Annotated in this window: 45 protein-coding genes and 1 tRNA gene (2 of these 46 cut by a window edge); 23 read left to right on the top strand and 23 right to left on the bottom strand. The window is 58.6% G+C overall.

Annotated elements, in window-relative coordinates; genetic code table 11:
• Positions 1-69 carry the start of an argininosuccinate lyase gene (argH, locus tag B2828_RS02635; protein ID WP_479632129.1) on the bottom strand. It extends 1296 nt beyond the left edge of the window, so 69 of the gene's 1365 nt are visible here — the first part of the coding sequence; its start codon is at positions 67-69; its stop codon lies off the left edge, out of view.
• A 133-nt stretch (positions 70-202) separates the two neighbouring features.
• Between argH and B2828_RS02630 the strand changes: the two genes are divergently transcribed.
• Positions 203-1474, top strand: coding sequence for a tagaturonate epimerase family protein (locus B2828_RS02630; protein WP_479632128.1), 1272 nt, complete (start codon positions 203-205; stop codon positions 1472-1474).
• Positions 1475-1530: 56 nt separating this feature from the next.
• Here B2828_RS02630 and queG read toward each other — a convergent pair whose 3' ends face one another.
• The 5 genes from queG to carA form a co-directional block, all read right to left on the bottom strand.
• Positions 1531-2535: a tRNA epoxyqueuosine(34) reductase QueG gene (gene queG, locus B2828_RS02625; RefSeq protein WP_479632127.1), complete on the bottom strand. Its 1005-nt coding sequence runs from the start codon at positions 2533-2535 to the stop codon at positions 1531-1533.
• A 31-nt stretch (positions 2536-2566) separates the two neighbouring features.
• A complete protein-coding gene (gene rho, locus B2828_RS02620) occupies positions 2567-4609 on the bottom strand; it encodes a transcription termination factor Rho (RefSeq protein WP_479632126.1) in 2043 nt (680 codons plus the stop codon).
• Positions 4610-4685: 76 nt separating this feature from the next.
• The gene (locus B2828_RS02615; protein WP_479632125.1) at positions 4686-5450 is read right to left on the bottom strand and encodes a YebC/PmpR family DNA-binding transcriptional regulator; all 765 of its coding nucleotides are present in this window, start codon (positions 5448-5450) and stop codon (positions 4686-4688) included.
• Between the two features lie 276 nt (positions 5451-5726).
• Entirely contained in the window at positions 5727-6224 is a 498-nt protein-coding gene (locus tag B2828_RS02610; RefSeq protein ID WP_479632124.1) for an FHA domain-containing protein, read from the bottom strand.
• 30 nt (positions 6225-6254) lie between these two features.
• Positions 6255-7427, bottom strand: a complete 1173-nt coding sequence (gene carA, locus B2828_RS02605) for a glutamine-hydrolyzing carbamoyl-phosphate synthase small subunit (protein WP_479632123.1) — start codon at positions 7425-7427, stop codon at positions 6255-6257.
• 107 nt (positions 7428-7534) lie between these two features.
• Between carA and B2828_RS02600 the strand changes: the two genes are divergently transcribed.
• A complete protein-coding gene (locus B2828_RS02600; RefSeq protein ID WP_479632122.1) occupies positions 7535-8167 on the top strand; it encodes a radical SAM protein in 633 nt (210 codons plus the stop codon).
• Between the two features lie 13 nt (positions 8168-8180).
• On the opposite strand, the gene B2828_RS02595 is transcribed toward B2828_RS02600, so the two are convergent.
• Positions 8181-9173: a polyprenyl synthetase family protein gene (locus B2828_RS02595; RefSeq protein ID WP_479632121.1), complete on the bottom strand. Its 993-nt coding sequence runs from the start codon at positions 9171-9173 to the stop codon at positions 8181-8183.
• 161 nt (positions 9174-9334) lie between these two features.
• Here B2828_RS02595 and B2828_RS02590 point away from each other — a divergent pair, with 161 nt between their 5' ends.
• Positions 9335-10639, top strand: a complete 1305-nt coding sequence (locus tag B2828_RS02590; protein ID WP_479632120.1) for a DUF4159 domain-containing protein — start codon at positions 9335-9337, stop codon at positions 10637-10639.
• Between the two features lie 21 nt (positions 10640-10660).
• Here the strand turns inward: B2828_RS02590 and gluQRS are convergent, their stop codons facing one another.
• Positions 10661-11503, bottom strand: a complete 843-nt coding sequence (gene gluQRS, locus B2828_RS02585) for a tRNA glutamyl-Q(34) synthetase GluQRS (protein WP_479632119.1) — start codon at positions 11501-11503, stop codon at positions 10661-10663.
• 55 nt (positions 11504-11558) lie between these two features.
• Here gluQRS and recO point away from each other — a divergent pair, with 55 nt between their 5' ends.
• Positions 11559-12086: a DNA repair protein RecO gene (gene recO / locus B2828_RS02580; RefSeq protein WP_479632118.1), complete on the top strand. Its 528-nt coding sequence runs from the start codon at positions 11559-11561 to the stop codon at positions 12084-12086.
• A gap of 4 nt (positions 12087-12090) precedes the next feature.
• Here recO and B2828_RS02575 read toward each other — a convergent pair whose 3' ends face one another.
• The 6 genes from B2828_RS02575 to B2828_RS02550 form a co-directional block, all read right to left on the bottom strand.
• A complete protein-coding gene (locus B2828_RS02575) occupies positions 12091-13023 on the bottom strand; it encodes a DUF3137 domain-containing protein (RefSeq protein ID WP_479632117.1) in 933 nt (310 codons plus the stop codon).
• The gene (locus B2828_RS02570) at positions 13014-13559 is read right to left on the bottom strand and encodes a LemA family protein (RefSeq protein WP_479632116.1); all 546 of its coding nucleotides are present in this window, start codon (positions 13557-13559) and stop codon (positions 13014-13016) included. Before B2828_RS02570 ends, B2828_RS02575 begins: the two co-directional genes overlap by 10 nt.
• 335 nt (positions 13560-13894) lie before the next feature.
• The gene (tpiA, locus tag B2828_RS02565) at positions 13895-14662 is read right to left on the bottom strand and encodes a triose-phosphate isomerase (RefSeq protein ID WP_479632115.1); all 768 of its coding nucleotides are present in this window, start codon (positions 14660-14662) and stop codon (positions 13895-13897) included.
• Between the two features lie 12 nt (positions 14663-14674).
• Positions 14675-15871 (bottom strand): phosphoglycerate kinase, encoded by a 1197-nt coding sequence (locus B2828_RS02560; protein ID WP_479632114.1) that lies wholly within the window; start codon positions 15869-15871, stop codon positions 14675-14677.
• Between the two features lie 216 nt (positions 15872-16087).
• A complete protein-coding gene (gene gap, locus B2828_RS02555; protein ID WP_479632113.1) occupies positions 16088-17083 on the bottom strand; it encodes a type I glyceraldehyde-3-phosphate dehydrogenase in 996 nt (331 codons plus the stop codon).
• Positions 17084-17310: 227 nt separating this feature from the next.
• On the bottom strand, positions 17311-18522 hold the full coding sequence (locus B2828_RS02550; RefSeq protein ID WP_479632112.1) for a peptidoglycan recognition protein family protein: 1212 nt from the start codon (positions 18520-18522) through the stop codon (positions 17311-17313).
• 139 nt (positions 18523-18661) lie between these two features.
• Here B2828_RS02550 and B2828_RS02545 point away from each other — a divergent pair, with 139 nt between their 5' ends.
• From B2828_RS02545 to B2828_RS02530, 4 genes are all read left to right on the top strand, one after another.
• Positions 18662-19276 (top strand): HAD family hydrolase, encoded by a 615-nt coding sequence (locus B2828_RS02545; RefSeq protein ID WP_479632111.1) that lies wholly within the window; start codon positions 18662-18664, stop codon positions 19274-19276.
• Positions 19277-19363: 87 nt separating this feature from the next.
• A complete protein-coding gene (gene rfbB / locus B2828_RS02540) occupies positions 19364-20356 on the top strand; it encodes a dTDP-glucose 4,6-dehydratase (RefSeq protein ID WP_479632288.1) in 993 nt (330 codons plus the stop codon).
• Positions 20353-21228 carry a dTDP-4-dehydrorhamnose reductase gene (rfbD, locus tag B2828_RS02535; RefSeq protein ID WP_479632110.1) on the top strand — a complete coding sequence of 292 codons (876 nt, stop codon included), beginning with the start codon at positions 20353-20355 and terminating at the stop codon, positions 21226-21228. The genes rfbB and rfbD overlap by 4 nt, the downstream gene beginning before the upstream one ends.
• A 341-nt stretch (positions 21229-21569) precedes the next feature.
• Positions 21570-23963, top strand: coding sequence for a beta strand repeat-containing protein (locus B2828_RS02530; protein WP_479632109.1), 2394 nt, complete (start codon positions 21570-21572; stop codon positions 23961-23963).
• Here the strand turns inward: B2828_RS02530 and B2828_RS02525 are convergent.
• Positions 23893-25500 (bottom strand): B12-binding domain-containing radical SAM protein, encoded by a 1608-nt coding sequence (locus tag B2828_RS02525; RefSeq protein WP_479632108.1) that lies wholly within the window; start codon positions 25498-25500, stop codon positions 23893-23895. The genes B2828_RS02530 and B2828_RS02525 overlap by 71 nt on opposite strands.
• Before the next feature lie 43 nt (positions 25501-25543).
• Here B2828_RS02525 and B2828_RS02520 point away from each other — a divergent pair, with 43 nt between their 5' ends.
• Positions 25544-26182 carry a hypothetical protein gene (locus B2828_RS02520; protein WP_479632107.1) on the top strand — a complete coding sequence of 213 codons (639 nt, stop codon included), beginning with the start codon at positions 25544-25546 and terminating at the stop codon, positions 26180-26182.
• A 16-nt stretch (positions 26183-26198) separates the two neighbouring features.
• On the opposite strand, the gene B2828_RS02515 is transcribed toward B2828_RS02520, so the two are convergent.
• Complete coding sequence (locus B2828_RS02515) at positions 26199-27989, bottom strand: ABC transporter ATP-binding protein (protein ID WP_479632106.1); 1791 nt, start codon at positions 27987-27989, stop codon at positions 26199-26201.
• Between the two features lie 143 nt (positions 27990-28132).
• On the opposite strand from B2828_RS02515, the gene floA reads away from it, so the two are divergent.
• The 3 genes from floA to B2828_RS02500 all read left to right on the top strand — a co-directional run bounded on the left by floA (position 28133) and on the right by B2828_RS02500 (position 30093).
• Positions 28133-29176 (top strand): flotillin-like protein FloA, encoded by a 1044-nt coding sequence (floA, locus tag B2828_RS02510; RefSeq protein ID WP_479632105.1) that lies wholly within the window; start codon positions 28133-28135, stop codon positions 29174-29176.
• A 58-nt stretch (positions 29177-29234) separates the two neighbouring features.
• Positions 29235-29999, top strand: coding sequence for a hypothetical protein (locus tag B2828_RS02505; RefSeq protein WP_479632104.1), 765 nt, complete (start codon positions 29235-29237; stop codon positions 29997-29999).
• Between the two features lie 9 nt (positions 30000-30008).
• Positions 30009-30093 (top strand) — tRNA-Leu (locus tag B2828_RS02500).
• Positions 30094-30314: 221 nt separating this feature from the next.
• Here B2828_RS02500 and B2828_RS02495 read toward each other — a convergent pair.
• Complete coding sequence (locus B2828_RS02495; RefSeq protein WP_479632103.1) at positions 30315-30950, bottom strand: hypothetical protein; 636 nt, start codon at positions 30948-30950, stop codon at positions 30315-30317.
• Between the two features lie 309 nt (positions 30951-31259).
• Positions 31260-32279, bottom strand: a complete 1020-nt coding sequence (locus tag B2828_RS02490; protein WP_479632102.1) for a LacI family DNA-binding transcriptional regulator — start codon at positions 32277-32279, stop codon at positions 31260-31262.
• A gap of 130 nt (positions 32280-32409) precedes the next feature.
• Here B2828_RS02490 and B2828_RS02485 point away from each other — a divergent pair, with 130 nt between their 5' ends.
• The 9 genes from B2828_RS02485 to B2828_RS02445 all read left to right on the top strand — a co-directional run bounded on the left by B2828_RS02485 (position 32410) and on the right by B2828_RS02445 (position 47867).
• Entirely contained in the window at positions 32410-36513 is a 4104-nt protein-coding gene (locus B2828_RS02485) for a beta galactosidase jelly roll domain-containing protein (protein WP_479632101.1), read from the top strand.
• Between the two features lie 40 nt (positions 36514-36553).
• Entirely contained in the window at positions 36554-38014 is a 1461-nt protein-coding gene (locus tag B2828_RS02480) for a hypothetical protein (protein WP_479632100.1), read from the top strand.
• A gap of 749 nt (positions 38015-38763) precedes the next feature.
• A complete protein-coding gene (gene ald, locus B2828_RS02475; RefSeq protein WP_479632099.1) occupies positions 38764-39888 on the top strand; it encodes an alanine dehydrogenase in 1125 nt (374 codons plus the stop codon).
• 75 nt (positions 39889-39963) lie between these two features.
• Positions 39964-41343, top strand: coding sequence for an aspartate aminotransferase family protein (locus tag B2828_RS02470; RefSeq protein ID WP_479632287.1), 1380 nt, complete (start codon positions 39964-39966; stop codon positions 41341-41343).
• A 17-nt stretch (positions 41344-41360) separates the two neighbouring features.
• Positions 41361-42527 (top strand): iron-containing alcohol dehydrogenase, encoded by a 1167-nt coding sequence (locus B2828_RS02465; protein ID WP_479632098.1) that lies wholly within the window; start codon positions 41361-41363, stop codon positions 42525-42527.
• 38 nt (positions 42528-42565) lie between these two features.
• Positions 42566-44029 carry an APC family permease gene (locus tag B2828_RS02460; protein ID WP_479632097.1) on the top strand — a complete coding sequence of 488 codons (1464 nt, stop codon included), beginning with the start codon at positions 42566-42568 and terminating at the stop codon, positions 44027-44029.
• Between the two features lie 106 nt (positions 44030-44135).
• A complete protein-coding gene (locus tag B2828_RS02455) occupies positions 44136-45344 on the top strand; it encodes an outer membrane beta-barrel protein (RefSeq protein WP_479632096.1) in 1209 nt (402 codons plus the stop codon).
• A gap of 599 nt (positions 45345-45943) precedes the next feature.
• Positions 45944-46885, top strand: a complete 942-nt coding sequence (locus B2828_RS02450) for an NADP-dependent oxidoreductase (protein WP_479632095.1) — start codon at positions 45944-45946, stop codon at positions 46883-46885.
• 46 nt (positions 46886-46931) lie between these two features.
• A complete protein-coding gene (locus B2828_RS02445; protein ID WP_479632094.1) occupies positions 46932-47867 on the top strand; it encodes a glutathione S-transferase family protein in 936 nt (311 codons plus the stop codon).
• A 418-nt stretch (positions 47868-48285) separates the two neighbouring features.
• Here B2828_RS02445 and B2828_RS02440 read toward each other — a convergent pair whose 3' ends face one another.
• The 5 genes from B2828_RS02440 to B2828_RS02420 all read right to left on the bottom strand — a co-directional run bounded on the left by B2828_RS02440 (position 48286) and on the right by B2828_RS02420 (position 54953).
• Positions 48286-49251 carry a rhamnogalacturonan lyase family protein gene (locus tag B2828_RS02440; RefSeq protein ID WP_479632286.1) on the bottom strand — a complete coding sequence of 322 codons (966 nt, stop codon included), beginning with the start codon at positions 49249-49251 and terminating at the stop codon, positions 48286-48288.
• Between the two features lie 30 nt (positions 49252-49281).
• Complete coding sequence (locus tag B2828_RS02435; RefSeq protein ID WP_479632093.1) at positions 49282-49713, bottom strand: rhamnogalacturonan lyase family protein; 432 nt, start codon at positions 49711-49713, stop codon at positions 49282-49284.
• A 9-nt stretch (positions 49714-49722) separates the two neighbouring features.
• Positions 49723-51081, bottom strand: a complete 1359-nt coding sequence (locus tag B2828_RS02430) for an SGNH/GDSL hydrolase family protein (protein ID WP_479632092.1) — start codon at positions 51079-51081, stop codon at positions 49723-49725.
• Positions 51082-51199: 118 nt separating this feature from the next.
• Positions 51200-53362: a glycosyl hydrolase family 28-related protein gene (locus B2828_RS02425; protein ID WP_479632091.1), complete on the bottom strand. Its 2163-nt coding sequence runs from the start codon at positions 53360-53362 to the stop codon at positions 51200-51202.
• Positions 53363-53537: 175 nt separating this feature from the next.
• Positions 53538-54953 carry a family 4 glycosyl hydrolase gene (locus tag B2828_RS02420; protein ID WP_479632090.1) on the bottom strand — a complete coding sequence of 472 codons (1416 nt, stop codon included), beginning with the start codon at positions 54951-54953 and terminating at the stop codon, positions 53538-53540.
• Positions 54954-55078: 125 nt separating this feature from the next.
• Between B2828_RS02420 and B2828_RS02415 the strand changes: the two genes are divergently transcribed.
• Together B2828_RS02415 and B2828_RS02410 are read left to right on the top strand one after the other, a co-directional pair.
• Complete coding sequence (locus B2828_RS02415; RefSeq protein WP_479632089.1) at positions 55079-56158, top strand: LacI family DNA-binding transcriptional regulator; 1080 nt, start codon at positions 55079-55081, stop codon at positions 56156-56158.
• A 350-nt stretch (positions 56159-56508) separates the two neighbouring features.
• Positions 56509-57671, top strand: partial view of an MFS transporter gene (locus B2828_RS02410; protein WP_479632088.1) — the 5' portion only. Its footprint extends 262 nt past the window's final position; 1163 of the gene's 1425 nt are visible here — the first part of the coding sequence; its start codon is at positions 56509-56511; the stop codon falls past the right edge of the window.

Below are 57671 nucleotides of genomic sequence, written 5' to 3'. Positions count from 1 at the left end.
GAAGGAGATTGACTCGGAGAAATCTTTAAGTAGTTGCGCGGTATCGGTTTTAAAACGTCCTTTCCACATGGGGGCCGATGATGACAGACCGCGCGGGAGTTTCAATAGCGGAGAGAATTTCCCGTGAAGGTCAATAAAACCCCCAACACGTGTAGGTTTTCTCTTGTCGAAGGGCCGGTCCCTCGGGAATAATCCCGCTCCCATGAGCACACCCACCCCACTTGGACTGAAACCTTCTTTCGGATTTGGCGACCGCATCGGCCTGGCCACCGCCGGGCACGTCGCCGCGCTCCAGCGCTGGGGCGCGGGCATCGAGCCGATCTTTGCCCAGCAATCCATCCGCGAAATGACCCGCACGGGCCGTTCGGCGGAATGCGTCATGGCCGACGCCCTTGACGCCGCGGCCGCCGCTGGTTACACCGGGCCGCAGGGTGCCGACGCCGACCACCTCAAAACGCGCGAGGACGTCGACCGCACCTCCGCCGCCGGGTTCTGCTTTTTCACGATCGACCCCTCCGCCTACGTCGATGCCCAGGCCGACAACTACGACCTCGCCACGCTGCGCGCGAAATTCGCCGCCGTCCGCGAGAAGATCACCTGGTTTGACCTCTACAACGGCAAGTCCATCTCCCTTTCCACCGGCTCCGTGATCGAAATCACCGAAGAAGCCGCCCTGCGCGCCGCCGTCAAGTACGGCATTGCCATCAACGAAGCCGTCGACCTCGCCCACTACATTGCCGAAGTGAGCGCCAAGGCGGGCCGCGATTACGAGATCGAGCTGAGCGTGGACGAAACCGAGCAGCCGACGACCCTCGCCGAGCACTACATCATTGCCGATCAGGTCATCGCCCGGGGCATGAAGCTCGTCTCGCTCGCCCCGCGTTTCATCGGCAGCCTGGAGAAAGGCGTCGACTACATCGGCGACCTCGCCGCGCTCGACAAGACCCTCGATGACCATGCCGCCATCGCCAAGCTCCTCGGGCCCTACAAATTGAGCCTTCACTCCGGGTCCGACAAAATCTCGATGTACACCGCGCTGGCCCGCGCCACCGGCGGCCTCTTCCACGTCAAAACGGCGGGCACCTCCTACCTTGAAGCGCTGCGGGTCGTCGCTCTGCACGACGCGCCCCTTTTCCGCCGCATCGTTGCCTTTGCCCGCGACCATTACGACACGGACAAAGCCACCTACCATGTCCACGCCACCCTGGCCGATGCCCTCGCGCCGGAAGCCGTGTCGAGCGACAAGGAGCTGGAAAAGATTTACCTCGAATGCTGGGAAGACGTCCCGGCGGGCAAGGGGTTCACGGCTCCCGGCCGCCAGATCCTGCACTGCACCTTCGGCAGTGTGCTGACGCACCCGGAATTCGGCCCCGCCGTGCGCGCCACGCTCCAGGCCCATCCGCAGACCTATATCGACGTGCTCACCGTCCACTTCGGCAAGCACCTCGAAGCCCTCAAGGCAGGGTTGAAGTAAGCGCTCTTTCCAAACAATGCCAAACCAAAGCCCGGCGTGAACGCGTCGGGCTTTTTTTATGCCCTGTGGCGGATTTGCTGGAGAGCCCAGCAGGCGTGTTCGGCAATGAGCGGCTCGGGATCGTTCGCCGCTATTTCCAGCGCCGGGAGATCTGCCGCCGTGCCGGTATTACCTAATGCCACGCAGACATTGCGCAAAAAACCGCGCCGCTTGATTCGCTTGATCGGCGAGCCGCGAAAGAGCGTCCTGAATTGCTCCTCGTCCAGCGCCAGCCATTCGCGGAGACTCATCTTCACCGCGTCGCGCGCCATGAATGCCGCCTCGTGCGAGACCTGCGCGAACCGGTTCCACGGACACGCCGCCGCGCATTCGTCGCAGCCGTAAACGCGCCCGCCCAACAGCGGCCTCAGCTCCTCCGGGATCGGCCCCTTGTTCTCGATGGTCTGGTAGGCCAGGCAGAGCCGGGCGTCCAGCCGGTGAGGGGCAGTGATTGCGTGCGTGGGGCAGGCTGCGATGCAGCGAGTGCAGGTTCCGCAACGGTCTGGTAGCGGTTCGTCAGGTTCGAGTTCCAGCGTCGTGAGCACCTCGGCGAGGAAAAACCATTTCCCGAGCTTCGGGCTCACCAGTAGCGTGCTTTTTCCCTGCCAGCCGATGCCCGCCAGCGCGGCGAAATCCCGTTCCAGCACTGGTCCGGTATCGGCATAGCCGCGCTGCGTGCCGCCGTGCGCTTCCAGGAACGCCTCGATCTGCTGCAGCTTGGGTACGATAAAATCGTGGTAATCCAAGTTCCATGCATACCGGGCCACGCGGCCCTGGGCTGGGTTTGGTTCCGCGCCCTGCCAGTAATTGAGCGCCAGCACGACGATACTCTTTACTCCGGGGAGCACCGCGTCCGGGTCTGTGCGGCGATCCGCGTTGCGCGCCATCCACTCCATCTCCCCGGCGCAGCCCTCATCGAGCCAGCGCCGGAACTCGGCGGCGTGTGGCGGCCTACCCGCCGGAGCGATCCGGCAAAGGGCGAACCCCAGCGAATCGGCCAGTTGCATCAGCGCCGCCTTCATATTTGCGCTTTTTGCGCCTTTTTGCGGCTAATTACCCCGGGATCTCGCGCAGCATTTGCGCGTTGGTCGGGAATTTGTTCAGGAAGAAGAGCAGCCGTTCGATCGCTTCCGCCGGTTTGTGCCCCGAGAGGCCGCGCCGAATGGTGTTGATCTTCTGCAAATCGGCTTCCGGAAGCAGCAATTCCTCGCGCCGCGTGCCGGACATGAAGATGTCCACCGCCGGGTAGATCCGTAAATCCGAGATCTTCCGGTCGAGCACCAGCTCCATGTTGCCCGTGCCCTTGAACTCCTGGAAAATCAGGTCGTCCATGCGGCTGCCGGTTTCGACGAGCGCGGTTGCCACGATGGTCAGTGAGCCTGCTTCTTCAGTATTACGCGCCGCGGCGAAGAGTTTGCGCGGGATCTCCAGCGCGCGGGCGTCAACGCCGCCGGACATTGTGCGTCCGCCGCCGCCCATCGCGTTGTTGAAGGCGCGGCCGACGCGCGTGATCGAGTCGAGCAACACAAAGACGTGCTTGCCCATCTCCACCAGCCGCCGGGCCCGCTCGATGGCGAGCTGCGCGATGCGCGTGTGGCTCTTAATCTCCTGGTCGTTCGAGCTGGCCATGATCTCGGCCTGCGGGAATGAGCGCTTGATGTCGGTCACTTCTTCCGGCCGTTCGTCAACGAGCAGGATGATGAGCTTCATTTCCGGGTGGTTCTTTACCACGGCCTCGGCGATGTGCTGCAAATAGGTCGTCTTGCCCGTGCGCGGCGGGGCCACGATGAGCCCGCGCTGGCCGCGACCGATCGGCGCCATAAGGTCGATGACGCGGGTCGTGTTCCGTTCGGGTGTTGTTTCGAGCTTGATGAAGTGGTTCGGGTTGACGGTCGTCAACTCGTCGAACATCGGCACGTTGTGGATGGTCTCGGGATCTTCTCCCTCGATCTCGGTCAGGCGGAAGAGCTGCGGGCCACGGTTGCCGCGGCGGATTTCGCCCTTGATCCACGTTCCGTCGCGCAGGGCGTAACGGCGGCAGACCTCGGGGGTTACGAAAACGTCGCTCGGATGTTGCGAATAGCCGCGCTTAGGGTCGCGCAGGAAGCCAAACCCCTTGCCGGAGACCTCGACGAGGCCCTCGGCGTAGACCGGCTCGGGTCTGGGAATTTCGATCGCCGGTTCGCGCGGAGGGATCTCCACGACTTGCGGCTGCTGGATCGGCTGTTCGGATGCCAAAAACTGCTGGCGCGCGGCGGCGATGCGCTCTTCGCGGCTCAGGCCCTGCGATTCGGTTTGCACCGGTTGCGCGGGCGGCGTGGGCTGTAAGGGCTGCCTGCGGCGAGGGATGATGAGCTCTTCGGGCTGCTGGCGGGCGGCGGGTTGCGCGGGCGCTCCCTGCTGGGCCGTGCGGGGCGACCACTCTTCGACGGGCGCTCCGGCGTAAACCGGGGCCTGCGGGTAAGCGGGTTGCGAGGGCTCGCGGTCCCTGTCCCGATCCCGGTCGCGGCCGCGATTATGACGGCCACGGCGGTTGCCGCGATCACGGTCGCGGTCGTTGCGGCGGCCTCTGCGGGCCCCGGAGTCGGAGCGCTCTTCTTGGGAGCGGGGCGCGGGGGCTGCCTCGGCGGCGGCGGGAAGGGGAGTGGGCACCGGCGCGGGGGCTACCGGGGCAACTGGGGCTACGGGAGCAGCAGGAGCGACAGGAGCAGCGGTAACCACAGGGGCAACCGGGGCTATGGGTGCCACCGGTGGTTCGGGAGCCACAACGGGCTTGGCCTTCGCGGCCTTCGGTTCGGGAACCAGCAGCGAGAGCTCCTCCGCTTCGGCCTTTTTGGAGGGCTTGCGGGTGCGCGTGGCCGGTTTCTTGGCCGTTGTCGTTTTCGTGGTTTTTCCCGCGGCCTTGGTGGTCTTGGCCGTTTTCGCCGTCTTCGCCGTTTTTTTGGGCTCCGTGGTTTCCTCGGCTTTTTTGGTCGCCTTGGTCGCCTTTGTGGGCTTGGCGGCCTTGGTGGCGCGAGGCTTCGCGGCCGCCTTGCGGCGGACTGGCTTGGTCACCTCATCCGGGAATAACGACGGGGTATCGTTCTGTTCGCTCATACAACTAAATCCTGGGTATGACCGCTTATGTTGGGGCGGCTCCCAGCTTCTTTCTGAAAAAAGTGTTAGGGTTTCCTTATTCCGAGAGTCTGTTTAATACCTCTTCGGGAATGTCAAAATTCGCGTGGACGGCCTGGACGTCGTCGCATTCATCCAACGCATCGCAAAGATGGATCACCTGCGAGGCGACTTTTTCATCGGCCACCGAGACTGTGGTTTCGGGGATGTAGGTCAGTTTCATGCTATCAACCGGGACCTCCGCTTTTCGGAGCGCTTCGCCGACGGCATAGAGCCGGTCGGGCGCGGTGGTAACGAGGAATGAATCCCCTTCGTTGGAAAATTCTTCAGCTTCGGCCTCCAAAGCCAGTTCGAGGAGGCGGTCTTCGTCGGACGGGTTCACTTTCCCTCCCATCGGTACGCCGATCTGCCCTTTTTTGTGGAACATGTAGGCTACTGAGCCGCTGGTGGCGAGGTTTCCGTGAAATTTGGAGAAAATTTCACGCAAGTTCGCTGCCGTCCGGTTCCGGTTGTCGGTCATTGCTTCAAGGAGCACCGCCACGCCGCCCGGGGCGTAGCCTTCGTAGACCAGTTCTTCAATGGCCTGGCTCTCCAGCTCGCCGGTTCCTTTTTTGATGGCCCGGTCAATCGTATCCCCTGGCATATTCTGGGCGCGAGCCGCCTGGACCGCGCCGCGAAGCCGGAAATTCGTGTTCATATCTCTGCCGCCCATGCGTGCGGCCATGGTGATTTCCCGAGAGAATTTGGAAAACAAATTGCCGCGCTTTGCATCGAGGGCGCCTTTGAGACGCTTGACTTTAGACCATTTATTATGACCCGACATAGGGTAGGGAAACAAAACGACGCGCCGTAGCATTACCACGTACCGCCGCAGTCACTCGGAGGGTTGCGGTAAACCTCTTTTACCGCTGCTGCGAAGGAGGTATTGGCCAAGGAAGTGGCCAAAGAGAACGCGAAGTTGGGAACAATAGATCAGAAACCACCCTGGTTGTCAACGGGTCAAATGGAATTTCATTCCTCTTTCCCCAGGGGCGGAAATAAAAAAGGGAGCCGACTTCGGAAAGGCGGCTCCCTTTTTGAGATGATGGAAATAATTACCCTAGAGCGGGGTTTTGATCAGGAAAACGAAGGCCAAAGAGGCCGCGAAGGAGAGCAGGGCGACGCCAGCGACGGCGAGCGCTGCTGTCTTGGCCGGGGCCTTCTGGACGGTTTTGCGCTTGAAGGGCGACGAGTTGCCGAAATTGCTGGGCCGCTGGCTCTGGGCTGCCGGGACGGCTTCCTGCGCGGGGAGGGGCTCGTTATGCTTGGAGGCATCGGGCTCGAAAACGCCTTCCACGCTGCCGAAACGTACCCGGTCGCCCGGGGTAAGCAGCGCTTCGGAGACCGGTTTGCCGTTGACCCGGATGCCGTTGGTGGAGCCGAGGTCGCGCAGCTGGTATTTGCCGCCGTTTAATACAAATTCGGCATGGTGCACCGAGACGCTGGGGTCGTCGATGTAGATGGTGTTTTCTTCAGTGCGGCCGACGGATACTTGCGCTTCCGTGAGCTCGTGAACGACTTCGCCGACATCCGGCAGAAAAATAACGAGTTTCGACATGGGGGGTGGACCTCTCGGTTTATATCAAGGTTAACGGCTTTCTTCAATGAGTTTGCTGAACTCGTCGAAAAAGTAATTGGCGTCGTGCGGCCCGGGCGCTGCCTCGGGGTGGTACTGGACGCTGAAGATGGGCATTTCCAGGTGGCGCAGCCCCTCGACGGTGCCGTCGTTGAGGTTGACGTGGGTGACTTTTACGTTGGAGGGGAGGGTGTCGGGATCGGTCGCGTAGTTGTGGTTCTGCGACGTGATGGCTACTTTGCCCGTCTCCAGGTCTTTCACCGGCTGGTTGCCGCCGTGATGGCCGAATTTCAGCTTAAAGGTCTTGCCGCCCACGGCGTACGTGAGGACCTGGTGGCCGAGGCAGATGCCGAAGATCGGTTTGCGGCCCATGAGGTCTTTGACGATCGTGTGGATGTAATCGAGCGCGGCGGGGTCTCCGGGGCCGTTGGAGAGGAAAATGCCGTCCGGGTTGAGCGCCAGGACTTCTGCGGCCGAGGTGGCGGCGGGGACGACGGTGACCTGGAACCCGGCCTGCCGGAGCTGGCGCAGGATGTTGAGCTTGATGCCAAAGTCATAGGCCACGACTTTGTGGCGCACGGGCTGGAGCGCTTCGTAAATTTCGCCGTCGGCCTCGCGAATGATGCCGGTGCCGTCGCCTTTTACGATGGTCCACTTACGGGAGAGCTTTTCCGCCGGGTCCCAGGAGAAGGGCTGGGCGGTGGTGACTTCGCGAACGAAGTCCATGCCGGTGACGCCGGAGCCGCTCTGGGCCAGCTCGACGGCTTTGTCGTTGGAGACTGCGGGATCGGTGGACAGGCAGCACTTCATGGCGCCTTTTTCCCGGAGATGGCGGGTGAGGGCCCGGGTGTCGATGCCCTGGATGCCGGGGATGTTCCACTTGGAGAGGTATTCGCCCAGGCTAATCTGGGAGCGCCAGCTGCTGGTAAGGGGGCTGAGCTCTTCGATGATGAAGCCACGGACATGCGGCTGGGAGCTCTCATCATCGACGGGGGTGATGCCGTAGTTGCCGATAAGGGGATAGGTCATCGCCACCATCTGACCCCGGTAGGAGGGGTCGGTGAGCACTTCTTGGTAACCAGTCATTGAGGTGTTGAAAACGACTTCACCAAGGGTCGTTCCGGTTGCCCCGAACGACTCTCCCTCAAAGAACCGGCCATCTTCTAAAGCCAAAATTGCACGCATTGGGGGGCAAGTTACGCGCTGGAGGCCAACCCGAAAAGCGGAAAATTCTTTTGTATTATGATATTTTTTGCCGGAAATATGGAGCGATGCAGCTGCCAACCCTGAATGTGAACGAAATTTTCTTGTCGATCCAGGGGGAGAGCACCTGGGCCGGGCTGCCGTGCGTCTTTGTGCGGCTGACGGCGTGCGACCTCCGCTGTTCCTATTGCGACACGGCGTATGCCTTTACGGAAGGCCGCCGCATGGGGCTGCACGAGGTGGTGGAGGCGGTGCTCGGGTTTGATTGCCCGCTGGTGGAGGTGACGGGCGGCGAGCCGCTCCTGCAACCGGCCGCGCTCCCGCTGATGAGCGCCCTCTGTGATGCCGGGAAAACGGTGCTCCTGGAGACCAACGGTGCGCGCGATATTTCCGGCGTCGATCCGCGCGTTCACCGCATCATGGACCTGAAGGCCCCGGGAAGCGGGGAGTGCGCCCGGAATTTCGGGCCGAACCTCGGGGTGCTGACTCGGCGCGATGAGGTGAAAATCGTGATCGGCTCGCGCGAGGATTACGAATGGGCGCGCGAGCAGGTACGCCGCGAGAATCTGAACTGCCGGGTGAACGCCGTGCTTTTCTCCCCGGTCTTCGGCCGGATCGCCCCGGCGGAGATCGTGGCGTGGATTCTAGAGGACAAGCTACCGGTGCGCTTCCAGCTCCAGATGCACAAATTCATCTGGGACCCGGCTGAGCGCGGGGTTTGATAATTCCCTTCTTTTACGCGAACTGCTTCAGGAGCCGGTCCACGGAGCGGCAGAGATCCTCAAGACCCGTGCGGTAGGGGGACTTTTCCAGGATCGAGAGGCCCTCGACGGCTTCGCCGATCAGACGGCGGGCCGTGCTGATCGTCTCTGAAAGAGCCCCGGTGCTCCGGGTTTCCTCGATGAGGGCTTCCGTTTCGTTGCCTTCGCGGATTGCCTGTTTCCATCGCGCCCGTCCGGCCTCTGTGGCGTGGTCGAGGAGCAGCAGGACTGGCAGCGTCAGCTTGCCTTTGCGCAGGTCGCTTCCCAGGGTTTTGCCCGCCTTGGATTCGTCTCCTGCGATGTCGAGGCAGTCGTCGTAAATCTGGTAGGCTGCGCCGAGTTTCAGGCCGTAGGCTTGCAGCGCCGTTATCGTTGGCTCCGGGCTGCCGTTGAGGCGCGCGCCGAGCTCGGTGGAGGTGGCAAAAAGCGCCGCCGTTTTCATTTCAATGATCCGGAAATACTCTGGGATTGTTAGCTCCAGGTCGAAGCGGCGCTGGGTCTGCATGATCTCGCCCGAGCAGACTTCGGCCGTGGCGTTGGCGATCTTGCGGGCCATTTCGCTGTCCTCAAAATGCGTGGAAAGCTTGAGCGCATGGGCAAACATGCAGTCTCCCAGGAGTACGCTTAGCGCGCTGCCCCACTTGGCGTTGGCCGTGGGCTGGCTGCGGCGGAGGTCCGCGCCGTCGATGATGTCGTCGTGAACAAGCGTCGCGGCGTGGATGAGCTCCATGATCACCGCGAGGTCGATGTGACCTTGCTGGATGCCGCCCGTGGCCCCGGCGGAAAGCAAGGTGAGCGCGGGGCGAAGCCGTTTGCCGGTCGATTCACAGGCATAGGCGACATAACTTTCCACAGCGGGGTCAAACGCACGGGCTTGGGCCCTGATCCTCTCTTCCACACTGTCAAGCGGATCGGCGATGAGTTTGAAGGCGGCTTGGATTTCCTTCGGGATGTTTTTGGCCTTCAAATCAGGCCTCGGCAGGTGTTTCACGGAACGTCCAACAATAGGGATCGGCCGGGGAAAGTCAATCCGGTGGCGCTTGGGATGCAAATAAGAGCGGGCTTTGTGGCAAAAGGACTGGCAAAGAATGATCTCCCGCGCTAAACAATTGCAGGCGGTCCCCCCCTATGAATTCCTCCCCCCAAAAAAGCAATCCTCTTGGGAATCTCAAAAAACGGCTCTTCAATTCCCGTTTCTTTGCCATTTCGGCTCTATTTCATGCCGTCTTGGTGATGGTCTCCGGGACAGCCGTCCTGATGAACCACTTGCCGGAGCCCCCGGATTTTGTTTCGGGCGATGAGGGTGGCGGTTTTGTCGGGGCTGATCCCACGATTAATACACCGCCTCCGCCGACCACGCAGCAGGTCTCCACGGACATCCCCAGCGCCAAGAATACGGCTACGCTCGACGCCATCGTGGCGGCGAACCCGACGGTGCAAAGCTTTCAACTACCCACGATGGTGCCCGCGGCTCCTGTGATGCCGGCCGAGGCGGCCAAAGCCCCGGCCTCGACGCCGCAGATTGCGCGTGGCTCCCAGACGCTTTCTGCCGATCAGGCTAAGCGCATTGCTGCCTTTACCGGGGGATGGGCCAAGGGAACCAAGGGGGGGAGCCGGTGGAACGGTACGGGGTCGATCAAAGACCGCGAGTTTGAGTTCACCGCCTACCTGGCGAAGTATGCCGGGGGCGACTGGGCTTCCACCAACACGATCAAAGATGGCCAGATCGTCAAGGGCAGCCTGCCCAACCTGATCAGCTTCATCCAGAAGTTCTCCAAGGGGAAAATCAAGGCCGGTTCCGAGGCGGTGCCGCTCGATCTTTCCAAGTTCGATGAAGAGATTGCTGTAAAAAAACCGCCGTTCATCTTCTTCACCGGCCACCGCGATTTCGTCCTGACCGACAAGGAAGTGGAGAGCCTCCAGCGCTACGTGCAATCCGGCGGCTGCATTTGGGGCGATAGCTCGCTGCCCGGGCTGCGCTCCCGCTTTGACCTGGCCTTCCGCCGGGAGATGCGCCGCGTGATCCCCGACGTGGATAAGGACTGGGAAGTTCTGAAACCCGATTACCCGCTTTTTACCAAGAACCCCTACTATGCGGAGGTCAAGCTTCCGCCCTCCGGGGTGAACAGTTACAAGGAGTCGGTCTACGCGCTGCGCTTCGGCGGCGAAGTGGCCATCATTTACACGCCCAACGACTACGGCGACATGTGGAAACTGGCGTTGGACGACCAGATGAAGATCGACACGACGCGCGTGGAACGCAGCAGCGATCTGAAGTACTCGGATCTGTATATGTACCAGCGCGTGGATGTTTACTTCCGGGGGTTGGAGCTTCCCCGGGTGGTTGACTCGTACAAGTTCGGTACCAATGTGGTGGTCCATCTGCTGACCCGCTGGGAGGACCGTCTGAAGGCCGTGCCCACGGGGCTCTAGGCCTGACGACGGCGAAGTCTCCTACCACCCCCGGCGCAACTCCGCCGGGTCGGCTCCGTTCTCGCGAAGCTGGCGCAGGCTCAGAGCCGCGTGGCGCTTGGCCAGCCGCATGCCCGTGGCCGGGTCGTTGACGAGCGGTGTGTGGTAAAACCGGGGGGCCTCCGCGCCCAGCGCCCGGTAGAGGAGCAGCTGGCGGAAGGTGGAGAGCAGGAGGTCCTCGCCTCGTACCACCTCGGTGATGCCCATGGCGGCATCGTCCACGGTGACGGCCAGTTGGTAGGCGGGTACGCCGTCGCGCCGCCATACTACGAAATCGCCGAAGTCCACGCCTGCCACGGCGCTTTGTTCGCCCAGCGCGCCGTCGATGAAGGAGATCCGCTCGCCCGGGGGGACGCGGAAGCGCCAGTGGACGCCGGACATATCTGGCGGCGCGACCAAACCCGGTTGGGCGGGGCGGCAGGTGCCCGGGTAGAGCGGCTCCTCCTCGCCCGGGTGGGGGGCGCCCGCGGCGAGCACTACGTCGCGCCGGGAACAGCGGCAGGGATAGATGAAACCGCCCGCGCGGAGCCGTTCCAGAGCGGCCAGGTGGAGGGAGCGTCGCTCGCTTTGCAGATACGGTGCGCAGGGACCGCCGAGGTCCGGCCCTTCCTCCCACGCGAAGCCGAACCAGCGCAGATCCTCGTAGAGCGCTGCCGTGAATGCCGGTTTGCAGCGCGCGGTGTCGATATCCTCCACGCGCAAGATCAGCTGGCCTCCCGCCGCGAGGGCACGCTGCCGCGCCGTCCAGAAGGTCCGGGCGTGGCCAAGGTGCAGATAGCCGGTGGGCGAGGGGGCCAGACGGCCCCGGTAGGGTAAATCGGGCACGGTGTCGCTTTAATCTGGGCTAATTGGGGCAATCTGTGGATAAAATTCCGCGCCAATGGAAACCACCGCTGCCATTCTGCTTCGGCGGACGAAGTTTTCGGAAACCAGTCTCATTGTGAGCTGGCTGACCCGCGACTTCGGCAAGCTCAAGACCATGGCCCGTGGCGCTCGCGGGCCAAAGAGCTCATTTGCGGGCGTGCTCGATCTCTTTTTCGAAACCGAGATTTCATTTGTGCGAAGCCAAAAAAGCGAAATCCACACGCTGCGGGAGGCCGTGCTGACCGATCCCCACGAAGGGCTGCGCAAAGACTACGGCAGGGTGGAGCTGGGCGCGTATTTTATCGAGTTGATCGAGATGACGACCGAGCTGGAAGCGCCCGTGCCCGAGCTTTTCGACTTGCTCCAGCGCGCTTTGCGTTACCTGGAGGGCGCGGCCCCGAACCGCCGTGCGCTGCTTCATTTTGAAAACGAACTCGCTCGGCTCCTCGGCATCCAGGGTGAGGGAGAGGCCTCCAGCGCCATCTGGGCCGTAAGCCACCATCTGCCGGAAGCCCGGCGGCGGCTGTTGGAGAAGCTGAGTTAGTGTGTTACGCCTTTGTCCAAATACGGAGATTCAAACCGAGATCTTCAACGATCCGCGTGATCGAGAGCAGATGGCCCATGATCTTTTCGAGCTGATCCTTGGCGGTAAATGATTCCGTGAGGCTTGGCTCAAAACTGTCAAATTCCATATCCACCGCCAGATAAAGGTTTTTGGAAAAGAAGGAGGCGCGGAATTCACCAAGGCGAGCCCTCAAAGCCTTGAACTTTTCCATCAGCGACGGCGTCATGATGTACCTCGCCTCGACTTGATCGGTCGATGTAACGGTGAACTGTTCATTAAACTCCGGGTCTTCGAGCGCGACGTAATTGCCAAACAGCTTGCGGAAAAAACTCACCACCGTCGTGGGCCTCACCAGGGTTTCCCCGTTAAAATTCTTGTTGAAGTCTGCGACGAAAAACAGTCCGCGAAAAATCGTGCGGTATCGAGTCTCCGTTCGTATTTTGCCGTCGGAGTCGCGAACTACCTCCTCATACTCTTCCTCTGCGTCGACCAGGGAGAAGCGGATTAAGGTCTCGCCAATGTTTCCCTCCACAAAGTCTTTTCCGCTATACCGGTCGGGTTCCTTAAACAAGCCGGATTGAGTGAATTCATCTGCATCAATATATGTCGCTGGGTCATAGCTCAGAGACTTGTCGATAGCCTGTAAGATCTTCGGAATGACTTGGCTTTTGAATGCACTCTCTACCCTCCTTAGCGCGTTTGACGTAAAAACAGCGAAGATAATCCCGCCGATAACCGCCGAGGCGAAGAACGGCACCCAATCACTGTTCACGTGGGAGTAGAGGGCCATACATCCCAGCACCGCGGCGAACACACCAAGACCCATCCCGATATGCTTGAAGGCGGTTCTCCTTGCGGACTCCAGGGAGTTTAACGTCGGAGCGATTTCCGACAGCACTTCCGGCGCTATCTCCATACTTTAACCGGTTGGCGTTCTTCCGGGGGAATCTCAAACAGCGTTTTCAGTTTGTACCCGAGCAAACTCGCAACGATATTTGTGGGAAACATTTCAACCGCATTATTGTAAACTGTAACTGCGGCGTTGAAGGCCCGGCGCGAAGCGGCGAGTTGCTCTTCCACTTCATTCAGCGACCGTTCGAGAATTACGAAGTTATCGACGGCCTTAAGCTGTGGATAATTTTCGGCCACCGCAAAAACCGACCGTAGTTGAGCTGATAGCACGCCCTCGAGAGCGACTTTCTCGTCGTCGCCGCCGTTGAGGATCTTTGTGCGGGTCTCCGTTAGATCCTTTAGGACCTTCTCCTCGTAGCCCATGTATTTCTCGCAAGCCGCAACGAGGTTCGGCACCAAGTCGTAGCGCTTCTTAAGCTGGGCGTCGATCGAGGCAAACGCAAAATTGACCTGGTTCTTTTTGCCAATCAGCGAATTGATCATGGCAATCACGACGATTGCTACGATCAGCGGTATCCCAAGGAGCATCCAAGTTTCCATATTTGTCGGGGGCCAATTTGAACTCACCTATTCCAGGACAGGTGCGCATTTGAGGGTGATATTTCCACCCTTAATAATTTGCAAGCTGATAACAGCTCCCGGCGGCAATTTTTGGCGAACAGGGTGACTCTAAGGCATTTCGTCACGGCAGGCCCACCAGACGCCGGTGAAAAGTGATGTGGTGAAGATGGAGAAAGCTGCCAGGGAAAGCATGGATAATAACTTGAGCACTAGGTGTACCCGAAAAGATGCGGTTTGGTTTTTTTGAAAAAAAATCGCGCCCCCCCTTTGTTGGCAAAAGGGGGGCGCGATGGGGGTTGCTGGAAGGTTTGGTCTTACTCGGTCACGACTCCGGCTTTCACGATTTCCGCAAATGCGCGGGGATCGAGGCTGGCTCCGCCGACGAGCGCGCCGTCGATGTCCGGCTGGCCCAGGAGGGTCTTGGCGTTGTCAGGCTTGACGCTGCCGCCGTATTGGATGCGGACCTTGTCGGCCACGGCCTGGTCGGCGATGGCGGCGAGGGTCTTGCGGATGAAGGCGTGGGCGGCCTGCGCCTGTTCGGGCGTGGCGACGCGGCCGGTGCCGATGGCCCACACGGGCTCGTAGGCGATGACGGTTTCGAGTAGTTCCTTGGAGGAAAGCCCGGCGAGGCTGCCGCGAAGCTGGGTCTCAAGCACTTCCTCGACGCGGTTGGCGTCGCGCTCGGCGAGGGTCTCGCCAACGCAGAGGATGGGCTTTAAGGAGGCTTCGTGAGCGGCTTTGACTTTCTTGTTTACGATCTCGTCGGTTTCCCCGAAGAGGGTCCGGCGCTCGCTGTGGCCCAGGACGACGTAACGGACGTAGAGGTCGCGAAGCATGGCGGCGCTGATTTCGCCGGTGAATGCTCCGTTCTTCTGGAACGCCATGTTCTGCGCGCCGAGCTTGACGGCGGAAGAGTTGGCAAGGCGTTCGCCCGCTTTGGCCAGCGAGGTGAAGGGAGGAACGATGACGACGTCGACTCCGAGGTCGTCGTTGACTTCGAGCAGGAAGTTTTCCAGGAACGCGTCGGTTTCGCCGACGGTCATGTTCATCTTCCAGTTGGCTGCGATGATTTTTTTGCGCATTGAGGTTTGTAATTATTTGTTGGTCAGCGCCGCGACGCCGGGCAGTTCGCGGCCTTCGAGAAGCTCGAGGCTGGCGCCGCCGCCGGTGGAGATGAAGGTCATCTTGGGCGCGAGGCCAAATTGTTTTACCGCGGTGACGGAGTCGCCGCCGCCGACGATGGACTTGGCCTTGGAGTCGGCTACTGCCTGGCCCACGGTCTTGGTGCCGGTGGCGAATTCGGCGATTTCGAAAATGCCCACGGGGCCGTTCCAGAGGACGGTGCCGGCGCTGGCGATTTCCGCAGTGTAAAGTTTGATGGTTTCCGGCCCGATGTCGACGCCCGCCCAGCCTTCGCTGACGGAGTTGAGGGCGGAGATCTGGGTCTTGGCTCCGGCCTTGAATTCCTGGGTCTCGACGGAGTCAACCGGGAGGAGGAATTTGACGCCCTTTTCCTTGGCGTAGGCGAGGATTTCCTTGGCGAGGTCGACTTTGTCGGCTTCAACGAGGCTCTTGCCCACCGGGTAGCCGAGGGCGAGGTAGAAGGTGTAGGCCATGGCGCCGCCGATCAAGATGGTGTCGGCCTTTTCGAGGAGCGACTTGATGACGGTGATTTTGGAGGAGACTTTGGAGCCGCCGAGGATGACGACGAAGGGACGGTCCGGGGTGGCCAGCTCGTCGATGAGGTATTTGAGTTCCTTTTCCATGAGCAGGCCCTGGGCTGCGATGGGGAGGAACTTGGCGACACCGGCCGTGGAGGAGTGGGCGCGGTGGGCTGCGCCGAAGGCGTCGTTGACGTAGATGTCGGCGAGGGAGGCGAGTTTCTTGGAGAATTCGGGGTCGTTGGCTTCTTCTTCGGCCTGGAAGCGAACGTTTTCGAGCAGGGCGACTTCGCCGTCCTTGAGCGCGGCGACGGTGACCTTGGCGGATTCACCGACGGTATCGGTGGCGAACGCGACCGGGGCGTTGATGAGCTTGGAAAGGCGCTCGGCGACGACGGCGAGGGAATACTTGGGGTTCACTTTGCCCTTCGGGCGGCCGAAGTGGGCGGCGAGGATGACCTTGGCCCCCTTTTCGCGCAGGGCGTTGATGGTGGGGAGGCTCTCGACGATGCGGGTGTCGTCGGTGATGCGCTGGGCGCCGTCAACCTCTTCGGTGGGAACGTTGAAATCGACGCGTACGAGCACGCGTTTGCCCTTAACGTCGATGTCGCGAACGGAAAGCTTGGCCATAAAAAGTATGAAATTCAGAACGTTCCCGAGGCGGGGCTGGGAACTTGAGTGTTTGATTGGAAGGTTGAAGCTCTCCCCTCCGTTTACGGAACCTGAAGGAAGAGGTCTGGCCGGGATCGCCGAATCCCGGCCAGTGAAGGACTTTAAGACAAAGAAAACTTTGTCTCCGGCGGTCGGCGCCGCCGTCGGTAATTCAAAGCCGCGAGGGCTTTAAAATTACTTGCCGAGGAGCTCGAGGCCCTGGACGCAACGGTTGGAATAGCCCCATTCGTTGTCGTACCAGGAGACGACCTTCACGAACTTGTCGCCGAGGGTCATGGTGAGCTGGCTGTCGAAGATGGACGAGTGGCGGTTGCCAACGATGTCCTGGAGGACGAGGGGCTCGTCGCTGTATTCGAGGATGCCCTTCAGGTCGCCTTCAGCGGCGGCCTTGAACGCGGCGTTGATGGTTTCAACGGTGGCCGGGTTCTTGAGTTCAACCACGAAGTCGGTCACGGAACCATCGGGGGTCGGCACGCGGAAGGATCCGCCGTTGAGCTTGCCCTTGAGTTCGGGGATGACTTCGCCGATCGCCTTGGCGGCGCCGGTGGAGGAAGGCACGATGTTGATGGCGGCGGAACGGGCGCGGCGCAGGTCTTCGTGCGGGAGGTCGAGGATGCGCTGGTCGTTCGTGTAGCTGTGAATGGTGCTCATGAAGCCTTGGACGATGCCGAAGGTGTTGTTGAGGACCTTGACGAGCGGGGCGAGGCAGTTCGTCGTGCAGCTGGCGTTGGAGACGATGAAGTGCTTGGCCGGGTCGTAAATGCTGTCGTTGACGCCGAAAACGATCGTGGCGTCAGGGTTCTTCGCGGGAGCGCTGATCAGAACGCGCTTGGCGCCGCCCTGGATGTGGAGGGCCGCTTTGTCGCGAGCGGTGAAGAAGCCGGTGGATTCGAGGACGACGTCGACGCCGAGCTCGCCCCAGGGAAGCTTTGCGGGATCGCGCTCCTTGAGGATCTTGATTTTGTGGCCGCGGACGATGAGGTACTCGGCGTCATAGCCGATTTCCCCGTCGAACTTGCCATGCACGGAGTCCCACTTGAGAAGGTGAGCGAGGGTTTTAGTGTCGGTGAGGTCGTTGATCGCGACTACGTTTTCGACCTGGGCGGGAGTCATTGCGCGCAAAACGTTGCGGCCGATGCGCCCGAAGCCATTGATGCCAAACTTTGCCATAGAAATAATTACGGTGTTGGTTGAATTAAGAACCCTCAGGTTAATGGGGGTTCCGCCACAGCGTCAAACCAAACTTTCTCTCAGGTTTATCCGGGATTCCACGGTAAGAGAAAATGTCTGAAATTAGCCGTTTTTTTAGCGGCTATGGGGGTGGTGGCAAAAAATGCACACTTCCCCGGCGAGGGCGGGGGCGCTCGGTGGGGGGCCCAGGGAGGGTGCCCGGGCTGCTACTGGTCGTTGAATTTATCGCCCAGCCACCGGTAGGGGAAGCGGTCGCCGGGGCAGTCGGTGGGCCACTGGGGTGGGTTGATGTCCCGGTGGGGTTTGACGACGGCGAGGTGGTGGTCGGTTTTGCCGACGCGTTTGCGCAGGTAGCGGACGAGCTCGTCGAGGGCTTCGAGCTGCTCCCGGGTGGGGGTGTCTTTATTGTAGTCGCCTACGAGGCAGACGCCCAGGGCGATGCTGTTGAGGTAGTCTGAGTGGACGTGGCCGCCGTTGAGCTGGTTGATCCAGCGCGGGCCGATCTCGATGGAGCCGTTCGGGGTGGAGGTGCCGTTGCCGATGACGAAGTGGTAGGCGAGGCCGTTGGGCATTTTGCGGACGTGCTTGTGGTAGTAGTCGAAGGCTTTGGCGCTGCCCTGGCGGGTGCCGGAGTTGTGGACGACGATGTAGCGCCAGCGGTGCCGGGCGACGTGGGCGTCGTCGATGGCTTCCCGTACGGAACGGGAGAGATACCTATAATGCTGGGTGCTCCCGCCAAAGGGCCACCACCAGCGGGTTTTGGGGGCCGGTTCCTGCTCGGGTTCCTCGGCCGGTTCCTCCTCCTGGACGCCTGATTTGGTAATGACGACGTTGTCGGGCAGGATGGGCGGGGTGTTGCGGGTGGCGGTGAGGCCGGTTTTGGGCGACTCCGGGGAGTTTGGGAAGGGGGTGGGGAGGGCGGCGGTGGCCGGGGGGCGTTGCGCGGGTTTCTGAGGGGCCTCGGGTTTTTCGCTCCGCTCGGCTTTGGGCTCGGGTTTCTTTTCTGGCTCCGGTTCGGAATGGCGTTTGGGGGCCGGTTCGGCGTTCTTGGAGTCGGAGTTGCCTTGTTTGGAGCGCTGGCGCTTCTGGGTTGCGGGCTTTGGCTTGGCCTTGGATTTCTTTTTGGCGGGTTTGTCGTCGGAGGTGTCGGATTTCTCGGTTTTCTCGGACTTTTTGGGGGTGTCTTTAGGCGCGTCGGCTTTTTTGGGGGTGTCGGACGGGCTCTTTTTGGGCGAAGGGGAGGGGGACGGTTTGGAGGTGGCCGACTTTTTCTCTGAAGCGGAGGCGTCGGAGGATTTGTGCGATTTTTTGGCGGGCGAGGGGGACGGGGAGGCCTTTTTGGCGGAGTGGGCCTTCGGCGTCGGGCTGGCATCCGCATCGGCGGCCGGGGTGGAGCGGGGGAGGAAACCTAGTGCCACACTTATCATAAGGGCGGCCACAAAACGTCGGGAGATAAACACGGTCCCCGACCGTAGCAAATGCCGCCGTTGAAGCAAGCGGGGATGACACATTTGACTGCTTGGAAAATTCCGCCGCCCACGGTAGGCTTGGAGGGTCATGTCCGTCGCTTCGTTTATTTTCGATATTGGCAATGTGATCATCCCGTTTGACTTCAACCGGGCGATTCGGCGCATTGCCGCCGAGTGTGTGGACCCGTTTACGCAGCTCCCGCCCGAGGCCCATAACCTGACGTGCCTTTACGAGTCGGGTCGCCTAAAGCGCCCGGAGTTTTTGGAGAAGGCGATGGCGCTCCTTCGTTACCGGGGGACGGAGGGGGACTTCGTGGCCGCGTGGGAGGATATTTTTGAGGAAAACCCGCCCATGAATCGGCTCATTGGCCGGTTGCGCGCCCGCTACCCGCTTTATCTGCTCTCGAATACCAGCGACATCCACGCGAATTACTTCGAGGCCAAGTACCCGGTGTTTTCCCACTTCAGCGGCTCGGTCTATTCGCACCTGGCCGGTTGCATGAAGCCGGAACGGATGATTTTTGAGAAAGCGATCGAGAAATTCGGCGTGGACCCGGCGCGGACGGTCTACGTGGACGACCTCGCGGCGAATGTCGCCGGGGCGAGTGCAGCCGGTTTCGTCGCCATCCAGTATGACCACAACCGGCACGCGGATTTTGTGGCGCGGCTGAAGGCGCTCGGCGTTCAGGGGCTGGAGGAATAGTACCACTCTCGCCTTTTCCATGTGCTTCGGGTAGTGGAAAATACCGCTCGCATCCGCGCCTTCCCGTGCGTTATCGTTTCGGGCGTTATGCGATTGCTCATCACGGGAGGCTGCGGCTTCATTGGCTCGAATTTCATCCGCTATATTCTAGAGCATTACGGGCCGGCCCAAGTGACCAATGTTGATGCGCTGACTTATGCCGGTTCGCCCTCCAACGTGGCCGGGCTCGGCGCGAAGTACGCCGGGCGTTACGAGTTTTTCCAGGCGGATATTGCCAATGCCCAGCAGATCGACGCGCTTATGGAGAAGCACCCGTACTACGGGGTCATTAACTTCGCCGCGGAGAGCCACGTGGACCGCTCGATCGACGCTCCGGGCAATTTCGCCCACACTAATGTGCTCGGCACCTCCATTATGCTGGAGTGCGCTCGCCGCCACGGTGTTCAGCGCTTTGTGCAGATTTCCACCGACGAGGTTTACGGTTCGCTGGGGCCTGAGGGGAAATTTACCGAAACGACGCCGCTCGACCCGAGTTCCCCCTACAGCGCCAGCAAGGCCGGGGCCGATCTTCTCGCTTTGGCCTTCCACAAGACCTTCGGTCTGGAGGTAATGGTGACGCGCTGCTCTAACAACTATGGGCCCTACCAGTTCCCCGAAAAGCTGATCCCGCTGATGATCCTCAACGCTCTGCGCGACGAGCCGCTGCCGGTCTACGGCGATGGCTTGAACGTGCGCGACTGGATCCACGTCGAGGACCACTGCCGGGCCGTCTTCTCCGTGCTGCTCGAAGGCCGCCCGGGGCAGGTCTATAATATTGGAGGCGAGGGCGAGCTGCAAAACCTTGAGGTTGTGAAGCGGATTCTCGCCCAGCTGGGCAAGCCGGAGAGCCTGATTTCGTTTGTGAAAGACCGCCTCGGGCACGACCGCCGCTACGCCATTGATGCTTCTAAGATCCAGCGCGAACTGGGTTGGAAGCCGCTGCACCGTCCGGACGAGGGCATCCGGGCGACGGTTGACTGGTATGTGGCCCACGAGGCCTGGTGGCGGCCGCTTCTGGAGAAGGGACTCTGCGGAAAATGAGAAAACTCGTAGTGCTGGGAAGTGGCGGGCGGCTCGGTGCGGCCCTGGCCCGTTATTGCGCCGCCGATGCCGAGGTGATCGGCTTTGATCACGGGGCGCTGGACCTCGCTTCGCCGGAGGCGCTGGAGCGGGCTCTGGAGGAGATTGATTTCGATGCGCTGGTCAACTGCGCCGCGCTGACCCAGGTGGACTACTGCGAAAAGCACGCGCCGGAGGCCTATGCGGTGAACGCCCGGGCCGTCGGCGTTATGGGGCGCATCTGCGAACGGCGCAAGGCGCGCTGTATCCATATTAGCACGGACTATGTTTTTGATGGCGCGAAAGGCTCGCCTTATGTTGAGGCCGACGAAGCGTGCCCGATTAGCGTTTACGGGGAATCGAAGCGGCGGGGGGAGATCGAGCTTCTCGACGCCTCCTCGGCGCACCTGGCGGCGCGCGTTTCGTGGGTGTTCGGGCCCGATCGGCCGAGCTTTGTCGACCAGGTGATCCGGCAGGCGCGCGAGAGCGACCAGGTGCAGGCTATCGGCGATAAGTGGTCCACGCCGACCTTCACGGGCGATCTGGCTCGCTGGCTTCACTCGCTCCTCTGGGATCACCCGGTGGGCGGGCTGATTCACCTGGCCCAGAGCGGCGCCTGTACGTGGCAGGAGTACGGCCAGTACGCGCTCGACTGCGCTGCCGAGGCGGGCATCCCGCTCCGGGCTCGGAGCGTAAATTTCCAGGCGCTGGCCGACCTCAAGGCCTTTGTCGCCCGGCGGCCGGTCTACACCGTGCTCGATACCGGGCGCTTCGCTCGGCTAACCGGTGTCGAGCCGCGCCCATGGCGTGAGGCGGTACGGGATTATATTTGCCAACACTACGGCGCACGTTGATCCTACCAAGGTTCCCGGGCGGGAGAGGCTTTCTTCTGGAAAAAGCATTCTTGCGCTGGCCATGACCGAGTGCTATGCAAAACGCCTTCATGGCCACGGAGGTAAATTTTTTTAAAAAATAGCATTTTTGCAAAGAACATGGGACAGGGTTCCCATTTTCTGAGCCAGGCTGGCGACAATGAAAAGAAACGAACGATGCATACCCGGGGATCGGACCGCCCATCAATGGAGCGGCTACCGCGCGCGGGCTAAAGGAGATGCCACCAGGGCAGGACGCCCGCTGTTTCCGACATCTCCAGGCGGCGGCTCGCCTCAACAAGTGGCATGTCGCATGCATGCCTATGAAATTGTACGTTCTTTTTGCCGCGCTCGGGCTTTTTGCCAGCTTTTGGAAAGCGAGCGCGGCGACGGTAAGCACCTGGACTTGGACCGGCGGCGGTTCCAGTACTTTGTGGAGCACCATTGGAAACTGGTCTCCCTCCAGCGCACTCTCCGGGACGGTCGCGCTTTCCTTTAAGGGCTCGGCTGGAACCACCAACTCCAATGACATAAAGTCGCTGACTGTATCCAACGTAGCCGTTAGCAGCACCTCGGCTGCGTGGAATTTCTCCGGCCACGCGATTACGCTGACGGGGAGTATTGCGGTCAGCGGCTCCAATGCCGTTGTCTGGGCTATCAACACCGTGCTGGCCCCGTCGTCGTCCTGTATTTTTCAGACAAACGGCGGCACGCTCACCGTCTCCGGCGTTCTTTCCGGAACGGGTCGCCTGCAGACCAAAGGCTCGGTGATCTTGAGCGGTTCCAATACATACTCCGGCGGAACGTTGCTCAGCTCGGGGATCATTCGTTACGATAATCTCAACGCTTTTGGTTCGGGTACCCTAACCATTGCTTCTTCCTGCACCGTGCAGGCCGGTGTGTCGGGAACGCTCGCCAATGCGGTGAGCAATATAGGTACTTCCTGTCTCGTGGATACATTAGGTAATACCGCGACGTTTAGCGGGGTGATCTCGGGTGGCGCGTTCAGCAAAATTGGATCGGGTGTGTTGATTTTGACCAATGGGGCGAACAGTCAGACGGAGACCAAAATCATGGGGGGCATGGTTGAGTACGATGCCATTGGAGCCATAGGCAGTAAAGTGACCTTCACTTTGGGAACCTTGCGGGCCGGGGTCTCCGGGACCGTGTTGTCTGGCGGCATTAACGTCACGTCGAGCGGTAATATGATGATTGATACTCAGAATTACCAAGTAACCGTATCTGGAATGCTTACGGGTGGCCAAGCGAGCTTGACCAAGATCGGCACGGGGACGCTGGTTTTTTCCAAAAGTTCGACCTACGCGGGCACGCTTTGCATTGCCGAGGGAACGCTCGGCTTTAGTGACGCTGAAGCGCTCGGAGTGGGGGACGTCAGCTTCACGGGAAACTCTACTTTGCTGGCGGGAGTCTCCGGGGCGCTGCAGCTTGCCAGCTTGAACGTTGATGCGGGCGTGACCGGTACATTTAACACGGCGGGCTACGCGGTCTCGACTTCGGCGGCGGTCATGGGCTCGGGCACGCTGGCGGTGACTGGCAATGGACTGTTGGAGCTCACCAATGGCGAAAATACGCTCGGTGGGGGATTGGTGGTCTCCGGCGGAACACTGCGCCTGGGCGATGGTACCGGGGATGTCAGTTTCACTGCCGCCACGCTTTCCATCGTCAATAGTGGGGTGATGGAATACACCACTTATTCCACCGGCACGATTGCCGGGAATATCTCGGGAACCGGCTCACTGAAGGTTTCCGGCCCGGGAATCTTGATTCTGAGCGGCAGCAACACCTACTCGGGCAGGACGGTGGTGAGCCAGTCGGGGCTTTCGGTTTCGGGCTACTTGGCAGCCAGCGGTGGGATCGACTTGCTGGCCGCGACACTCGCTGGCAACGGCACCATTGCCGGAACGGTGTCGGGCTCGGATGGGACCATTGGGGGACACTTGACCATTGGGCAGGTCAGCCTTGGTGGTACGAGTTGTTTCTCCGGGACCACCTCGGTGTCGGGCAATGTCAGCGTTGCCTCGGGCACGGCCACGGTCAAGAGCGGTGCACAGGTGTCCTCCTCGGCGGTGTTGAGTGTGAGCGTGGGAGCCTCCTACGTCAATGAGGGCAACACTTCGGCGGCGGCGGTGGGGGTCGATGGAACGATGATCAACAACGGTATTTTGAGCGGGCCGGTGAGCGTGACGGGGCGCTTGAGCGGGACGGGGGTCATTAACGGTGCGCTGACGATTCGCAACGAGGGGGTGCTGGCTCCGGAAAGTGGAACGGCTACGCTTGCGGGAGGGCTCGTTGTTGAAAGCGGCGCGAAGGTTTCCCTGCAAATCACAAGCACCGCCCACGACCAGATTGTGATCCAAGGCGGGTCGGTGATGTTGCAGTCGGGGAGCATCCTGGATCTCGTGCTGGACGGCTCGCTGAAGGCCGGGGACGTGCTCGTCCTCATCAGCAACCACGGGGGCTCGGCGATAAGCGGGACCTTTGGCGGGTTGCTGATCTCGGGCACCGCCGTGAGCCTTGCCAACAATACCTTTCTCTACAACGGCGCCCAGTATCTCCTGGTCTACAATGCCAATGGCACCAGTAACGATCTGGAGTTGGTGATGGTGCCCGAGCCCTCGGTGGGGATTATGCTGCTGACGGCGATGGGCCTGCTTGCGGGGCTGGCCCGGCTCCGTGGCGCTGCTGGCGCTTGTTGAGGTTGGCCGCTTTCGCGGGGCGCGCGGCGGCCAGAAACGCGGGTACGTCCCGACGACCGCACCGCGCGAAATCCTCGCGAAGCGTGGCCTGGATTTCGGCTTCGTCCTGGCCGGAAACGGTTTTGAGAAACTCGGCCAGCGTGCGGGCCCAGGTGTCGAGGCTGATGGAATCGGTGCGCTTGAGCCGCGCGTAGGCCCAGTCGGTAAAGGCCATGAAGGCATGGAAGGGGGATGCGCCGTCGGCTGCCCAGAGCCGTTGGACGGTGCCGGGAAAATTGCCGCTGTTGGCTGCGTGGTCCCAGTATTTCGCGAACCGGCGTAGCCGTTGCATGGTGGAAAAATCAAGGTCGCGGTTGGCCAGCAGTTCGTAGGGGGCGTCGTCGGCGTAGATCATGCCCCACTCGGCGGTGTGCCGGGCGATGGGCGCGCCGCGCAAGCGCTTCAAGATGCCGACCTGAATCTCATGGGGCCGCAGGGCGAGAAGGCGATCGAACCCTGCGGCGAAGCTCTCCAGCGATTCGCCCGGGAGGCCCGCGATCAGGTCGGCGTGCAGGTGTGCGTGGGTATGATCGCATAACCAGACCAGGTTTTCCTCCAGCCGTGCGTAATCCTGGCGGCGATGGATGCGCTCGGCCACTGCGGGGTTGAAGGTCTGCACCCCGGCTTCGAGCTGGAGCGAGCCGGGAGGGAAGGCGGAAAGCGCGCCGCGCAGTTCGCCGGGGACGCGGTCCGGGACGATCTCGAAGTGCAGGAACAAATCCGGGTCCAGCCGTTGGTGGAAGAAGTCGAGAATGGCCAGCGCGGTGGGGATGTGGAGATTGAAGGTCCGGTCGACGAACTTGAACTGGCGCGCGCCCCGCCGGTAAAGGGTCTCCATTTCGGCCAGGAACGGCTCCAGAGGGAACGCCCGCACGGGGGCTTCGAGTGACGAGAGGCAGAATTCGCACCGGAACGGGCAGCCGCGCGAGGCTTCCACGTAGAGGACGCGGTGGGCCAGGTCGTCGCCATCGTAAAGCGCGTAGGGCATTTGCAGCGCCGCCGGATCGGGCAGCTCGGCTTGGATGAAACGGGGCAGGGGGGCTGCGCCGGGCTCCAGCAGCGCGCGGCAGATTTGCGGGAATGTCAGGTCGGCCTCGCCCGCGACGATGTGGTCGGCCAGGGCGCAGATTTCCTGCCGGTCGGCCTCGTGGCTCACCTCTGGCCCGCCGAGCACGAGCGGGATCTCCGGCGCGACCCGCTTGAGGAGCCGCACCAGCTCCAGGCATTGCCGGGCGTTCCAGACGTAGACGCCCAGGCCGATGAGCGCGGGCCGGTGCTCCAAAATGCGCTCCAGGATCTCCATTGGTCGCTGGTTGATGTCGAACTCGGCGATGCGCGTCCGTTCGGCGAGGTCGCCCATATTGACCGCGAGGTAGCGCAGCCCGAAGGCGCTGTGGAGGTACTTTGCGTTGAGGGTGGTGAGGAGGATCGGCTGCGGCACAGCTCCTTTGTCCGGCAAAACGGGGTCCAAGGCAAGCGGCGGCTTTGGCGTGGACATTTTGCGGAGGAGGAGGTTACCTCAAGGGAGCTTTCATCTACCTATGACCATGAACCTTTTCAAGCGGCCGATCCGTCCGGCCTACATTATTCTGGCGCTATGCCTGCTCCTTTTCGCGTGGAAGACCAGCCAGCTCGGCTCGATGCACCGGGAACTGGAGTCGGCCTTGCGCGAATTGCAGCCGAGCAAGCCGCTGACGATGGAGCTTTTTATTCGCGATTACCTCTCTGATCCCTTCGGCAAGGCGGCCGGTTTGTCGCAGCGGCAGTTGCAGCTGGCCCAGCAGATTTCGGCTCGCGTGCCGGGGTACGAATCGGCTACGGCCTGGCGCGGGGATGCTCTGGGCGTCGCGTTCATTACCGTGCTTTATCTGCTCTTTATGCGGTTCCGCTCTCGGCTGCCGCTGGAGCGCTGGCGCGGGGCGATCCGGGGCTGGGTGCAGCGGCTGGCCATCCGTATGGCGCCTCTCATTGCCGAAGCCCGCCGCCGTGCCGAGGAGCAACGCCAGGGACGCCCCGCGGGCGGTTTCGGACAGGCCCGGCCCGGTGCGGCCGCCTCGGGAACTGTTTACGATGTCGTGGCCTGCCCCAGCTGTGGTCAAAAACTGCGCCTCCCCTCGGGCAAAGGCGCGCTTCGGGTAAAATGCTCCGGCTGCGGGGTGCAGTTTGAGGCGCGGACGTAGACGAATTGTACGAGCCTTACCCCACCCGCTGCATTGCGCAGAGCTTCGCATAAAGTCCATTGCGCTCGATCAGTTCCTCCGGGGTGCCGATTTCCGCGATGTTGCCGTCCTGCAACACCAGGATGCGCTGGGCGTTGCGAACCGTCGAGAGCCGGTGGGCCACCACGAAGGTCGTCCGGCCCTGCATGAGCCGTTCGAGCGCCGCCTGCACCACCGCTTCTGAAGCCGTGTCGAGTGCCGAGGTGGCTTCGTCTAAAATCAGCACGCGCGGATTGCGGATCAGCGCTCGGGCAATGGCGATCCGCTGCTTCTGGCCGCCCGAGAGCCGGGCTCCGCGGTCGCCGATCATCGTATTGAGGCCGTCGGGCAGCTTTTTCACGAACTCCAGTGCGTTGGCATTCTCCAGCGCGGTGATTACCGCCTGGTCGGAGACGTTCCGGCTGCCGTAGAGAATGTTGTCCCGCAGCGTGCCGTGGAAAAGGAGGGTCTCCTGCGTTACTACGCCCAGCGAACGCCGGTAGCCGCGCAGGTCGATGTCGTTCATATTGCGCCCGTCGAGCAGAATCCGCCCCGAACTGGGCCGGTCGAACCCGAGCACCAGGTTCATCAAGGTCGATTTCCCCGCGCCGCTCGGGCCCACCACTGCGAGCGTCTCGCCTGGCTTGACCTCCAGGGAAAAATCGTTCAGCGAGCCGCGCGTCGTCCCCTTGTAGGTAAAGGAAACATTCTCAAATCGAAAGCCCCCCTCCACGCAGGTTACCGCCGCCTTGCCGATATTCTGCTCCAGGTCGGGCGATTCGAGCACTTCGCCGATCGAGCGAACCGACTCGAAGCCGCGCGTGATACTCGGGATCATATTGGCGAGCATCATTACCGAATTGCTGATCGAGACGAAAAAGGAGGAAACCATTACCACGTCGCCCGCTCCGAGCGGGATCACCCCCGTGATCGCCGCCCAGCCGCCGACAATCACGCTCATCATGCTGAATATATTGAAGGCCACCCACGTCACCCCGCCGAACACCGCGTTTTGCAGGTCCAGCCGGAACCCGGCGGCCTGCACCTTGCCGAGCTTGCGCGTCGCCCGGGCGATTTCCGTCTCCTCCGCCGCGTGGGCCCGGGTAATCGGGATCATCTCGATCATCCCGTTGACCTGCGCTGCCATCGTCTCCACCTCTTGGCGAAACTCCCGGTTCCCCTTGCGCAGTGTCTCGGTCAGAAACATCCGCAAACCGCACGCCACCGGCACCATGATGAGGAAAACCAGCAGAAACTTGGGCGCGCGGATGGCGGTGATGATCACAGAGGAAAGAATGGCCGTGGCCGCGCCGTAGCCCCCTTCGAAAAGTGTGCGGCTCATCTGGTCCACCGCCTCCACATCGCGCAGCACCTTGCTCTGGAGCGCCCCGGTGCGGCTGTTCTTGAAAAACGAGATCGAAAGCAGCTGGAACTTCCGGACAATCGCCGCCCGCAGCTCCGCCTCCACGCTCCGGGCCACTTTGCTGATTTCCCGCTGGTAGAGCCAGTGCATGGGGATGTTCTGGACCAGGGCCAGGGCGACCACTGCTCCGTTGAGCGCCAGCGAGCGGAAGGGATGCTCCCCGGGGTGCTGCACCAGATTGACCACATTGGCCGTGATTACCGGCATGATCCAGAGCGGCGAGGCCTTAATGGCGTAGAGAATGCCTGCTAAGAGCAGTTTCCAGACATTATTGCCGTAAAGGCTGATGACCGTGCGCCACGGTTTGGCGCCACAGTAGTGGTTTTCAAGAAATTCGGCGATGGATTTGGAGGCGATTGCTTCCATGGAAAGGAAATAGGTCGTGGAATTAGGTTGTGAAGCCTTGATAGGAACTTGAGCGAAAAATGCCAGCGCATTCCTTCGCTACCTCGGTATTTTTACCTCCGTTCGCTCTTGCAGATTCCCGCGGGCTGGCTAGTCTCGGGCCGATGAACTCGACTCCGGTATTTCTCGCGTTGGGTGTGGGCGTCATAGGGCTGCTGGTTGTAGCATACGTCCTCTTTAACTTCTTCAGCATCTGGGTAAGAGCATGGGCGAACCAGGCCGATGTCGGGCTCTTCGATATGATCGGGATGCGCCTTCAGGGGATCCCCGTCGCGCTCATCGTGGATGCGAGGATCATGGCCATCAAAGCCGGCATGGATATCGACCTCAAATCCCTCCAGCTTCACTACCAGAGCGGCGGCAACGTGCCCCAGGTCATCCTGGCTCTCATCATGGCCGACCGCGCGGGTATCGCCCTCGACTTTAACCGCACCTGCGCCATCGACCTCGCTACCAAGGGCACCGGCAAGACCGTCCTGGAAGCCGTGCAAACCAGTGTCAACCCGAAGGTCATCGACTGTCCCAACGCCGCCATGGGCCGCACCAGCATCGACGGCGTGGCCAAGGACGGCATCGGCGTCAAAGCCAAGGCCCGCGTCACCGTTCGCTCCCACCTCGACCGCTTCGTTGGCGGCGCGACGGAGGAAACCATCATCGCCCGCGTGGGCGAGGGGATCGTGAGCGCCATCGGCTCGGCGGATTCCTATAAAGAGGTGCTCGAAAACCCCGACCGCATTTCCAAAGCTGTGCTTTCCAAGGGGCTCGATAGCAATACTGCCTTTGAGATTCTCTCCATCGACATCGCCGACGTCGACGTGGGCGACAACGTCGGTGCGAAGCTCCAGGCCGAGCAGGCCGAGGCCGACAAACGCGTGGCCCAGGCCCGGGCCGAAGTGCGCCGCGCAGCCGCCGTCGCCTCCGAGCAGGAAATGCGCGCCCGTACTCAGGAAATGCGCGCCAAAGTGGTCGAGGCCGAGGCCCAAGTGCCCCAGGCCATGGCCGAAGCCTTCCGCTCGGGCAACCTGGGCGTCATGGACTACATTCGGATGAAAAACGTCGAAAGCGACACCCAGATGCGAACCTCCATCGCCGGGGGCGACCGCTCCAGCTCTGGCGGCGACGAAAGCCGTCCCGTCCAGGGGGCCTAGCCGCGCCCGCCCGAGCGCAAACGCCGTCCCCAACCTTTAAAAACAGGGGAGTTTCACCATGGAACAGCTTATTTTCGTGCTTATTCTGGGAGCGCTCGCCTTGGGCAAGCACTTCCTGGAGCGCGGCGGAAGCTTTGGCGGGGATTCGCCCGACGACATCCCGAACCCGCCTCAGCGCCGACGTCCCATCGAGCCCCGCCCGCCCGCCGCCATGCCTGGCAGTGGCGAGACGGAAGAAGAACGTATGCGCCGTTTCATGGAAGCCCTGGGGCTGCCCCCGACCGCCCCTCCGCCCCAGCCCAAACCGGCGGTCCAGCGCCCGATCGAGCCCCGCCCCGCCGCACCGACGCCCGCTGCGCAAATGCCGCAGCAACCCCGGCCCTCGCGGCCTAATCCCCGGCATCTTGGCGAACCCTTCGGGCGGCCCATGGCCCCGGTATTTCGCCGTCCCAAGCTTCCGCAGCAGCCGCGGCCCGGCCCCGCTCCAGCGCCAGAGGTACGCCGCCCCGAGCCTGCCCCGGAGCCTGCAAAGGCCCCCATGGTTGCGCCGATGAGCGAGAGCGCCCCGGCCATGCAAGTCGCCTCCTTGGAGCGTCTTCCGGATAGCGGAGGTGCTGTAGAACTAGCGGCTGCCGGTGTCGAATCGAGCGCTCGGTTTGCCTCCGCTAGGCGGGGGGGCCAGAGTTCCCGGGATATCGCCGCATTGAAGCGAGACCTGCGGGACCCGGCCGCCTTGCGCAGGGCAATTTTGCTTCGGGAAATATTGGGGCCTCCAAAGGGCTTGCAATCCGCGAGCGGTCCCTCTATTTTTCACCTCCCCTAACGGGAACAAGCCAGCGTGGCGGAATTGGCAGACGCGACGGACTCAAAATCCGTTATCCTCTAAAGATGTGTGGGTTCGAGTCCCACCGCTGGTACTTCTTGAGAGACAATTATTCGAATTGGTCCGGCTGAGTGTTGACCAAAAATTGACTGATTCTGAGGTTTACCCCTGCTGGGTTGGTCCAGGGACAAGGTCTCGCGAGACAAAAAGGGGGCGACCATCTTCCGAGAATCGCCCCAATCACCATGGCCTGCCCCGCACATCTCAGCAATAGTGCGGTCCTACTCCTTGCGGGCAATCTCCTGAGAGGCTCGGTTATTTCGATTCGTCGTTGAACCTCTTGAAGATGTTTAGGCGGCTTTCCCGGGCGAATGACTCCAAATTGCCCGTATTGTCGGAAGATTTCCATGCTATCAATTTCTCACCGTCGTAGGCTTGGATTACCCAGGATTTGATAGTGTATCCCTGCTCATGATGTTCCCCGATAGCTTCAAGGTGCAGAACGTGCATTTTCGAACGGCATTCAAATTGCGCCACTCCTTTCCGGGAGTCTTTAAAAGTCATGGATGCGCTACTGCAATCCAGCAATGCATCGGCGGTTTTATCTCCAAAGAAAAAACAGACTAGCTGAACTGGTTTTACTTGCCCAAATACGGAGACGGTACAGTTGACCGTTCGACGGCTATATAGATCGCGTTCGTACGATCCATAATCGGTTTTCCAGGTATCACTTTGATGATTTCCCGTCGCTCCGCTGCTGGCTTCCATGGTAATACTTACGGCGTTACTTTGTGCTGGCTGCTGAGCCGTCATTTTTGCTGCTTGTTGAGCCCTAAACTTTTCCATCATTGCGGCCTTGCGCTCTTCAAGTGTCGGCGTTGGACTCGGGATCGGTGTCTGTGAAAAGGCCGAGGCGGTCAGGCACAGCAAGAAAGCGATCCCTCTTTTCATGCCGGCTTTTTATCTTTCTTGTTACGAGTCGTCAGTAATTTTCCGTAAGATTTGTGAATTACTTTTTATTTGAGATAGATTTCTGGCTTGGTCGCTTGTATCTCCTGCTTGTGGGAGCGGGGATGGCGGCCGCGCAGGTGTCTGTGGATAGTCCCTTGGTAGTTCTTGGGATGATAAGGTTCTATCCTTTCGCGGACGTTGGCTTTTTTGTATCCCCATCATGCAGACCAACGGGATCGTCGAAACGCAAGGAGGACTTCGACTTTGATGCGCATGTGGTAGGGGGGCCACATGGGTTTTCATACACGGCTACACAGTAATTCCTTCGCGCCACTCGCCGTCGATCATGAGGGTGATTGGCACTGCTGGCAGACCGTGTTGATTGTTCTGAATCTGGCTGATGAGGAACGAAACTGCTTCTTTTCCCAGGGATTTCGGTTTCTGCCAGATACCGCAGCAGTCGCCCCACTCCGGGCTATAGTCGAGCGCAGCTACATCAATATGCCTACGGAGATATCGGAGGTTGTTTTTCAGCCAGTCCTTCACCTGGATATGCATGGTCAGGATGACGTCCGGTTTTTCTTTTTGGACCCACGCGGAGAGGACGTCATGAGGGAATTCATTTGCCGGAAGATAGAGAGGGGTGGGCCGGGCCGATAAGGGAAGTCGCTCGTGAAAAGCTAGGTAGCCTGCCGCCCAGTGTCGGTCCATTTGGTTGTCCATAAACGTAGTAAGCACCAGACCGATTCTCCGGTATCCGGCGCGGCGGAGATGTCGGCAGGCCTGAAAACTTCCCTGGTAATGATTGTGGGCGACCCGGTGCAGAGCGGGACGGGAAACGGAGTAACCTAGCGCAACGGCGGTATAGCTATGCAGAGGCCAAGGCAGGTGGGTTTTGCTTTGTTTGGAAGGGCCAAGCAGCAAGCCTGAGATGGCTCGTGCGCGAAATATCTGGGCCAGACGCGTCGCGCTCATCCCAGGAGCATATATATTAAAAGATTCCACCTGATAGCCCATTTCATGAGCCCTCTGCCGCACTCCTGTGAGGTACTCGATTTCAAACGCGGAGGGGTTGGAGATATCGGACCGCCTATCGAAGGATACATAGGCCAGCACGGATGAAAACTCCGGTTTTTTGAGGGCACGCTTCTGCGCCATCAGCGCGGATACCAAGGGATTGGGCCTGTAACCCAGTCGCTGCGCAACGCGTTGAATTTCGTCCCGGGTGGAAGCCGCCACCTTGCTGGAGTTTCTCAAGGCCAGCGCAACCGTGGTGAAATGGAAACCACATTCCCGAGCGATGTCGCGGATGGTCGTTTGCGTATCCATATCTACGTGTAGGTATCCTAAACGATTGCGAATGGTATGGCCACAGCTAAGTTCTCACTGCTTTCCCCCCCCCCGCCGCGAAAACCAGGCATTCCGCTTAAAAGAACGAAAACCCTCGCTTCCCCCATCCATGAGTATTGATCGACAACTCCATCGATTACGCCACCATGCCGCGCTCTGTGCTGGGCTTGCTTCAGCTTTCCTCTTTGCGTTGAGTGGCATGAGTCTGGCGGGGGCGCCTCTGCCAGAGCCCTCCACCATTAAACTCGATGGCCCTTGGAAGTTCGCTATTGATTCCCAGAAGAATGGTGAGGCTTCCGGATGGGCGAAGCCGGAATTTGATGATAGCGCCTGGGCCGTTGAGCAGGTCCCGGGCAAGCGGTCCGATCTGGGAAAGATGTGGTACCGCCGCGTGGTGACGATTCCCGCAAGTTGGTCGGGTCAACCGCTGATGATCCAACTTCCAGCGGTGGACGATTGCGACCGCACCTTCTGGAATGGCCGCAAGATTGGCGCTCTTGGCAAAGCGGACTTCCAGAACCCTCGCGTGTATGCGATCCCGGCGGACGCGATCAAGTGGGGGGAACCGAATGTCGTGGCGATCGAAGTAACCAATGACTATGGGGACGGCGGATTCGGGGCAGGCGCAGCCAATATTCTGAAGCCGGGGCCTTTTATTCCCGTGAAAGCTGCGGACGCTGATTCCACCCCGGCCCTCCTCCCTTTGGAGGTGACCAAGGATCTGGCCGCGAAAATCGGCAAGAGCTGGACGCTGGGCTGGCGCGACGAGGGAACTTCGGATACACGCCCCGACCTCCAGGTCCGCGCCGGGCCGTCGGCGGGATCGGACGCCCTGGGGTTTGGCGTGCGTTTCCCGAATGCCAACGGCGAGTTTGTGAATTGCACTCTGCCGCCGTCGGTCATCGGCTCCGTCTGGGATTCGCGGCATTGTGACTATATCCGGTTCGACTGCCAAACCAATGACACCGAGGGGGAAATGCGCCTTTATCTCAATGGCGGCAACTATCTATGGAAGAAAGGGACCGCTGGATATGGCGCGTCTTTCCGTGTCAAACCTGGCGGGTGGACTACCGTAGTACTTCCGTATTCCGAGTTTGTCATCCAGACTCCGGGCAGCATCAACTTCATGCCGGACGCGAATACCGTCCGCGGCTTTTCGCTCGGCTACCGCGATCACGAATTGCAGCGCCCGGGCGAAATCCGATTTGCCAACTTTGCGGTGGGCCGCTTCCCCAATGCCAACAAAGTAAACCTCCCGCTGGATGGGATCTGGCGATTTTCGACTGATCCTGAAAATAAGGGCTTCACTGCGGGGTGGCAAAATCCTGAATTCGACGACTCCGCCTGGCTGCCGATGGTTGCAGGCATCTCCTGGCAGCGCCAAGGTCAAAAATACGATGGGGTCGCTTGGTATCGCCAGCAGCTCTTCGTTCCGGCGGAGTGGACGGGACTGCCGCTGCGCTTGCGCCTTGGTAAAGTGACCGATCACTTCAATCATGCGGAAGTCTTTCTGAACGGCAAATCGTTGGGCCGTACCACAAAAGCGGACAAGAAGCTCGACTTCAAGGTTCCGGCGGAAGCATGGCACGCAGGGGCTCTTAATACGTTGAGTGTTCGCGTCGAGGATAACAAATCCAACACAGGGGGCCTGCTCGTTGGTCCCTTTGATGTCAAACCGCTGCCGGTATGGACGGAACTTCGCGAGACCGGTTCCGGTGCCAAGTCGGTCTTGCCCGCTTCTTTCGATCCGGGTCCACTGCCGGGGCGAAAAAAATACAACTTCATTTTCCACATCCCCAAAATCTGCATCTCGGGCCAGAATCTCAAAATCGCCTACGAACTCGGCGATTGTTTTTCGCGGGTCATCGCACGTGGAGAAACGGCGCTGAAAGCCACCGACCAGCCCTATATGGAGGCGGTCGTTTCTCTCACCAGCGAAGAGTCCCGGCGGCTTTACTTTTCGGAAGGATTCGACTCCCACGTGCAGGTGCTATCCGCTGAAGGAACTGTAGTATTCGCAGGCGCGGAACGGGGTATGGCTCTTTCCCTGGCCTCTCGTGACCAATACGCCGCACCCAACCTGCCCGAGCAGTGGGAGGAGACTCCCTACGGCCGTTTGAAGCTGGTTGACGTGGTGGATGCCGGTGTCGATGCGGGTTCTCAAGAACATCCCTACAAAGAAGGAGGCGTCCGTGCGGGCTGGGTCGGCCGCCGCGCGTATGCCACCTGGCAAGAGGGGATTCGCGTGAATGAATTTCAAGGCCGCAAATACCGTGAGGCTACCAATAACGAGTGGTTCGCCTATCGGCTTGGGCGCGGGATCATCGACCCGAACAAAGCCTACGTGGTTCGCATCGAATACCCCGAAGACAAGACCCGCTACTGCCCGATCAATGTCGACGCAGGCCGGAATTATCAAGGCCTCGGATTCAAGACCGGGGTCTCCACCACGGATGTTTTCGATAACTATCCGCTGCGTCAAAAATATGATTTTTACGATCTGCTCGTGAAGCCGGATCAACTGACCTATGGCAGCGGCGGCAGCCGAACCGTGCCCGTGGATAAAGGGTTTTGGATCTTCTTCTTCGACACAGGACGCGCCTACGTTCCCCAATACTCCGCGGGTAGCGCGGTGAGCCAGATCCGTCTCTACGAGATTTCCGATTTGGCGGCGTACAACCCCAAAGTGCGCTTGCCCGAAGGGCTGCCTCAACGGATTTTCATGGCCGACTGGGAACGGGAGCCCGAGGCTATCGCAAAAGACGTGGTGGCTCATGCGCGATTCTCGGGATACAACGCCATTGCGCCTTCAATTCTAAAGTGGGGTTCGCTTGGATTCTGGCATGTCACCGGCATGAATATTCGTCCAGTACAGGGCGTGCGCGAGCCTCTCCCCGACACGGATGTAAGCCCCTACGAAATCTATCTTGATGCGACGCGCGAGGCCGGAATGAAGATCTTCCCGCGGCTCGAATACACCGGCACGGAGGATATTCCGAAGGACCAGCGGGCGATCGGGCCTGAAGGTGGCCCGGCCAAGCCCAATCGTTTTGCGACCTGGTGCGCTGATTTGCTGCGGCCGATGGTCGCCAAGGAGTTTTCCACCATTACCAAACAAGTGATCGGAGATTTTGTTGGGAAAAATCCGCAGATCGCCGGCATTTTATTTCGAATCCGGAGCGACCGGCTTCCCATTAGCTATAGCCGTTACGACGTTGAAATGTTTGCCAGCGAAACCAAAACGGCGATTCCTCCGGATCTTAACGACGCGGCTCTGGCGAAATGGGCCAGCTCGGGTCCTGCCAGCAAGGCTTATGAGGGATGGTGGCAGGCGAAGCGGCGTGACTTTCACCGTTCGATCCTCACCGATCTCAAAAACTATCGCCCCGACCTGAAGATGCTTTATTACAATTGGGATGTCGACGGCTGGGAACTTGGTAGTTATTCAAAGACGCCCCAGGACTACACCGACTTTTACAATGTCGACACCAGCATCGATTACTACAAACGGGCCGAGGCCTTTCAGGCCAAATTTGCTCCGGCGGACTATGCCGCCATGGTGCGCGAAGGGAAGCCCGTGGATTATAAATTACATGCGGAACTTTATTCCGGAATGCCCGATTTCGGGCTGCTTGGGGCGATCAACTTCCACTACCTTGCGGATAATTCTGAATATGTCAACGTCTTCCGGACTGGGGATAATCTGGCCCTTTCAAAAATGTATAATTACGAGGAAAAGGCGCGCTCAAACGTGCAGGGAGATAATTATGAATCCAGCGAAATGGCGACGGGCGGCCATGATTTTGCCATGGCCGAACAAGTGCTGTCGGTCTTTCACGGCGATCCCTTCATCTTAACCGAGACAACCTACACCTATGGCCAGGGCTTTCTCGACATGCACCGCAAGTTCGCCCAAGCCTTTCTCGCGCTGCCTGCGTCTCCAGGCAAGGTTGTGGAAAATCCCTCCAGCAGCGCCGAGCCTGACCTTCGCGTGCGGCGTTACGATACCAAGAATGGCGTATATTTGGAAGTGGTGCACAAGGGTTACGATCCGGCTCACTACGCATTGAGTATTCCCGGCTCCTGGACCGGCAAGGAAGTCGTCGCTGATCTTGTTTCCGGGAAAAATGTTCCCTCCAAAATCGAGAGTGGGTGCCTGGTTTTTGAACTCGAGACAGCCCCTGTTTCGTTGAGCAGCTTCCTCGTAAAATAAACCGCTCGATCACCTGCTTTTGTTATCACTATATCATCCTATGAAAGCCCCTATTGGCTATACGACAATTGCCGAAAACTTCCGGACGTTTTTATTGGCGTCTTTGGTGGCATTTTGCCCAATGCTCGGTCACGCCGCCGATGGAAACCTAGCTCAAAACGGTTCGCTGGTGGGTTTAAAAGATTCCGATAACTACGAGCGACATTTCATCTTTGGCATGGGCACCCATCAGAATTCAGATCCTGATTCTCTGAGCGAGTTGAGCCAGGCCGGAGTGATGTCCAACCGGGACGATTTTCAATGGAAAGACTGCGAGACAACGAAAGGAAAAGTCACGGTACCAGATTCGTTTGGGAACTACATTGAGCGTTGTCGTGCTTACGGAATGACCACCGTTTGCATTCTCGATTACAGCAACCAATTGTATGAAAACGGCGCTTTCCCGAGATCCGAGGAAGCGGTGGCGGGGTTCGCCCGCTACGCGGAGGCGGTCGTAAGAAACCTCAAGGGAAAGGTAAAATACGTTCAAGTGTGGAATGAGTGGGACGGCGGTTGCGGCATGAGCGGAAAGGGACACGGCGATGCTGAAAGCTATGCGAAACTGCTCGCCGTGGTGTATCCCAAGATCAAGGCGATCGACCCGTCCATAGTGGTGATATCCACCTCCATTTGCAGCGGAGACGCCTTTCTCGAAAAGAGCCTCAAACTTGGGATGCTGAATCACTGCGATGCGGTTTCGCTGCACACCTATATTTACAGCAATCCCAAACAGACGTTGGAGACGGATTGGTATCAGAGGATGCAGAACGTCGACAAGATGCTTCGTGAGGCAAACGGCGGAAAGCCCTTTCCGCTATACGCCACCGAGATCGGTTGGCCAACGCACATCGCTCCCAATGGATCTTCCGAGGAAAGCTCTGCCGACTCCATGGCCAAACTATACTTGCTAGCCATCTCCTTTGATTACATCAAGGGACTCTGGTGGTATGATTTCCGCGACGACGGGTGGAACCCTTCCGACTGCGAGAATAACTTTGGAATGGTCAGACATGACTTCACCCCGAAGCTTTCCTATTTCGTCTACAGAGACCTCACTCATTATCTTAAAGATGCAACCTGGGTGGAGCGCCTGGACGCAAAGGATCCCCATGTTTGGGTCATGAAATACAAAAAGGCCGATGGCAAAATTGTGTTGGCCGCATGGAGCGAATCCCCGGATGAGGATGCGCAGATCACTTTTACAAACGTCGAATCCGCCTGTCCTGAAGTGAACACTTGCCATTTGGGTTACGGGTCGCTCCGGCGTAGCTTTGTGAAGGGTGCAGGAAATGATCTCCCAACCTTCAGTCTTATTTTAAAGGGAGCGCGGCCATGGGTGCTGGAGGGCGATCTTGACAACGTGCTCATTGCTTCGATCACAAAGCGCGAATTTCCAGAGTCGAAGCGCCCCGTAAAATCAGTCGTTCCCGCTATCGGAAATGCTGTTTCTGAACCGTTCTGAATGCATGTGGATTGTCCGTGGGGCCTCTGTTTTTCACTAGCAAAATGGTCCGATTCACTGATGCCTCTTTGATCTTCAAGGTCGCCTTCCCGGTCGAATTCCTGATGTCCAGGATCGGCTGGCCATTGTAAGCCGCCAGCAGCCGCCGCTGGTATTCCTTGTCCACCTGACCCGGTCTATCCTTCTGTAAAGATTGCGTATTTGGATGCTGAGAACGCCATCCTTCGTTCCCGTTGTCCAAGTAGGTTCCTGAAATGGCTGATGTCCTGCGATGCACACCGTGATCAATGTCATACATTCAGTTGGCTAATTTTTCTCAATGAGCTCTAGGAGAGCAGCGTATTCGACTTTTTATCATTTGCTAAAATCTAGCGTCGCTTTCACCTTAACAAGTGATTGATCGAGTCTTTGTCCTGATTTTTGCCGAAAGCTAAACACATTGCTGCTCCGTGGCATGAGGCTTGCTAACAGGTTGGCTCGAGATGAAGTTCACGATATTTTCAGTCATCATCCGGTCCTGCCAGACCGAGTTTATATCATAGACCGCCAGCGGCGAGTTCCTTCCTGGGCGCGATTCCGTGCCCGTTCCACATTCTCTATTCACCGATCCGCATTCACAGCGGAACCCAATCGGTAAAATACCATCTTTTGCCTTGGGCCATCCCGTGCCTGTCGCGAATCGGCGTGTGAGGTGTGTTGTCTTTTTCAGTCCGTATAAACAATACCAAAACTAAAAACTATTTATAGATATGATCATTGGAGTTCTCAAAGAAATCAAAGCCGAAGAAAACCGCGTTGCCCTGACCCCGAGTGGGGTTGATGTGCTGGTGAGCCAGGGGCACAAGCTGCTCGTTGAAAAGGCGGCTGGAATCGGTTCTGGCTTCGCGGACGAAGAATACCAGGCGGCCGGTGCCGAACTGGTAGCGACGCCTGCCGAAATTTACGCCCGCTCGGAAATGGTGATGCACGTTAAGGAGATCATGCCCGCCGAGTATTGCTACCTGCGCAAGGGCCAGATCGTCTTCACCTACCTCCACCTCGCCGCTGATGAGCCGCAAACCCGGGCTCTCATGGCCAGCGGGTGTATCGCCATTGCCTACGAAACCATCCAAACCGCCGATCGCCGCCTGCCGCTCCTCCAACCGATGAGCGAAGTGGCCGGGCGCATGGCCGTGCAGGAGGGCGCGAAGTATTTGGAAATGATCGAGGGCGGGCGCGGTGTGCTCCTCGGCGGCGTTCCCGGCGTGGAACCGGCCAAGGTGCTTGTCATCGGCGGCGGCATCGTCGGCACCAACGCGGCCAAGATGGCCTGCGGCCTCGGTGCTGATGTCACGCTGATTGACGCCAACCTTGAGCGCCTGCGTTATTTGAGCGACGTGCTGCCCGCCAACTGCAAGCTTGTCATGTCGAGCCCGCTCACCATCCGCGAGCTGCTGCGCGAAGCCGACGTCGTCATCGGCGCGGTGCTCATCCCCGGGGCGAAGGCTCCGAAGCTCGTCACCCGCGAACACCTCAAACTGATGAAGCGCGGTTCGGTGCTCGTGGACGTCGCCATCGACCAAGGCGGCTGCTTCGAGACCTCGCACGCCACCAAGCACAGCGACCCCGTCTACACGATCGACGGCGTCATTCACTATGCCGTGGGCAACATGCCTGGAGCCGTCGCCCGCACCTCCACTCTTGCACTGACCAACGCTACGCTGCCCTACGCGGCGAAGCTGGCGGGCAAGGGTTGGGTCGCCGCCCTGCGCGAAGACGAAGCGCTCGCCAAGGGCCTCAACGTTTGCGACGGCGTCCTGACCTACGCTCCCGTGGGCGAGGCGCTCAACATCCCCACCAAGCGCTGGGAAGAAGTGGTGCCACAAAGCGCCTAATCACATCCAACCGTAATTAACTTAACCGCAACACCCAAAGAAATATCCATGACGACCCAAGCTTTCTCCACTGTTTTGAAAGAAGAAGATTTGGCACGGCTCAACTACCCCGATGCGCCGCTGATGAAGACCTCCATTCCGGGGCCTCTTGGCGCGGCAAACTTGCAACGTTCCATGAAAGTGGAATCGATGGCACGGGGCGCGGGCAAGTTTCCGTTCGTTTTCGCTTCCGGTAAAGGTTCCACCGTGAAGGACCCGGACGGCAATGTACTCATCGATATTTCGGCGGGGGTTGCGGTAAGTTCCGTTGGCCGCTGCAATCCCCGAGTCATCGAGGCGATTCAACAGCAGACCAAGGAGCTGATGCACTCCAGCGACGTGAGCAGCGTTCGCCGCACGGAGCTGGCCGAGAAGGTTGCCTCCATCATGCCGGGCGGGTTGAAGAATAACTGTATTAGCTATTTCACCCAGTCCGGCAGCGGCGCGGCGGAAACGGCGCTGAAGTTTATCAAGGCCATCACCGGCCGTTCGCAGGTTGTCGCCTTCCACGGCGCTTACCACGGCGTCTGGACCGGCTGTGGCAGCCTCACCACGGGCGAACGTTATCACTATAAGAACACCCATATCCCGGATGTCATCCACGTTCCCTTTCCCTATGCCTACCGGAGTCCGTTTGGCCGTCAGACGCAGGAGGAATGCGAGGAAATGTGCGCCAACTACCTCGACTACGTTCTCAATACGCCGTACACCGGCGCGGACGACGTGGCGGCGGTAGTGATGGAATCGATCCAGGGTGAGGGAGGCTACCTCCCGCCTTCGCCGCGCTTTGTCCAGCGCGTCAAGGAAGCGTGCGAGAAACATGGCGCGCTCTACGTGGCCGACGAAGTCCAGGCGGGCGCGGGACGTTCCGGAAAAATGTGGGCTATTGAATACGCCGGAGTCACTCCTGATGTGCTTCTGTGGGGTAAGGGCATGGGCGGCGACGTTCCGATGGCAGGCTGCACCTTCCGCCGCGATCTGGTGGAAAAAATCCAGGAAGGCTGCCACCCCAACACCTTCGCAGCCAACGGCATCGGCGCGGTGGTCTGCATGACCAACATCGACATCATCACCGAGAACAATGGCGCGCTGCTGGACCGCGTGGCCGCGTTGGGCGCGGAAACTGTGGAATACCTGCGCGGCTCCAACGCTCCCTTCATCGGCGAAGTACGCGGTCGCGGTTTCATGATGGGCATCGAACTGGTGGAAGACAGCAAGACGCGTCAGCCGCTGGCGCAGGAAAAGATGGGCGCTCTGCTTGGCAAGCTGCTCAACAAGGGCGTTATTCTCGTCCCGTGCGGACGCTACGGCAACGTCCTGCGCTTCATGCCATCTTTGACCATTACGAAGGAGTTGCTCTTCAAAGCCTGCGACCTCCTTGTCGAAAGCCTCAACGAAGTCGCCACGGGCCGCTAAACACGGACCCCCTCAACATGCTCAACTTCACTTATTTCAACCCCGTTCGCATCCACTTCGGAGCAGGGACCATCGCCCGGCTGGCAGAGGAACTGCCGGGCGATGCTTCGGTTCTGCTGGTCTGCGGGGGCGGTTCCATCCGCAAAAACGGCGTCTACGACCAGATCGTGGCCGCCCTCGGTGAGCGCAAGCGCACGGAATTTTTCGGCATCGAAGCCAATCCGCATTACAGCACCTGCCTGAAAGCCATTTCGGCCGGTCGACAGGCGGGCGTGACCCACATCCTTGCCGCAGGGGGCGGATCGGTCATCGACGCTTCGAAATTCATCGCCGCCGCTCTCCGGCTGCCGGAGGGAACCGACCCCTGGGGCCTCGTGACAGGCGAGGTCCCGATGGCGGGGGCCCTGCCCATCGGCACGGTGGTCACCCTCCCGGCCAGCGGTTCCGAAGGAAACTCCTTTGCCGTCATCACGCATGACGGTAAGGGAGAGAAGCGGGTCTTCTGCCACCCGGCCCTCTTCCCCGTGTTTAGCATCCTTGATCCCGCCGTGACGGACTCGCTGCCGTCGCGTCAGCGGATCAACGGCATTGTGGATACGTGGATGCATATTATGGAGCAATACTTGACCTTCCCCAGCGACTCTCCGGTGCAAGATCGGCTCGCCGAAGGGCTGCTCCTAACGCTGCTTCGCGAGGGGCCTCGTTCCATAGAAAATCCCGCGGATACCGCCGCCCGCGCCAACCTGATGTGGGCCGCCTCGCTCGGCCTCAACGGACTGGTAGGAGCCGGGGTTCCGCAGGATTGGTCCACGCACTTTATCGGCCATGAGTTGACCACGCTCTTTGGGTTGGATCACGCCCAGTCCCTGGCCGTCGTACACCCGGCGCTGCTGACGCACTGCAAGGAAACCAAGCAGGAAAAGCTGCTGCAACTGGGTGAGCGCGTCTTCGGGCTCCGCGGCGCGGCCAACACCGCCGAGGCGGTCATCGATGCCGAACGGGCCTTCTTGGAAAAACTGAGAGCACCCACCCGGCTCTCGGCCTACGGCTTGAAAGAAGAACAAATTCCTGCGGTGGCGGCAAACATCGCCGCGGTCCTCCACGACATGAAGCTCAAAGGATTGGGCGAACATCAAACCATCACCCCTGAGGACGTAAAAAATATTCTGCGGCTCGCGCTCTAGGAAAACATGAAAACCTAAACTTGGAAGCTTCATTCAAAATGGAACATCAATCTTACTATCTCAAGCCCAAACCCCCGGAGGAAAACTTGCTGCAAAGCGGGGTCCTAGGGGTTGGGGCCATCACCTTCTTCGTCATCTCGGCCGCCGGTCCGCTCGTGGCCATCGCGGGCGGCATTCCCGTGGCCATGCTGCTCGGCAATGGCCCGGGAACCCCGGCCGCTCTGTGCCTCGTCGTGGCCGTTCTGCTCGCCTTCGCCGCGGGCTACACGACCATGGCTCGACACGTCACCAACACCGGCGGCTTCTACGCCTTTGCAGCCCAGGGCCTGGGCGGCGTCGTCGGTGGCGCGGCCTCGATGGTGGCGCTGGTGTGCTATAACTGTATGCAGATCGGGATCTACGGCATGCTCGGCGCAGCGGCGTCCGGGCTCTGTAAAGAGTGTTTTGGCTGGGACCTTTCCTGGTGGGCCTATGCCTACGTGGCCATGGCCTTGATCGGTTACATGGGCTACCGGAAAGTTGATCTTTCCATGAAAGTCCTCAGCTGGCTGGTGGTGGCCGAATATCTCGGCATCCTGATTCTCGACATCGTGATCCTCCACGCCAAGCGGGATAACGGCATCAACCTAACCTCATTCACACCATCAGCATTCCTTGGGGGTTCTGCGCCCATCGCGCTCCTCTTCGCCTTCACCGCCTTCATCGGTTTTGAGGCGACGACGATCTATAGCGAGGAAGCCAAGGATCCGGAGAAAACCATTCCCAAAGCCACCTACATCTCCGTCATCCTGATTGGAGCTTTCTACGCCTTCTCGACCTGGTGTATGGTGCTGGCCGCCGGTTCCGACAAGCTCGTCGATACCCTCAAGGGCCTGCAAGATCCCACCACATTCCTCTTCTCGCTCTCCGATCAATTCGCGGGAAGTGGCTTAACGCTCGTGCTGCGGATTCTCTTCGTCACCAGCGTTTTCGCAGGGTTGCTGGCCTTTCACAACGCCACGGCACGCTACTTCTATGCAATGGGCCGCGACGGCATCCTCCATGCCAAACTGGGGACCACGCATACCCAGTACCAGAGCCCGCATACAGGCTCGTTGCTGCAATCAGCGCTGGCCGTGATCATCGTCGCCATCTTTGCCGCCATCGGCTGCGATCCTGTGATGACCCTCTTCTCCTGGCTCACTAACGTCTGCACCCTTGGGGTACTGCTTCTGATGGTGCTCACCTCACTTGCTGTCATCGCATTCTTTCACAATCGCCCCGAGCTGAACGAAGGGCCGTGGCACACAAAAATCCTGCCTGTCATTTCTGGCATCGCCATCGCCGCAGTATTCGTCCTGGCGGTGGTGAACTTCGATGTCCTCACCGGCGCGTCCAGACATCTCTCCATCGGCCTCACAAGCATCGTCCCCATCGCGGCTATTATCGGAGCCTTGCGGGCCTCCTTGTTGCGTCGGTCTGAGCCGGAAAAATTTGCCGAACTCGGGTTCAGCAAACTCTAGTCGATTCTTGGTAAGGCGCAGCCCAGCGTGGGTGCGCCTTACCTACTAAGTAACACCAATAACCAACGACCACGAACTCATGCAAAAACAACCTCTAGGAGTCCTGATGGCCTGTCTGCTTCTCGCCCGGGGAGCGGCTTATGCCGAAACCGATCCATCCAAAGACGGCAAGGCCGCCGTGGAAACTGCCGCTGCACCTTCACGCATCCAGCTATCCGGATGGGTGGAGGGCGGCATCACGCTCAATCCGGCCAGCCCGTCGAGCCACGAAAACTTCGGCAACTACGTCAACGACCGCGCCAACGAGCCAATCCTGAACCAATTTGTCCTGCAAGCCGAGCGCCCACTCGATCCCGCCGCGCAGGGCTTCGACTGGGGCTTCAAAGCCCAGGGGCTCTTCGGTACCGACGGCCGGTATTACCACAACACCGGCGAATTCGACCGGACGATGCACGAGGGCTATCAATTTGCGCTCACGGAAGTCTACCTGAACCTGCACCTGCCGGTTCTCACGGAAGGCGGCCTCGACGTTAAACTGGGCCAGTTCCCGACCATCGAAGGCATCGAAGGCGTCCCCGCCGTGGTCAACACGTTCTACTCGCATAGCTACATTTACCACTACGGCGTGCCCGCCTATAACCTCGGCGGCATGGGGGTGCTACACGTCAATAAAACGCTCGACTTGTATGCCGGGGTGAATCGCGGCCTGGGAGCAGGCGTTACCGACAACAACAGCACAGCAGCCTTTGAAGGCGGCATCGGGCTCAATCTGCTTGAGGATAAATTGACCATCATTGCCGCCACCAACATCGGGCCGCAAATCCCCGATAACAACCACGATATGCGTTTCATCAACGACATTGCCGTGACCTGGAAGGCCACGGACAAGCTCACGTTCATGACGGACATCAACTACGATGAGGATACGAATAACACCGTCGGCCGTTGCTATGGTATTTCCCAATATGCGACCTATGCCTTCAATAACTGGCTTTCGCTCGGAGCGCGCGCCGAGGTCTTTCGTGATGAAAAAGGTGGATACGTTTTCCAACCTGGTTCCAGCACCGACTTCACCCACATAATGCGCGGCGAAACTGACAAGCTCGACTCCGCCACGAGTTTCGTCGGACCGGCTACCTACAGCGAATACACCGTGGGCATGAACATTCGTCCGCCAGCCTTTGGATGGCTCAAGGGCATCATCATCCGGCCCGAAGTCCGCTATGACCGCGCGCTTAACGGCACCAAAGCCTACGACGACGGCACTAAGGAAGACCAGTGGACCATCGCATGCGACGTAATTTTCGCCTTCTAGGCGGCCATCATTATCCATGAACGAGAAAGCTTAATAGTCTCGTTGTTCAAGCAAAAAGGACAGCCTGGGTTTTTTGGCCAGGTTGTCCTCCCATCAGGATTATTGTAAATCTGATCTCCTCCACCTCTAGGGTGGCTCGGAACATGGTAAAGAAGATTTTGATGAAGAATCGAATTCGTGGGAAAAGGGCAGGGGACTGGTAGTGCGCACGCGGTGGCGCGACAATACTATTTCAGCTTGCGCAGGTAGAAGCGCGCTACCCGGGTGGCCTCCTGCTGGTTTAGCTGTTATTGATGGCGCGCCAGTTGATTTCACTTGCTGCATCCGGGCTGGATTTTCACAATTAGGTGGCCGTTTGTCTGCATTTCATCAATTTCGTTTTTGAATTTCGACTATATGAGTCACCCCGCCACGGGCGAAAATGTCGCCTGACAAAGCGGTGAGAAATTGCCTTACCCTCTATAAAAGGTTGCTGGTCATCATTCGGTCGTAGAAAAGGAAATGCGAATCAACGTATTTACGGCTGGCGCTCTCGGGAGGTAGCCATTCGCGGGAATAATATCGAGGTCCGTAATGGCGAAGCGGAACGAAGGATTGTTATGCAATCGACCACTGAAAGGACCACGACGATGAAAGCGGTGCGAATTCATGCTTTCGGAGGGCCAGATATGCTCGCCTACGAAGACGTGCCCAGGCCTCAACCTGCAGAGAATGAAGTGCTCGTTCGGGTTAAAGCCGTCGGGGTAAACCCTGTAGATTGGAAAATCCGCGAAGGCTCTCTTGGACCACGTTCGTTTCCTTTTATCACGGGGGTTGATTTTTCCGGCGTTATTGAAGGTATCGGCTCGGCAACCAGTATGTTCCGCGTTGGCGATGAAGTCTTTGGACGGACCGCGAGCGGCAGTTATGCTGAATTTGCCGTGGCGCGGGTCGATCAAATTGCCAAGAAACCGTCGAGTATCACATATATTCACGCGGCGGCTCTTCCCGTTGCGGCGGTCACGGCCTGGCAGGCGCTTTTTGATGTGGGGCAACTTGAAGCAAACCAGACGGTGTTCATTCATGCCGCAACCGGTGGTGTCGGCGGTTTTGCTGTTCAGTTTGCGAAATGGAAAAAGGCGTATGTTATCGGAACTGCTTCGGCAGAGAATGCCGATTTCTTGGAAATGCTGGGTGCGGATGAAGTGATTGATTATCGTTCTGAGAAATTCGAAAATGAAACGTCTAATGTTGACTTGGTCTTGGACACCATCGGAGGTGAAACCCAGGCACGTTCGTGGGGGATGCTAAAACGGGGAGGAATGCTTGTTTCCATTGTTCAGCCGCCATCGGAAGAAACAGCGGCGGCTCACGGCGTCCGTTGTATGTTTTGGGTCAGCGAGGCAAAGAACGACGAACTTGTGCAGATTGCCGATCTTGTGGCGGATGGAAAAGTGAAAGTCTATGTAGAAAAAACGTTGCCTCTGTCGGAGGCCCGCCAAGCCCAGGAGCTAAGCCAAGGTGGTCATACCCGGGGAAAAATTGTCCTAGTTGTGCCGTGACCCTGCCAGATGTAAGATGTTTGCAACGCACCGAGGAAGAACACCTATGTCCGGCACCGCACAGTTTCCTAACGAACAGTCACCATCCGGCGAGTTCGAACGGCAGGAGGATTTTTTTCGTGGATGGGTTTCGGTGGACGGTCCATTTCCCTCCGTCGCCAATCGCTATCACCTTTACGTATCGTTGGCGTGCCCTTGGGCAAGCCGGACGGTAATCGTTCGAAAGCTTAAAGGCCTTGAAGCCGCCATTGGTATGACGGTTGTCGATCCGGTGAGGGATGACAGGGGCTGGGCGTTCCATGATGGACCGGGTTACAGCCTTGATCCCGTGAATGGTTTTGCCTATCTATCGGAAGCTTATTCCGCCACAGATCCGGATTACAACGGGCGTATAACCGTGCCGGTTTTGTGGGACAAGGTAAGCAAAAGAATTGTCAACAATAACGAGGATGCCATCTGCCGTATGTTTAACGATGGTTTTGCCGAGGTTGGATCTGGCAACGTAGATCTGTTTCCGCGCGACATCGAACCCGATCACACACAACTTGCGCAATGGATCTACGAGAATGTAAATAACGGCGTTTACAAATCAGGCTTCGCGACTACCCAAGCCGCTTACGAAGGGGCATGCCGCGCGCTTTTTGACGCGCTTGACACCCTAGATGTGCGCTTGGCTAGGCAACGCTACCTGTTCGGCGGCCGTATTGTAGAAGCAGACTGGCGGCTCTTTTGCACTCTGATTCGATTTGATGCCGTCTACTACGGGCACTTTAAATGTAACCTCCGGCGCATTGCCGATTATCCCAACTTGCAAGGCTATCTGATGGATCTGTACCAGCAGCCGGGGATTTCCGAGACTGTAAACCTGGATCACATCAAACGGCATTATTATATAACGCATCACGAAATCAACCCAACGGGGATTGTCCCCATCGGCCCCGAACTTCACCTTACGGGATCACATGGCCGTGAAGGGATGTAGAAATCAATTCAAACACAGAGGATTGGTACGGAAGTATCGGGGATCAGATGCTGAAGGTTTATTTTCGGGAATTAGCACCGCTGCCAAGGGTAGGGGATCTAGCCTTCGAAGCGGGTCGGCATTGCGGCTATGCCTCCGCCGGATTCCGACCCGCCCGGCCCGCCGGTGGTCCAGTGCGAGTCTCGTTTGAGTGGGCTTTTGCGGCCCTATTACCGCAAAGCCGCCTAAATTCGGAAGGAATGTATCCAGTTTAGGCTTCTCGCAAGACGCTGGTATGATGATCAACTCAATGAACTTATAATGGAACGATATTTTTGCGATACATGGGACATCTGCCAAAGCTGGGCCGCCGGGTTTGCGGAGTACCTCGTGAAGCCCTGCAACATTGCCGTCTTGCGGGCGACCATCCATCGGCTCCCTATTCCGCAGGCTCCAGGTAGAGATAGGCGAAGTTGATCATATCGCCGTCAATATTGTCCAGTGTTATCGTGTTTTCGCCGGAATTCAGGTCCAGAAGTACGGGTTTCTCGTCTTTTTTAAGCGTGGTCAGATTCCACTCGTCTGCGGTTTCTCCCTTTCCTCCCGTGGCCGCGAATGCAAAATCCCCCATGTCTTTTTCGTTCACTGTAAGGCGGCGTTTGCAATCGGCGACGGAGGCGATCTGCGCGAGAATACGGTAGGCTCCGGCTTTGGGAGCCTGAATATTCCATATGATTTTGTGACCTGCGTTATCCCATGCGATCATGCATCCATCCGGGGCCAACGGGCGCCCCATCGCCACCATTGCGTTCCCTCTTTCGCTCTTGGAAAATTTGGCGGCAGGCAGCTTGATCGCGTTTGCTTCGGGGGTCTTGAATGAGGTCGAGGTTTTGTAAACCGGCACCTGCGTGCGATAAACCACGGAAGTCTTGCTTTCTTTTAATGTACCGCGAAGCAATGCTTTCTGCGCCAAAATGCCGGAAATGCGCACGTTTTTGACGGCGATCTCGCCTGGCTTGAGGCCGACATCCCATGTTTTCTGATCAAGGGATACTCCTGCCGGTGGTTCCAAGGCGATTGTCCCCGCAATCGGCGCGTGCATGGAGGCGCTCACGGTGACCTGGCATATGGATTCCTCCTTTGAGGCGGGCGTCTTCGGCTTGAATATCAGGCTGAAATTATTCGACTCGAAGGTGGGCATGTAGGGCAGATCGGGATCGCAGTAATATCCCTTGGAATTGATCGCAACCTTCATGCGATACGGATGCTCCTGCATCAGGCATGCGCGGTGATCCATTGCGGAAATCGTCGTGGAATAGATGCGCAGTTCGCCCGGAAGGTTTGTTACGACTTCCTCCCGCCAGTCTCCGAACAGATCTGCAGCCGTCACAACCGTTCCCTTGATCTTGCTGATCGTTCCGCCTCCCGCTGGTGCTTAGCATTTCCCCGAGATTGTTGAAGCGCCAGAACTTGCCCTCCATCGCGATATGCCCATTATGGTCGATACCGAGGATTTCGGGGCCGAAAGGGTAGGATCAAAGTTGACTGCATGCCCTGTGTGAATGTGTTTGCTTGAATCCTGATTGCCCCAAAGGATTTTTCCGGTCTTCGCATCCACCACGCAGACCCCTCCATTGGGCTGCGGTGTCTCGTACATGTAGGCAATCTCTAGGTCGGGGTGTTCTAAAATAATATCGGTCAGAATCATCCAGTCGTTATGCCCCTTGCCGCTTGACCATAGCACGTCGCCTTTTCCATTAAGCCCACAAAAACGTGCGTGTTTGCGGCCAGAGGCGCCTCGCGCACGGTAAAACGCGTTCCTAAAACGCGCGCGTCTGCTTTTTTCTCTCGCCAAGAATGGCTTCATGGCAGGCTGCTAGTGCACCCACTCGCCTTCGAAAAAAATGGCTCCCGCGTACCAATAAAGCCCTTCATATTTCGAGGGATGGGTTTTGACGTCGTCCCGCTTCGACGGCATGAGGATATTTTCCTTGTCGAGAGGGTCGTCCAAAAGCTTGATCCGCACTTCGTGAACTTGGTCGCGGGCCAGGTTGGAGCCCACGTTAACGGACGAGATGCGATAATAGGTTCCGTAGGCGTCGATCCTGTTGGCTTGGCAACTTGTCCCGTCGACGGTGATCTCCAGTTTTCCACAGTCGGGGCCGATAAGATCGTAGATTGCGGCCCGGGTTCCTTTAAAGCGGAAGGCAAGCTCTGCCCCCGGTTCGCCTTTCCAGAGCGAAGCCATAAAGCGGGAAAAATGCATATCCCCCGGCACTTTGCTGTTGGGGGCGGAGCCGGGGCCGGTGAGTTGAGTCCAGGGGCCGCTCATGTTTGCCTTGTCCAGCGGGACTGTGGAGGCGGTTTCCATGTTTTCGGGATCCATGGGCTGGCGTAGGCGATGCGGCTCCAGGTTCGCGGGGATGGCCTGAATCGCCGGGATGGAGCGGGCGATGGCCTCTGTGTAGAGGCGATGGCCGGTGTCGAGGTAAGGATGAACGCCATCGCGCGAGAAGGGAATTTTGCCGTCCGCCCCCACGCGCATATTGGTGCTTGTGTCCAGGCCCTTCCCCTCTACTTCTTCAACCTTGGCCGAGGAGGCGTTGAAGAGCAGCTTGCCTTCCTTATCCAGCCGGGCGACCTCGATGCCAAGATGGATGGATGGTATTTGATAGCCATCCGCCACCTGTTCCATGGCGCTTGCCGTTTGGCTCATTTTACCGTTTTGTATCTCTTTGAGCTGCAGTCCCGTTATGGTGTAGACGAAGCAGATGTCGCAATCGGGAAGGGTCTTGTACGTTTTTCTGACGATGCCTTCCATGTTTTGGATGATCTCTGGAGGTGGCGTTCCGGAATCGTTGACGGCGAATTCTACAAAGAGCAAATCGGGCTTTTGGGCGATGACGTCGTGATCCATCCGAAAGACTCCCATGCCGGAGCCGGTGCCGCCGATGGCCGCGAAGATTTCTTCAAGTTTGGCTTGGGGATAAAGCTTTTGGAAATAGGCCAGACTCTGGACGCGCCATCCGGCCTGGGCTGTGATGCTGCCGCCAAGGTAAGCCACTTTGACGATCCCCCCGCGTTGCAGTTTGGCGAAGAAGTGGGGGAGACCGCCTCGGGGAGTGCATTCCACGGCGTCGCGCAACGGAATGGGGGCGGAAGCCTCGGCGTGCAACGTTGCCGTCGGAATGAAGGCACAAAGCAGGAACGCGATGAAGACTGCGGAACGGTTCATTGGGTTATAGATGTTGGAGGGTAAAGAAATCGGCGATTTTAGTCGTTTTGGAAAATGTGCGCGTGAACGCGGAGGTTGGCCGCATGCCGCTTCTGTCGATGAGGATGCGCCTGTTTGATCAAAGTTTTCCTCTGGCCACGATACGGAACGTATTCTGTACGAAGGCGACATCACACCATTCGTTGGCCCCAAGGGAACCGGAGCCTTCGATATTAAGAGGAGCTTTGCCTGCCGCCAGACGAGTGATCCGGAACCGGGACGATGGCATGGGCTGAATGAGTGGGCCAGGCTGGACAAACCGCACGGTCCGTTCGGCTGAAAGAGTGCCCGTGTAGACCACTTGTTCCGGGTCGATGCCGGAGCGCAATACGAGATCGGCATCCTCAACCGTGCGCACGCCCTCGCAATAACCGTCACTCGGGACCTTGGCGTGGTAAAGGCGAATTTCACCACAAACAAAGCTGTCTTTTTTTCCTTTGATAAACTGCTGGGATGGCTCGTATCCGTAGGGCCGAATAACCAAATAATAGTCTGCCCCTTCAGTGTTGCGCAGAACAAAGGGAAGGGTAATCCTTTGCCAATAGGGTTGCAGCTTTACCATTCGGGAGAATGCTTTTTGGTTCAGCAAGGTTTTGTCCCCGAGGAATGCATGAGCCTTTTCAGCAGATTGAGCAACCGCTTCTGATGGATGCGCCTTGTTAAGGAGCATGATATGTACAAAATCAAGCGAGCTTGATTCGGAAGCTTTGAGTTCGACATCAATAAAACCGACTCTTCCTTCGACGAGGGGATGCTTTTCATCGGTTTTGATTTCAATTCTACCGGCCGGATCGTCAAGATGTAGAGCGACGGCCGTTTTTTCTCCGCGCGGATCTAGCGTTGGGGTCGCCGATACATTGCCAGAACGCGGGGCATTCAGACCGGCTAGGGCAATGATCGGGGTATATGATGGATCGTGCTTCAACGGCCAGGAAGAGGGGGCTTCATTCTGTCCGGCAAAGTTTCCGTAAGGATCCATTACGATAGAATAGCCTGGAAGATTGCTCGATTCAGTGGGAAAGAGGTCGCGTTCCACCCCGTCGCGTTCCTGGGGATAGAAATAGGTGGTATTTCCAGGCGGCCGGTCTGGAAGCCGCCGGATGCCCGGATCGAATTCGATCATGTAAGGATAGGCTCCGCCTACAAGGCAGTTATGGTCGAAGGTGATGGCCGTGTGCGGAACATACGAATAAACGATGCCGTGCATCATTCCCTGCTTGCCCATGAATAAGTTGTCCCGCAGCTTGAATCCAATGACCTGCCGATCCTCGCCGCAAGGTTTCATATCCGGCTTGCGGGTAAGTCGGTCCCCTTCCTGCGTTTCATCTTCGGCGGCAACGAGAATGCGCGGGCTGGCTAAATCGAGGTTTTCGTTGCCAAACTTATTCTCGCAGATCATCGACCCTTGCCCGCTGTTGATGCCGCGGTTCCCTTCAGAGTTTGGAACAATCCAGATGTCCGCTTCCGTTTTTGTGCCGTTAAAAGACAGGAACATATTGCGAGGCCCAATTTGGAAGCTGCCGCTAAGCCGATTCCCCACCTTGATATGGTAGGCGTTTTGCTCAAAGTCACATCGGGTAATTTGTGAATCGTCCACATAACCGCCCCAGGTAATGCCAATGGCTCTGGCCCCATCGCGGCAATGGAAAATGCAATCTTCAACCACTAGATAGGGGGAGTCACATGCATTGTTCCCGATTGCGCATTCCGTGTAGTCGAAGAAATAGCAATTCCGGAAAATGTGTTTCCCACCGACCATGTTTCCTTTCCATGTGCTTTTGAAGACTCCCTTTCCACCGACGAATGAAATCCCTTCAATGAGCGTCGACTGCACCCGTTCACACGTAATAAAATAGGCGTCACTCTCAACCATGATACGCACGCTGTTCACACCGTCTCCGCGCACGTCCCAAGTCTGCGGCGCGTTCTTGGCCCCACCCGTTGTCAATCCCTTGCCCAAGTAACGGTAGACGCCCGGTGGAAAATAAAGCGCCGTGTTAACGGTGGGGAGCTTCTGCTTCCAAAAAAAAGTGGCCTTTGTAGGATTCAGCACATAGGCCCACGCTTTTTCGATGGCCTCGGTGTCGTCCGTTTTGCCATCACCTTTTGCGCCGAAGTCGCGCACATTGGCCACCCCAGCATTGGATGGGGCGGCTATTTGTTGATCTTCGGCATAGCCGGAATATCGCGGAGCTATGAAAAGAATGACAACCAGGCAAATTGAGGTAACGCTTTTCTTCATAAAATGTTGATCTTCGATATATTTGAAGCTTTGAGTGCCCGGAACAGCACAATGTGTTGCGCCGTCGGGGATGGGGTTTGCGACCGCGACAACTGGAAGGGCCGCGCCCTGTTTTTTGAGGTACTGAGGAAGCTAATAATGCGAATCCAGCGGTTCATTTCCAAAGCATACGAGGCTAGCAGGCGACCAGCCGGACCACAGCCTTTCCGTTCGGGTCGGTTTGAGAAGATTCCAGACGATGCTTGCCACAGAATTGTGGCAACAGGGCGGCGTTGGCTTCGAGCAGTTCGTCCAGCATCCGGCTTACTTCCCGGAAATCATTATTGTTCAGTAACGGGTCGGCGATCATGGCCTGGAGAATTTTATTCCGGTCGCCTTCGATGGCTCCCTGCACGCTGAGATCCTGCGTGAGGCAATGCTTGTATACCAGGGCTGAAAGAGAATCCGGCAATGAACCGGAGGCGTGGGGCGAAACTGAATTCCGCTCGAACGTGGCGAGAGTTTCCACCGACGAGCCCATGGGCAGGTTTGGAACCTGTCCTTCGTTGGGCAGAGTGGCGGGCTGGATGGTCGGCACGCCCTCCAACAGCGCGGCGAGAATCGGCACTAGGGATTCGTTGGAAGGTTGCAGCGGCACGGAATCGGGGGCGGCGGCGGTCCACTCGGCGATCCGCTTTTTAAACATCTCCATCCACGTCGTACGGCGATCGGTGATGCTAGTTAATTGCACTCCGAAGTCCGCGCCGTAGCGCGTTTTCTCCGAAAGGAAGTGTGGGAAGAATTCCACGATGTGGCGATCGCCTGGATACGGCATCGCTCCATAAGTTTGGAACAGCGCTAACTTTACGTCGTCCTCACTCAAGCTCTGGCTGAGGTTGACCAAACGCTCGTTTCCGACGGTGTTTTGCGCTTCGTTATTCTCAAAATGTTTTGCCAGTAATGCCAGGCCATCCTTCCCGTTGACGGACATCCGGGTAATCCATGCGAAATGGTTGATTCCCGCGATCGTGGCGGTGACCTCGTTTTTCCAGTTCTTTAGGCCAAGCCACTTTTCCACCTTTTCCATAAAGCCCATATATTCATGGCAAAGGCCGACGACTTTGACGCGGGATGTTTGCCGGATGGCTCGAACGATCTGCCCCATCGGGTTGCTCAAATTCAGCAACCAGGCATCGGGGCAAAGCCGCTCCATTTTTTGAGCCATCTCCACCACCACCGGCACATTGCGCAACGTGCGCGATATGCCTCCTGGGCCGGTGGAATCTCCAACGGTTTGGTAAATCCCGTACTTTTTGGGAATCTCAACATCCGGCTCCATGGCCTCCAGACCGCCTGTGGAAATACACAGCACCACGGCATCGGCGTCTTTGATGGCAACCTCGAATACGTCTTCTGTTGCGATACGCACCGTTGATTTGACTTTCGTCGCAATGGTGCGGCAAATCGCAGCCAGCTCCGCGTTTCGCGCGGTATCCAAGTCGTGTAACACAAAAGTCGAATCCTGGAGGTGAGGGTTTACAGCAAGATCCCGAAACAGGACGGGCACCCACTGGTAGCTCCCGCCTCCGATAAAGCTAATTTTTTTGGACATGGCAAAAAATTCAAAGACGTATTGGAGTTATGGGGTTTTTGTCTTTTCATGTCAAGAGAATGGATTTTAAGTGGTAGAAACCGGCTGACCTCTCCTATATTGAACAACTCGCTGTTTTGACACTCATGACTCGGCGTAAAAAAAACACCCCTTCTTCCATCGAAAATCCGCATCCGACAGTGACGTCCGTGGCAGATCTGGCGCGTTATCTTGGCCTGTCGGATTGGACTGTGTCGCGTGCCCTTAACGGTCACAGCGAGGTGAATATTAAAACCCGGGAACGGGTGGAGCAGGCGGTGGAAAAGCTCGGCTTCCGTCCGAATTTGTACGCTCGCGGGCTGCGAGGCAAAGGCTCCGGTATGGTCGGGGTTTGTATCTCCGGGCTGTATATTCCGGTCCTGAACGAAAAGATTTATCACCTCCAGGAGTCGTTACGCAAGCGGCGGCTGCGGAGCCTCCTGGAGATCACTCTGCACGATAAACGAAACGAATTCCGAACGGTCGCGGACTTTATCCGTATTCGCACCGAGGGCATCGTGTTTTTATACTCGAAGATGAGCGCCAGCGAATCGAGCCGCGTTCTGGGGGGCATGGCTGCCGTTCATATCGACCCGCAATTCACCCAGGAAACTCCGAGCGTCTCGCTCGACCGGCGGCGGGCAATGCAACTGCTGATCGACCATCTGTGGAGCCTGGGCCACCGCAAGATCGCCCTCGTCGGGGCCGATTTCCACGACCTGTGGAGATATCCGGCGCTCGCCGAGTACGTGGATAGCCGTGGGTTCGATCCCGCCGATGTCCTGCAAACGTTGCCGCTGCCTGAAGGCAAGGTTTCGTCGATCGAGACGGGGCGCTTTCTCGTCCAAAAACTGATATCGGAATCGAGGAAACTTCCCACCGCCGTGATCGCGCTGAACGACTTAGTGGCCTTTGGCGCGCTGCAAGCGCTAAAGGACGCGGGCATCGACGTGCCCGGGCGCGTCTCGGTGACGGGTTTCGACAATATCGATGTGGCGGCGCATTCCTGCCCCCGCCTTACGACCATTGACCAAAACCCGGAAGCGGTCATGGAACGCGCCGCGGCTATGCTGGCTGCGGAGATCGCGCGGCCTGCGGGAGAAAAGTCCATAACGATTCATGAACTTGTGGAGCCGTTCTTGATCGTTGGCGAATCCACGGGACCCGCGCGCTCAGACCGCCGGTAAGCCCACCAATTCCAGAAGCCCCGCGGCTGAGCGAAAACTCGTTTTTCGCAACAATTTTATTTCCCATCTGACGAAAAGGCTTGCGGTGTGATATTCCAAGACGTATGTGATTTTTCCAGCCAAAACTGCGTCCCACGAGAATTTCTTGTCAACTCTCTGGGCCTCGGTCTCTCCAATTACCTTTTCTACACACCGCCCTTTTTGGGCTCCGCAAAATATTCCATCCACCGGATGAAAACTTTATCGAACGAGGCTATCCAATACCGCGATTTCCACAAACCGGAGGCTTTGACGGTCGCAAAAGCAGCCAGGATCTGGTGCCAAAACGTGGTTGTTGCATCCCGCGCTTTATGATTCGCGACCCAGGCATGAATCCAACCACGATGCAAACCGAGTCCCTTCCTCAAAGCGAACTACATACCTACCAGATTGGCACCCTCGTTTATACCCGGCGGGGGCTTGTGGCCCTGTTGTTCTGGCTGCTTTGGGGGGATTTTGCATTCACGTTTTTTGAGTCGATTTTCAGCCGGTTTTTTCCCATCTACCTCAAGGATCTCCAGGCTTCCAATACGTTGATCGGCATGATGACCGGCAGCTTTGCCGGGCTGGTTAATGTCGTCTTTCTTCCCGGCATCAGCCGATGGAGCGATAATTTCCGAAGCCGCCTTGGTCGGCGCATCCCGTTCCTTTACGTATCGACTCCGTTGGTGGTTTGTTCCCTCATCCTTACCGGTTTCGCGCCAGAGATTGGTGGCGGGGTCTTTGATCGGTTTGCGGCTCATCTGCCCGGTTCTATTACGCGGGGAGGGCTGATTCTTGGCCTGCTGAGCGCGCTGACGGTCAGTTTCCATTTCTTCAACATGGTGCTGGTGGGCTCATATAATTGCCTGATCCGGGACGTGGTGCCGCAGAGTCTCATTTCGCGCTTTCTCGCTTGGTTCCGCATTGTGGGCACGGTCAGTTCGGTTTTCTTCCTCTGGTATGTATTTCCCCATATCCTGACTTACCGGAGGGAAATTTGCCTGGGGATTGGCCTGTTTTATCTCGCGGCATTTTTCTTGATGTGCTCCCGAGTGAAAGAGGGGGAATACCCGCCGCCCGAATCGGCTGAAAGGCATCTGGGTATTCTCAACACTTACCGTGCCTATTGCCGCGAGTGTCTCCAAATCCCCCTCTACTGCTGGTTTTTCCTGACCTACTTGCTCGTCAGCATGGCGATCAACTGCGCGAATGGATTTACGACTTTGTTCGTCAAGGATACGCTGGGCATCGAGATGACCAGCCTGGGGCAAATCTTTTCGTGGATCGCGGGCCTCTCCGCGATCATATTTTTCGCGCTAGGGTGGCTTTGCGACCGCCTTTCCCCCCTGTGGGTGACGCTTGCCTCCATCATCGGGCTGTGCCTTTGCCCGATTTTGGGATACGTGGCCGTCAACAGCGGGAGGGGTTACCTCGTTTACTGTCTGATCTTCAGCCTTCCGACGAGCGCTTGGGCGCTTGGCTCCATGGCTGC

This window comes from Spartobacteria bacterium UBA695 (assembly GCA_002298145.1).
Taxonomy (GTDB): domain Bacteria; phylum Verrucomicrobiota; class Verrucomicrobiia; order Chthoniobacterales; family Chthoniobacteraceae; genus UBA695.
The sequence above is the reverse complement of the archived record's forward strand: the minus strand, read 5'-3'. Positions and strand labels throughout refer to the sequence as shown.

Excerpts from the sequence above, each read along its gene's own strand:
- B2828_RS02630 (WP_479632128.1), top strand. The coding sequence starts at position 203 with ATGAGCACACCCACCCCACTTGGACTGAAACCTTCTTTCGGATTTGGC.
- queG (WP_479632127.1), bottom strand. The coding sequence starts at position 2,535 with ATGAAGGCGGCGCTGATGCAACTGGCCGATTCGCTGGGGTTCGCCCTT.
- rho (WP_479632126.1), bottom strand. The coding sequence starts at position 4,609 with ATGAGCGAACAGAACGATACCCCGTCGTTATTCCCGGATGAGGTGACC.
- B2828_RS02615 (WP_479632125.1), bottom strand. The coding sequence starts at position 5,450 with ATGTCGGGTCATAATAAATGGTCTAAAGTCAAGCGTCTCAAAGGCGCC.
- B2828_RS02610 (WP_479632124.1), bottom strand. The coding sequence starts at position 6,224 with ATGTCGAAACTCGTTATTTTTCTGCCGGATGTCGGCGAAGTCGTTCAC.
- carA (WP_479632123.1), bottom strand. The coding sequence starts at position 7,427 with ATGCGTGCAATTTTGGCTTTAGAAGATGGCCGGTTCTTTGAGGGAGAG.
- B2828_RS02590 (WP_479632120.1), top strand. The coding sequence starts at position 9,335 with ATGAATTCCTCCCCCCAAAAAAGCAATCCTCTTGGGAATCTCAAAAAA.
- recO (WP_479632118.1), top strand. The coding sequence starts at position 11,559 with ATGGAAACCACCGCTGCCATTCTGCTTCGGCGGACGAAGTTTTCGGAA.
- B2828_RS02575 (WP_479632117.1), bottom strand. The coding sequence starts at position 13,023 with ATGGAGATAGCGCCGGAAGTGCTGTCGGAAATCGCTCCGACGTTAAAC.
- B2828_RS02570 (WP_479632116.1), bottom strand. The coding sequence starts at position 13,559 with ATGGAAACTTGGATGCTCCTTGGGATACCGCTGATCGTAGCAATCGTC.
- tpiA (WP_479632115.1), bottom strand. The coding sequence starts at position 14,662 with ATGCGCAAAAAAATCATCGCAGCCAACTGGAAGATGAACATGACCGTC.
- B2828_RS02560 (WP_479632114.1), bottom strand. The coding sequence starts at position 15,871 with ATGGCCAAGCTTTCCGTTCGCGACATCGACGTTAAGGGCAAACGCGTG.
- gap (WP_479632113.1), bottom strand. The coding sequence starts at position 17,083 with ATGGCAAAGTTTGGCATCAATGGCTTCGGGCGCATCGGCCGCAACGTT.
- B2828_RS02545 (WP_479632111.1), top strand. The coding sequence starts at position 18,662 with ATGTCCGTCGCTTCGTTTATTTTCGATATTGGCAATGTGATCATCCCG.
- rfbB (WP_479632288.1), top strand. The coding sequence starts at position 19,364 with ATGCGATTGCTCATCACGGGAGGCTGCGGCTTCATTGGCTCGAATTTC.
- rfbD (WP_479632110.1), top strand. The coding sequence starts at position 20,353 with ATGAGAAAACTCGTAGTGCTGGGAAGTGGCGGGCGGCTCGGTGCGGCC.
- B2828_RS02530 (WP_479632109.1), top strand. The coding sequence starts at position 21,570 with ATGAAATTGTACGTTCTTTTTGCCGCGCTCGGGCTTTTTGCCAGCTTT.
- B2828_RS02525 (WP_479632108.1), bottom strand. The coding sequence starts at position 25,500 with ATGTCCACGCCAAAGCCGCCGCTTGCCTTGGACCCCGTTTTGCCGGAC.
- B2828_RS02520 (WP_479632107.1), top strand. The coding sequence starts at position 25,544 with ATGACCATGAACCTTTTCAAGCGGCCGATCCGTCCGGCCTACATTATT.
- B2828_RS02515 (WP_479632106.1), bottom strand. The coding sequence starts at position 27,989 with ATGGAAGCAATCGCCTCCAAATCCATCGCCGAATTTCTTGAAAACCAC.
- floA (WP_479632105.1), top strand. The coding sequence starts at position 28,133 with ATGAACTCGACTCCGGTATTTCTCGCGTTGGGTGTGGGCGTCATAGGG.
- B2828_RS02505 (WP_479632104.1), top strand. The coding sequence starts at position 29,235 with ATGGAACAGCTTATTTTCGTGCTTATTCTGGGAGCGCTCGCCTTGGGC.
- B2828_RS02495 (WP_479632103.1), bottom strand. The coding sequence starts at position 30,950 with ATGAAAAGAGGGATCGCTTTCTTGCTGTGCCTGACCGCCTCGGCCTTT.
- B2828_RS02490 (WP_479632102.1), bottom strand. The coding sequence starts at position 32,279 with ATGGATACGCAAACGACCATCCGCGACATCGCTCGGGAATGTGGTTTC.
- B2828_RS02485 (WP_479632101.1), top strand. The coding sequence starts at position 32,410 with ATGAGTATTGATCGACAACTCCATCGATTACGCCACCATGCCGCGCTC.
- B2828_RS02480 (WP_479632100.1), top strand. The coding sequence starts at position 36,554 with ATGAAAGCCCCTATTGGCTATACGACAATTGCCGAAAACTTCCGGACG.
- ald (WP_479632099.1), top strand. The coding sequence starts at position 38,764 with ATGATCATTGGAGTTCTCAAAGAAATCAAAGCCGAAGAAAACCGCGTT.
- B2828_RS02465 (WP_479632098.1), top strand. The coding sequence starts at position 41,361 with ATGCTCAACTTCACTTATTTCAACCCCGTTCGCATCCACTTCGGAGCA.
- B2828_RS02460 (WP_479632097.1), top strand. The coding sequence starts at position 42,566 with ATGGAACATCAATCTTACTATCTCAAGCCCAAACCCCCGGAGGAAAAC.
- B2828_RS02455 (WP_479632096.1), top strand. The coding sequence starts at position 44,136 with ATGGCCTGTCTGCTTCTCGCCCGGGGAGCGGCTTATGCCGAAACCGAT.
- B2828_RS02450 (WP_479632095.1), top strand. The coding sequence starts at position 45,944 with ATGCAATCGACCACTGAAAGGACCACGACGATGAAAGCGGTGCGAATT.
- B2828_RS02445 (WP_479632094.1), top strand. The coding sequence starts at position 46,932 with ATGTCCGGCACCGCACAGTTTCCTAACGAACAGTCACCATCCGGCGAG.
- B2828_RS02435 (WP_479632093.1), bottom strand. The coding sequence starts at position 49,713 with ATGAAGCCATTCTTGGCGAGAGAAAAAAGCAGACGCGCGCGTTTTAGG.
- B2828_RS02430 (WP_479632092.1), bottom strand. The coding sequence starts at position 51,081 with ATGAACCGTTCCGCAGTCTTCATCGCGTTCCTGCTTTGTGCCTTCATT.
- B2828_RS02425 (WP_479632091.1), bottom strand. The coding sequence starts at position 53,362 with ATGAAGAAAAGCGTTACCTCAATTTGCCTGGTTGTCATTCTTTTCATA.
- B2828_RS02420 (WP_479632090.1), bottom strand. The coding sequence starts at position 54,953 with ATGTCCAAAAAAATTAGCTTTATCGGAGGCGGGAGCTACCAGTGGGTG.
- B2828_RS02415 (WP_479632089.1), top strand. The coding sequence starts at position 55,079 with ATGACTCGGCGTAAAAAAAACACCCCTTCTTCCATCGAAAATCCGCAT.